Origin of the sequence: Pseudooctadecabacter sp. (assembly GCF_020627745.1) — a bacterium.
GTDB lineage: Bacteria > Pseudomonadota > Alphaproteobacteria > Rhodobacterales > Rhodobacteraceae > Octadecabacter.
Genome location: NZ_JAHDGE010000001.1, coordinates 32,163 through 89,287 on the forward strand (window position 1 = coordinate 32,163; position 57,125 = coordinate 89,287).

At 60.4% G+C, this 57,125-nt stretch carries 52 protein-coding genes, 1 tRNA gene and 1 other RNA gene (1 of these 54 only partly in view); 36 read left to right on the forward strand and 18 right to left on the reverse strand.

What is annotated here, in order from left to right:
• Window positions 1-1,205: DEAD/DEAH box helicase (locus tag QZ653_RS00195; RefSeq protein WP_296416854.1), on the reverse strand; the 1,205-nt coding region annotated here is incomplete at its 3' end.
• A 343-nt stretch (window positions 1,206-1,548) separates the two neighbouring features.
• Here QZ653_RS00195 and QZ653_RS00200 point away from each other — a divergent pair.
• On the forward strand, window positions 1,549-2,358 hold the full coding sequence (locus QZ653_RS00200; protein ID WP_296416855.1) for a division plane positioning ATPase MipZ: 810 nt from the start codon (window positions 1,549-1,551) through the stop codon (window positions 2,356-2,358).
• On the opposite strand, the gene QZ653_RS00205 is transcribed toward QZ653_RS00200, so the two are convergent.
• Window positions 2,355-3,617 carry a hypothetical protein gene (locus QZ653_RS00205; protein ID WP_296416857.1) on the reverse strand — a complete coding sequence of 421 codons (1,263 nt, stop codon included), beginning with the start codon at window positions 3,615-3,617 and terminating at the stop codon, window positions 2,355-2,357. The two genes, QZ653_RS00200 and QZ653_RS00205, sit on opposite strands and share 4 nt — an antisense overlap.
• A gap of 263 nt (window positions 3,618-3,880) precedes the next feature.
• Between QZ653_RS00205 and QZ653_RS00210 the strand changes: the two genes are divergently transcribed.
• Both QZ653_RS00210 and QZ653_RS00215 read left to right on the forward strand, forming a co-directional pair.
• Window positions 3,881-5,269 (forward strand): aspartate aminotransferase family protein, encoded by a 1,389-nt coding sequence (locus QZ653_RS00210; protein ID WP_296416859.1) that lies wholly within the window; start codon window positions 3,881-3,883, stop codon window positions 5,267-5,269.
• A 100-nt stretch (window positions 5,270-5,369) separates the two neighbouring features.
• The gene (locus tag QZ653_RS00215) at window positions 5,370-7,349 is read left to right on the forward strand and encodes a trypsin-like serine peptidase (protein ID WP_296416861.1); all 1,980 of its coding nucleotides are present in this window, start codon (window positions 5,370-5,372) and stop codon (window positions 7,347-7,349) included.
• A gap of 37 nt (window positions 7,350-7,386) precedes the next feature.
• Here QZ653_RS00215 and QZ653_RS00220 read toward each other — a convergent pair whose 3' ends face one another.
• Entirely contained in the window at window positions 7,387-7,809 is a 423-nt protein-coding gene (locus QZ653_RS00220; RefSeq protein WP_296416863.1) for a GNAT family N-acetyltransferase, read from the reverse strand.
• Window positions 7,810-7,946: 137 nt separating this feature from the next.
• Here QZ653_RS00220 and QZ653_RS00225 point away from each other — a divergent pair, with 137 nt between their 5' ends.
• The 9 genes from QZ653_RS00225 (at window position 7,947) to QZ653_RS00265 (ending at window position 18,876) form a co-directional block, all read left to right on the forward strand.
• Window positions 7,947-9,410 carry a PLP-dependent aminotransferase family protein gene (locus QZ653_RS00225; RefSeq protein ID WP_296416865.1) on the forward strand — a complete coding sequence of 488 codons (1,464 nt, stop codon included), beginning with the start codon at window positions 7,947-7,949 and terminating at the stop codon, window positions 9,408-9,410.
• 164 nt (window positions 9,411-9,574) lie between these two features.
• Window positions 9,575-11,353, forward strand: a complete 1,779-nt coding sequence (gene xsc, locus QZ653_RS00230; protein ID WP_296416866.1) for a sulfoacetaldehyde acetyltransferase — start codon at window positions 9,575-9,577, stop codon at window positions 11,351-11,353.
• Between the two features lie 74 nt (window positions 11,354-11,427).
• Window positions 11,428-12,345 (forward strand): phosphate acyltransferase, encoded by a 918-nt coding sequence (locus tag QZ653_RS00235; protein ID WP_296416867.1) that lies wholly within the window; start codon window positions 11,428-11,430, stop codon window positions 12,343-12,345.
• Window positions 12,345-13,418 (forward strand): acetate/propionate family kinase, encoded by a 1,074-nt coding sequence (locus QZ653_RS00240; protein ID WP_296416869.1) that lies wholly within the window; start codon window positions 12,345-12,347, stop codon window positions 13,416-13,418. The genes QZ653_RS00235 and QZ653_RS00240 overlap by 1 nt, the downstream gene beginning before the upstream one ends.
• Window positions 13,418-14,179 (forward strand): sulfite exporter TauE/SafE family protein, encoded by a 762-nt coding sequence (locus QZ653_RS00245; protein WP_296416871.1) that lies wholly within the window; start codon window positions 13,418-13,420, stop codon window positions 14,177-14,179. Before QZ653_RS00240 ends, QZ653_RS00245 begins: the two co-directional genes overlap by 1 nt.
• A gap of 17 nt (window positions 14,180-14,196) precedes the next feature.
• Entirely contained in the window at window positions 14,197-17,034 is a 2,838-nt protein-coding gene (locus QZ653_RS00250; protein WP_296416873.1) for a molybdopterin oxidoreductase family protein, read from the forward strand.
• Window positions 17,031-17,216, forward strand: a complete 186-nt coding sequence (locus QZ653_RS00255; protein ID WP_296416875.1) for a hypothetical protein — start codon at window positions 17,031-17,033, stop codon at window positions 17,214-17,216. The genes QZ653_RS00250 and QZ653_RS00255 overlap by 4 nt, the downstream gene beginning before the upstream one ends.
• On the forward strand, window positions 17,213-17,980 hold the full coding sequence (locus tag QZ653_RS00260) for a 4Fe-4S dicluster domain-containing protein (RefSeq protein ID WP_296416877.1): 768 nt from the start codon (window positions 17,213-17,215) through the stop codon (window positions 17,978-17,980). The genes QZ653_RS00255 and QZ653_RS00260 overlap by 4 nt, the downstream gene beginning before the upstream one ends.
• The gene (locus tag QZ653_RS00265) at window positions 17,980-18,876 is read left to right on the forward strand and encodes a dimethyl sulfoxide reductase anchor subunit family protein (RefSeq protein WP_296416879.1); all 897 of its coding nucleotides are present in this window, start codon (window positions 17,980-17,982) and stop codon (window positions 18,874-18,876) included. Before QZ653_RS00260 ends, QZ653_RS00265 begins: the two co-directional genes overlap by 1 nt.
• A gap of 83 nt (window positions 18,877-18,959) precedes the next feature.
• On the opposite strand, the gene QZ653_RS00270 is transcribed toward QZ653_RS00265, so the two are convergent.
• Entirely contained in the window at window positions 18,960-20,021 is a 1,062-nt protein-coding gene (locus tag QZ653_RS00270) for an ABC transporter ATP-binding protein (protein WP_296416882.1), read from the reverse strand.
• 14 nt (window positions 20,022-20,035) lie between these two features.
• Complete coding sequence (locus QZ653_RS00275) at window positions 20,036-20,839, reverse strand: IclR family transcriptional regulator (RefSeq protein WP_296416884.1); 804 nt, start codon at window positions 20,837-20,839, stop codon at window positions 20,036-20,038.
• A 121-nt stretch (window positions 20,840-20,960) separates the two neighbouring features.
• On the opposite strand from QZ653_RS00275, the gene QZ653_RS00280 reads away from it, so the two are divergent.
• From QZ653_RS00280 to QZ653_RS00330, 11 genes are all read left to right on the forward strand, one after another.
• On the forward strand, window positions 20,961-22,217 hold the full coding sequence (locus QZ653_RS00280) for an ABC transporter substrate-binding protein (protein ID WP_296416885.1): 1,257 nt from the start codon (window positions 20,961-20,963) through the stop codon (window positions 22,215-22,217).
• A gap of 117 nt (window positions 22,218-22,334) precedes the next feature.
• Window positions 22,335-23,270, forward strand: a complete 936-nt coding sequence (locus QZ653_RS00285; protein ID WP_296416886.1) for a carbohydrate ABC transporter permease — start codon at window positions 22,335-22,337, stop codon at window positions 23,268-23,270.
• Window positions 23,270-24,118, forward strand: a complete 849-nt coding sequence (locus tag QZ653_RS00290; RefSeq protein ID WP_296416887.1) for a carbohydrate ABC transporter permease — start codon at window positions 23,270-23,272, stop codon at window positions 24,116-24,118. Before QZ653_RS00285 ends, QZ653_RS00290 begins: the two co-directional genes overlap by 1 nt.
• A gap of 134 nt (window positions 24,119-24,252) precedes the next feature.
• On the forward strand, window positions 24,253-26,295 hold the full coding sequence (locus QZ653_RS00295; RefSeq protein ID WP_296417100.1) for an alpha-galactosidase: 2,043 nt from the start codon (window positions 24,253-24,255) through the stop codon (window positions 26,293-26,295).
• On the forward strand, window positions 26,292-27,182 hold the full coding sequence (locus tag QZ653_RS00300; RefSeq protein ID WP_296416888.1) for a 2-dehydro-3-deoxygalactonokinase: 891 nt from the start codon (window positions 26,292-26,294) through the stop codon (window positions 27,180-27,182). Before QZ653_RS00295 ends, QZ653_RS00300 begins: the two co-directional genes overlap by 4 nt.
• A gap of 3 nt (window positions 27,183-27,185) precedes the next feature.
• Entirely contained in the window at window positions 27,186-27,794 is a 609-nt protein-coding gene (locus QZ653_RS00305; RefSeq protein ID WP_296416890.1) for a 2-dehydro-3-deoxy-6-phosphogalactonate aldolase, read from the forward strand.
• A gap of 4 nt (window positions 27,795-27,798) precedes the next feature.
• Window positions 27,799-28,623: an SMP-30/gluconolactonase/LRE family protein gene (locus tag QZ653_RS00310; protein ID WP_296416891.1), complete on the forward strand. Its 825-nt coding sequence runs from the start codon at window positions 27,799-27,801 to the stop codon at window positions 28,621-28,623.
• Between the two features lie 69 nt (window positions 28,624-28,692).
• Entirely contained in the window at window positions 28,693-30,612 is a 1,920-nt protein-coding gene (locus QZ653_RS00315; protein ID WP_296416892.1) for a beta-galactosidase, read from the forward strand.
• On the forward strand, window positions 30,609-31,553 hold the full coding sequence (locus QZ653_RS00320) for an aldose epimerase family protein (RefSeq protein ID WP_296416895.1): 945 nt from the start codon (window positions 30,609-30,611) through the stop codon (window positions 31,551-31,553). Before QZ653_RS00315 ends, QZ653_RS00320 begins: the two co-directional genes overlap by 4 nt.
• Window positions 31,554-31,623: 70 nt before the next feature.
• A tRNA-Met gene (locus QZ653_RS00325) sits at window positions 31,624-31,700 on the forward strand.
• An 83-nt stretch (window positions 31,701-31,783) separates the two neighbouring features.
• Window positions 31,784-33,163 carry an FAD-binding oxidoreductase gene (locus QZ653_RS00330; RefSeq protein ID WP_296416896.1) on the forward strand — a complete coding sequence of 460 codons (1,380 nt, stop codon included), beginning with the start codon at window positions 31,784-31,786 and terminating at the stop codon, window positions 33,161-33,163.
• 6 nt (window positions 33,164-33,169) lie between these two features.
• Here the strand turns inward: QZ653_RS00330 and hemC are convergent, their stop codons facing one another.
• Window positions 33,170-34,135, reverse strand: a complete 966-nt coding sequence (gene hemC / locus QZ653_RS00335; RefSeq protein ID WP_296416898.1) for a hydroxymethylbilane synthase — start codon at window positions 34,133-34,135, stop codon at window positions 33,170-33,172.
• A 93-nt stretch (window positions 34,136-34,228) separates the two neighbouring features.
• On the opposite strand from hemC, the gene hemE reads away from it, so the two are divergent.
• Together hemE and QZ653_RS00345 are read left to right on the forward strand one after the other, a co-directional pair.
• On the forward strand, window positions 34,229-35,257 hold the full coding sequence (gene hemE / locus QZ653_RS00340) for a uroporphyrinogen decarboxylase (protein WP_296416899.1): 1,029 nt from the start codon (window positions 34,229-34,231) through the stop codon (window positions 35,255-35,257).
• A 76-nt stretch (window positions 35,258-35,333) separates the two neighbouring features.
• Window positions 35,334-36,566: a lytic murein transglycosylase gene (locus QZ653_RS00345; RefSeq protein ID WP_296416901.1), complete on the forward strand. Its 1,233-nt coding sequence runs from the start codon at window positions 35,334-35,336 to the stop codon at window positions 36,564-36,566.
• On the opposite strand, the gene hemF is transcribed toward QZ653_RS00345, so the two are convergent.
• Window positions 36,563-37,459, reverse strand: a complete 897-nt coding sequence (hemF, locus tag QZ653_RS00350) for an oxygen-dependent coproporphyrinogen oxidase (RefSeq protein WP_296416903.1) — start codon at window positions 37,457-37,459, stop codon at window positions 36,563-36,565. The genes QZ653_RS00345 and hemF overlap by 4 nt on opposite strands.
• A gap of 105 nt (window positions 37,460-37,564) precedes the next feature.
• Between hemF and QZ653_RS00355 the strand changes: the two genes are divergently transcribed.
• Window positions 37,565-37,954, forward strand: coding sequence for a hypothetical protein (locus QZ653_RS00355; RefSeq protein ID WP_296416905.1), 390 nt, complete (start codon window positions 37,565-37,567; stop codon window positions 37,952-37,954).
• Here QZ653_RS00355 and QZ653_RS00360 read toward each other — a convergent pair whose 3' ends face one another.
• From QZ653_RS00360 to clpS, 3 genes are read right to left on the reverse strand one after another with little or no spacing between them, the layout of a single operon-like run.
• On the reverse strand, window positions 37,955-38,758 hold the full coding sequence (locus QZ653_RS00360) for an SDR family NAD(P)-dependent oxidoreductase (protein WP_296416907.1): 804 nt from the start codon (window positions 38,756-38,758) through the stop codon (window positions 37,955-37,957).
• A gap of 33 nt (window positions 38,759-38,791) precedes the next feature.
• Window positions 38,792-39,730 (reverse strand): class I SAM-dependent methyltransferase, encoded by a 939-nt coding sequence (locus QZ653_RS00365; RefSeq protein ID WP_296416908.1) that lies wholly within the window; start codon window positions 39,728-39,730, stop codon window positions 38,792-38,794.
• Window positions 39,731-39,753: 23 nt separating this feature from the next.
• The gene (gene clpS / locus QZ653_RS00370) at window positions 39,754-40,095 is read right to left on the reverse strand and encodes an ATP-dependent Clp protease adapter ClpS (protein WP_296416909.1); all 342 of its coding nucleotides are present in this window, start codon (window positions 40,093-40,095) and stop codon (window positions 39,754-39,756) included.
• A gap of 105 nt (window positions 40,096-40,200) precedes the next feature.
• On the opposite strand from clpS, the gene QZ653_RS00375 reads away from it, so the two are divergent.
• The 3 genes from QZ653_RS00375 (at window position 40,201) to QZ653_RS00385 (ending at window position 43,247) form a co-directional block, all read left to right on the forward strand.
• On the forward strand, window positions 40,201-40,905 hold the full coding sequence (locus QZ653_RS00375; RefSeq protein ID WP_296416911.1) for an HAD family hydrolase: 705 nt from the start codon (window positions 40,201-40,203) through the stop codon (window positions 40,903-40,905).
• A gap of 221 nt (window positions 40,906-41,126) precedes the next feature.
• On the forward strand, window positions 41,127-42,536 hold the full coding sequence (locus QZ653_RS00380) for a D-alanyl-D-alanine carboxypeptidase family protein (protein ID WP_412765980.1): 1,410 nt from the start codon (window positions 41,127-41,129) through the stop codon (window positions 42,534-42,536).
• A gap of 21 nt (window positions 42,537-42,557) precedes the next feature.
• Complete coding sequence (locus QZ653_RS00385) at window positions 42,558-43,247, forward strand: fumarylacetoacetate hydrolase family protein (protein ID WP_296416913.1); 690 nt, start codon at window positions 42,558-42,560, stop codon at window positions 43,245-43,247.
• Window positions 43,248-43,259: 12 nt separating this feature from the next.
• On the opposite strand, the gene QZ653_RS00390 is transcribed toward QZ653_RS00385, so the two are convergent.
• The 5 genes from QZ653_RS00390 to QZ653_RS00410 form a co-directional block, all read right to left on the reverse strand.
• Window positions 43,260-44,843 carry an ABC transporter ATP-binding protein gene (locus QZ653_RS00390; protein WP_296416914.1) on the reverse strand — a complete coding sequence of 528 codons (1,584 nt, stop codon included), beginning with the start codon at window positions 44,841-44,843 and terminating at the stop codon, window positions 43,260-43,262.
• Window positions 44,840-46,000, reverse strand: coding sequence for an ABC transporter permease (locus QZ653_RS00395; RefSeq protein WP_296416915.1), 1,161 nt, complete (start codon window positions 45,998-46,000; stop codon window positions 44,840-44,842). Before QZ653_RS00395 ends, QZ653_RS00390 begins: the two co-directional genes overlap by 4 nt.
• Window positions 46,000-47,217, reverse strand: a complete 1,218-nt coding sequence (locus tag QZ653_RS00400) for a microcin C ABC transporter permease YejB (protein ID WP_296416917.1) — start codon at window positions 47,215-47,217, stop codon at window positions 46,000-46,002. Before QZ653_RS00400 ends, QZ653_RS00395 begins: the two co-directional genes overlap by 1 nt.
• A 44-nt stretch (window positions 47,218-47,261) precedes the next feature.
• On the reverse strand, window positions 47,262-49,214 hold the full coding sequence (locus tag QZ653_RS00405; RefSeq protein ID WP_296416918.1) for an extracellular solute-binding protein: 1,953 nt from the start codon (window positions 49,212-49,214) through the stop codon (window positions 47,262-47,264).
• A gap of 133 nt (window positions 49,215-49,347) precedes the next feature.
• A complete protein-coding gene (locus QZ653_RS00410; protein WP_296416920.1) occupies window positions 49,348-49,884 on the reverse strand; it encodes a c-type cytochrome in 537 nt (178 codons plus the stop codon).
• A 119-nt stretch (window positions 49,885-50,003) separates the two neighbouring features.
• Here QZ653_RS00410 and QZ653_RS00415 point away from each other — a divergent pair, with 119 nt between their 5' ends.
• Window positions 50,004-50,861 carry a prephenate dehydratase gene (locus tag QZ653_RS00415; protein ID WP_296416921.1) on the forward strand — a complete coding sequence of 286 codons (858 nt, stop codon included), beginning with the start codon at window positions 50,004-50,006 and terminating at the stop codon, window positions 50,859-50,861.
• On the opposite strand, the gene QZ653_RS00420 is transcribed toward QZ653_RS00415, so the two are convergent.
• Together QZ653_RS00420 and nudC are read right to left on the reverse strand one after the other, a co-directional pair.
• On the reverse strand, window positions 50,849-51,310 hold the full coding sequence (locus QZ653_RS00420) for an SRPBCC family protein (protein ID WP_296416923.1): 462 nt from the start codon (window positions 51,308-51,310) through the stop codon (window positions 50,849-50,851). The two genes, QZ653_RS00415 and QZ653_RS00420, sit on opposite strands and share 13 nt — an antisense overlap.
• Window positions 51,311-51,361: 51 nt before the next feature.
• On the reverse strand, window positions 51,362-52,315 hold the full coding sequence (nudC, locus tag QZ653_RS00425; protein WP_296416925.1) for an NAD(+) diphosphatase: 954 nt from the start codon (window positions 52,313-52,315) through the stop codon (window positions 51,362-51,364).
• A 78-nt stretch (window positions 52,316-52,393) separates the two neighbouring features.
• Between nudC and ffs the strand changes: the two genes are divergently transcribed.
• Window positions 52,394-52,492: signal recognition particle sRNA small type (gene ffs / locus QZ653_RS00430), an RNA gene on the forward strand.
• Window positions 52,493-52,558: 66 nt separating this feature from the next.
• Complete coding sequence (gene rsgA, locus QZ653_RS00435; protein WP_296416928.1) at window positions 52,559-53,581, forward strand: ribosome small subunit-dependent GTPase A; 1,023 nt, start codon at window positions 52,559-52,561, stop codon at window positions 53,579-53,581.
• Here the strand turns inward: rsgA and QZ653_RS00440 are convergent, their stop codons facing one another.
• The gene (locus tag QZ653_RS00440; RefSeq protein ID WP_296416929.1) at window positions 53,582-54,061 is read right to left on the reverse strand and encodes a protein-tyrosine phosphatase family protein; all 480 of its coding nucleotides are present in this window, start codon (window positions 54,059-54,061) and stop codon (window positions 53,582-53,584) included.
• A 44-nt stretch (window positions 54,062-54,105) separates the two neighbouring features.
• Here QZ653_RS00440 and QZ653_RS00445 point away from each other — a divergent pair, with 44 nt between their 5' ends.
• The 4 genes in view from QZ653_RS00445 to recR are tightly spaced (at most 59 nt apart) and all read left to right on the forward strand, a layout consistent with a single transcriptional unit that may run on beyond the window.
• Entirely contained in the window at window positions 54,106-54,468 is a 363-nt protein-coding gene (locus tag QZ653_RS00445; RefSeq protein WP_296416931.1) for a DUF202 domain-containing protein, read from the forward strand.
• 35 nt (window positions 54,469-54,503) lie between these two features.
• Window positions 54,504-56,261: a DNA polymerase III subunit gamma/tau gene (locus QZ653_RS00450; RefSeq protein ID WP_296416933.1), complete on the forward strand. Its 1,758-nt coding sequence runs from the start codon at window positions 54,504-54,506 to the stop codon at window positions 56,259-56,261.
• A 59-nt stretch (window positions 56,262-56,320) separates the two neighbouring features.
• On the forward strand, window positions 56,321-56,665 hold the full coding sequence (locus QZ653_RS00455; protein WP_296416935.1) for a YbaB/EbfC family nucleoid-associated protein: 345 nt from the start codon (window positions 56,321-56,323) through the stop codon (window positions 56,663-56,665).
• A gap of 3 nt (window positions 56,666-56,668) precedes the next feature.
• Window positions 56,669-57,125 carry the 5' portion of a recombination mediator RecR gene (gene recR / locus QZ653_RS00460; protein WP_296416936.1) on the forward strand. Its footprint extends 137 nt past the window's final position, so only the first 457 of its 594 coding nucleotides appear in the window; the start codon lies at window positions 56,669-56,671; the stop codon falls past the right edge of the window.

The window sequence follows — 57,125 nt, forward strand, 5'->3', positions numbered from 1 at the left end:
CGGCCGCCGCCACCGCCACCGCCGCCACGACGGCCCCCGCCGCCGCCGCGCTTGGGTTTGGCTTCTTCTTCGTCCTTGGCCCAAGGGCGGCCACCTGCCACGGGGATGTCGGCCTTCATGGCCTTCTGGATGTCGCGCAGCTCGCCCATCTCATCAGGTGCACAAAAGGCAATCGCCATACCGTCCGCGCCCGCACGGGCCGTCCGGCCAATCCGGTGCACGTAGTTTTCGGGCACATTGGGCAGGTCGTAATTGTAGACGTGTTTGACCTCGGGAATGTCCAGACCACGCGCCGCCACATCCGTGGCCACCAGCACCGTCACCTTGCCCGCCTTAAAATCCGTGATCGCGCGATCCCGCTGGCCTTGGGATTTGTTGCCGTGGATCGACGCGCTGGCAAAACCCTTTTTCTCAAGCAGTTTATGCAGCTTTTCGGACCCGTGTTTCGTGCGGCCAAACACAATCGCGCGTTCATCGCGGTGCTTGTCCATCAATTCAATCAACAGATCGGTCTTGGCAGCCTTGGCCACGAAATGCACCGATTGTTCGATCCGGTCCACCGCCTTGCCGGGTGCGTTCACCTGCACGCGCACGGGGTCGTTCAGATAGGCCTGTGCCAATTCGTTCATCTGTTTGGGCATCGTCGCTGAAAACAGCATCGTCTGACGATCCGCCGCCAAGAGAGGTGCAATCTGGCGCAGCGCATGGATGAACCCCATGTCGAGCATCTGGTCCGCCTCATCCAGCACCAGAAAGTGCGTCTCATTCAGGCGCACGGCCTTACGGTCCAGCAGGTCAATCAACCGGCCCGGTGTGGCGACCAGCAGGTCCGTGCCACGTTCCAGTTTACGCATCTGCCCGACGATACCGGCCCCGCCCACGACCAACATGGTCTTGAGGTGCGTGCCGGTGGTGTAGGCGGCCAAATTCTCCTGAATTTGTTTGGCCAATTCGCGGGTGGGGGCGAGGATCAGGGCGCGCGCGGTTTTGGGCGCGGGCTTGCCCTGTTCTTTCAGCAGCATGTTGATCATCGGCAGGCCAAAGGCCGCCGTCTTGCCAGACCCGGTCTGTGCCAGCCCCATCACATCGCGGCCATTCATGGCGTGCGGGATCGCTTGGGACTGGATCGGTGTCGGGTCGGTGATGCCTTGCTTTTCAAGGGCGGCGATCAGTCGGGGCGCAAGGCCCAGCATGTCAAAATCCATCGGTCGTCTTTCTGGGCAAAGGCCCATGCACGGCGCTATGGCCGTCAATATCTACGGGAACTGCCCGCCACAGAACGCGCGCCTGATGGCGCGGCACCCCTGCGTGATTGTGGGAACCTTCATCGGACCTGTCTTTGGTCCGTGGTCGATACACCTGCGCGCACCTTGTGCGCCTGCTCACGCGGCAGCCGGTATCGACCCGTTGTGTGGCACATGGAGGCCACGCCCCCACAAGTCAATCCCCAGTGGCCCGTGTGCAGTGATTGTCTTGCCAGCCAGACGCAGTAAGGTTACGCCATCTTTCCGGGCAACGACCCGGAAACAGCATCGAGGGAACAAAGCAGTGGCACATATCATCGTTGTGGGGAACGAAAAGGGCGGCGCGGGCAAATCGACCGTGTCGATGCATGTGGCCACTGCCCTCAGCCGGATGGGCCACAAGGTCGGCACGCTTGATCTGGACCTGCGCCAGAAGACGCTGGGCCGCTACATCGACAACCGCACGACCTATCTGGCCAAAGAGGGGCTGGCCCTGCCCACCCCCACCTACCATGACCTGCCCGAGGTCGACCCCGCCTCCCTGCGCGAAGGCGAGAACATCTTTGACCACCGTCTGTCCGCCGCGGTGGCAGGGCTGGAACCGGACAACGATTTCATCCTGATCGACTGCCCCGGCAGCCATACCCGTCTGTCGCAGGTGGCCCATTCGCTGGCCGACACCTTGATCACGCCCCTGAACGACAGCTTTATTGATTTCGACCTGCTGGCCCATATCGACAGCGACGGAGAAAACATCACCGGCCCGTCGGTCTATTCCCAGATGGTCTGGAACGCGCGGCAACTGCGTGCGCAGGCGGGGTTTGAACCCATCGACTGGATCGTGGTGCGCAACCGGATGGGGGCGCAGAACATGGTCAACAAACAAAAGATGGAAGCGGCGATTGAAAAACTCAGCCGCCGCATCGGGTTCCGCACGGCACCGGGGTTCAACGAACGGGTCATCTTTCGCGAACTGTTCCCGCGCGGCCTGACCCTGCTGGATTTGCGCGATCTGGGTGTCAAAGGGCTCAACATCTCGAACGTGGCCGCACGGCAGGAATTGAGGGAGCTTATAAAAGCGCTCAACCTGCCCGGCGTCACGGTTGATTTTTAACCAAGACCAAGATCTTCAAGGAAATCTCCGTCGCCCAATCGCATCCGACCGGTCAGGCCGAACAGCTTCTTGATCCCGATGATGCCAAAGAATGCGGCCAGAACCACCGCGAGCAAGGTCGCTGCGGCCGTCATGTCGCCGGTTGCGGCCGCATCTATCAGTCCCGCGAACCACTCGGATGCGGCATCGGCAAAGGCAAGGCCCTTGGACACGATATCCTCGGGCGTGCCATCCACGATCTGCGCCTGTGGGGGCAGCGCGGCCTGATTGACGACGTCGGGTGTGACCGCCTGAACAGGTGCCTGTGCCACTGTCGGGGTGCCGGTCACGGCCATCCCGTAAATCACAGACCCCGCAAGAAGCACAAAGGCCCCGCCGACAATGCCGATCAGCGCTTTGCGCAGGCTGAACCGGCGCGGGGATGCGATGATGGGGTCGGAGTCATACACCACAGGTTCGGCGTGCGACGCCTCGAAGGGGGCAGTCTGCACCAGCCCGTATCCCATAGGCGCCGCCGCCGCGCTTTGGTCCGCGTCCTCGTGGTCTTCCGTCCCATGTGCCAAAACATGGCCGTCCTCTGTCCGATGAAACGCGAGTTTTGCCAGAGCCAGCAACCCGATCACCCCAGCCACCTTTGAAAGGATTCCAAAAATTGTGAACGTACCGTCCGCAGGCGCACCCAAGGCTGCCGCGCGCCCGTCCATATAGGGCCAGATCACGACCGCGTCTTCAGGCATCGCAAGCCCCATATCGACCATCGATTCCTCAACCAGACCCCGCCATTGCCCCAGCCCGCGAATTTCACCATTCAAAGACATAACCGGGCCAAGTTTTCCGTCGTCCAGCACCATTTCTTTGACCTGCGCGGGCGTGAATGTCGAAAAGCGCGAATCCTTAGCCGTGAGCATCGCAAAACCGCGCACCGCATTCGGATCGCTCTCGGTCGGGGCGACAATCGGGAACATCACGACATAGTCGGTGGTCCAGTCCTTTTCGTACGAAAGATTGTAGGAATAGTCCCACAGCAACTGCGCCTCGATCATAGCCTCGCGCACGGGGGATACATCTAGTGCGCGATCAAACGCCTGCACCTCGACAGCCGCGGGTGGGCCAGCCTCAATTGCGCGACGGTCCGCCGCCTGCCGTGTGTTGCTTTCCACCTGAAGAAAATAGGCCCCCACGAATATCAGGGCAGAAATCACGCCCAGCGCCATCGGGCCAAGCCGCAAGAACCATAAAATCAAAGTGCGATAGGCCATTCTGGCACCTTTCAGCGATCTATCCGTGTCTTTACGTAGGTGCCCTATCAGGCAAAAATTGGGCCGGACCGTGCCGATTTCACGCTGGAGTTGCGCGGCACGCGCTGTGCGGTCATGGTACCCGCTCAAAGGCGGGACACCGGTGCGACGTCCGTCTGGCATTATTCGGTGGGGCACTCTGGCCCTATCTGACACCCCGCAAAGTCGCAATAGTATGACATCGCGCCACATCAGCGCCCCCGATTCTAGCAGGAGGTCCCCTAATGGACGGAATGACAGCAAACGATCTGACCCACGTCGTAGAGGCCGACCGCGCCCACGTGTGGCACCACCTGATCCAGCACAAGCCCTTTGAGACCGGTGAGCCCCGCATCATCGTCGAAGGCAAAGGCATGCGCGTCTGGGACCAGCACGGCAAAGAACACCTTGATGCCGTCGCCGGTGGCGTCTGGACTGTCAACGTGGGCTACGGCCGTGAAAGCATCGCCGACGCCGTGCGCGACCAGATCCTGAAGATGAACTTCTTTGGCGGCACCGTGGGCACGATCCCCGGCGCCTTGTTTGCGGAAAAGCTGATCGAGAAGATGCCCGGCATGACGCGGGTCTACTATGCGAACTCCGGATCCGAGGCGAACGAGAAAGCCTTCAAGATGGTCCGCCAGATCGCCCACAAACGTTACGGCGGCAAGAAGACCAAAATTCTCTACCGTGACCGCGACTACCACGGCTCAACCCTCGCCACGATGTCGGCAGGCGGACAGGACGAACGCAACGCCCAATACGGCCCCTTCGCGCCCGATTTCATCCGCGTTCCGCACTGCATGGAATACCGCAAGCACGAACAGGATGGCGCGCCAGACCAGAACTACGGTGAATGGGCCGCCAACCAGATCGAAGAGGTCATCCTGCGCGAAGGCCCCGACACAGTCGGTGCGCTGTGTCTTGAACCCGTCACAGCCGGTGGCGGCGTCATCACGCCCCCTGAAGGCTATTGGGAACGGGTGCAGGAGATTTGCACCAAGTACGACATCCTGCTGCACATCGACGAAGTCGTTTGTGGTATGGGTCGCACAGGCGTTTGGTTCGGCTATCAAAACTACGGCGTACAGCCGGACATCGTAACAATGGCCAAGGGCGTGGCCTCTGGCTATGCGGCGATTTCGTGCTGCGTGACGTCCGAGAAGGTCTTCGATCTGTTCAAGGACGACCACACCGACCCCATGAACTACTTCCGCGATATTTCCACCTTTGGCGGCTGCACGGCAGGCCCCGCTGCCGCATTGGAAAACATGCGCATCCTTGAAGACGAGAACCTGCTGGACAACACATTGGTCATGGGTGACCGCCTTGTGGCAAATCTGAACGCGCTGGCTGAAAAGCACAAAGTCATCGGCGACGTGCGCGGTAAAGGTCTGTTCTGCGGTGCCGAACTGGTGTCTGACCGCGACAGCAAAGACCCCGTGCATGAAAAGATGGTCGGTCAGGTTGTGGCCGATTGCATGGCGCAAGGCGTGATCATCGGGGCCACCAACCGTTCCGTTCCGGGCAAGAACAACACGCTGTGTTTCTCACCCCCGCTGATCGCAACGGCCAATGACATCGACGAAATCACCACTGCGGTTGATGGGGCACTGGGGCGTGTGTTCGGCTAAGCACCGACACCAACATTACATACGGGCCGGGTTCAGAGTGGACCCGGCCCTTTCTTTTTGGAAAGGTGGGACCACACGTCATTTTCAAAGGCCCCGTTTCATGCTCCGTTCCTGTCTTGCCCTCCTCCTGTTGGTCACAGCCCTTCCTGCCGCTGCGCAAAATTCATGTGACTTCGCCAATGACAACGAATGTGACGAGGCCCGCTTTGGCGGACAGGGCTATTGCGAAGACAACACCGACAGCAACGATTGCGCGCTGGTGGCCAAAGGCATCGCAGACAACAGCTGTGAATTTGCCTTCGACGGGGAATGCGACGAATACCGTTTTGGCGGAACAGGGGCCTGTCTGGACGGGTCAGACACGTTGGATTGTTCCGAATGGGTCACAATGCGCGAGGCCGATTTTATGACCCGCGCGCAGGCCTTGGGCCTTGATACCTCGGCCATCCAACGCTTGGGTGACAACACCTGCCGCTGGAACAACGACGGCGAATGTGACGATGCAAACTATGGCGGAACGGGCCTGTGCGACAGCGGGACCGATGCCACAGATTGCCTGATGAACGTCCAATCCAGTGCTGCTTTGACCTCGCCCAATGCAGGCGACGACAGCTGTGCCTTTGCACAAGACGGCGCATGTGATGAGGCTCAATACGGTGGCCAGGGGTTCTGTGCGGATGGCACCGACACCACAGATTGCAGCGCCCAGACCGTGGCCGCCCCAGCGGGTGGCGGCGATGACAGCTGCGAATATGCCAACGATAACGAATGCGATGAGGCCCGCTACGGCGGTGGCGGCTATTGTGCAGACGGCACGGACACCGCCGATTGTCGCCAACTGGCCGCTGGCCGCGATGACGACAGCTGTGACTTTGCCAATGACAACGAATGCGACGAACTGCGCTACGGCGGGGGGGGTGCGTGTCTCGATGGCACCGATGCCACCGATTGCGACGCCTTCGGCACCTCACCGGAGGCTCTGGCCCGCCTGCTGGCCCTTGTGCCCGACACCCTGCGCGCAAGCTTGGGTGATGACAGCTGCCAGTATTCAAATGACGGCGAATGTGACGACGTGGCCTTTGGCGGCACGGTCTTTTGCGAAACCGGCACCGATGCCTCTGACTGCCGCGCCATGGCGCTGGGCGGGGAGGACAGCTGCCGCTGGGCCAATGACGGCGAATGTGACGAACCGGGCATCGGCACCGACAACTGCACCTCCGGCACGGATGTGACCGATTGCGCGCCGGTGGCCTATCTGCGCAACCGCACCGACACCTGCAATACGGCCTTTGACGGGGTCTGCAACGAAGCCTCGGGCGGTGACGGCACGTGCGAGGCCTTCAGCGACACCGCCGATTGTCTGGGCCGGTCGCGCCCCGCTGGTCTGGAAAACCACTTCTTTGGCCGCGATGACCGGCTGCTGGTCAATGCCACGCAAATGCCATGGTCGGCGATCGGGTCGCTTGAACTGCAGGACGGCACCTGCACCGGCACATTGGTCGGCCCGTCGCTGGTGCTGACGGCGGCCCATTGTGTCACCGACACGGGCGACGAAACCCTGACCCCCGTCAGTTTTACAGCCGGTTTGTCGCTGGGCCGCTCCATGGGGGAGGCAAAAGTGCTGGGCGCGGTGTTCGACCCCAACTACACGCCCGATGCCCAACCCGCAGGCGGCGGCAACGGCTATGACTGGGCGCTGGTGGTGCTGGACCGCCCCTTGGGCGATGACGTGGGATTTCTCGACGTCCACGAACTGACCGCAGCGAACCTCAGCCAGATCGGACGCGCGGGGCTGATCGTGAACCAAGCAGGCTATTCGTGGGACACGGGCGACAACCTGTCCGGCAACGTCGGCTGCCGTGTGATCGAAGCCTATGACGACAATTCCATCCTGCACGAATGCGATACAGCCCAAGGCGACAGCGGATCACCGTTTTTGCTGAACGTGGACGGCGCATGGAAAATCATCGCCGTGGACAGCACGTTCTTCAACCCCGACGATGACAAGACCCCGTTTGCGCAGGCGAACCTCGCGGTCGACAGCCGCGCCTTTGCGGCGGCGGTGGAACAGCAAAGGTAGTGGAGGTGGTGGTCTGACTAGCGGACGAAGCGGCCTATCATGCAAGCCTCTTCTCGAGATAGTAGAACGCGTTGCTGCCTTCGTAGTCAGGCAAGGAGCCAAAGACTGCGTAGCCGAGGTGTTCGTACAATTCGCGAGCTTTCGAATTTCTGGTTTCGAGGTGGACCCGAATGCAATGCTGCGCCTTTGCGTGGCGTTCGGCGTACCCAAGAAGCTTTCTGCCGAGCCCTTGCCCCCTGTGACTTTCGTCAACCCAAAGTTCAGATATGTGCGCTGAACGAAAGGCAATTTCTCCTTTGCAGCCTGCGATCATTTTTCCGTCCTGACCCACCACCTTCAACAAAAAGGTCTCAAACTCGTCCTCACGTAGAGCTTGACCTGCGGAGGCCAGATTGTTGTGCAGCTCTCCAATCCGCTCTTCGGATGCCGGACTTTCGATTTCAATTTTAACAATGGACATCCACCTCTCCCTTTACGTACTTTTGCTTGTGACCAAACCGTATGTCTGCCGTTTCGAAAGGCAAGATAGGGCTTAATGCAAACCTCTCCCCCATAAGACCAGTTCACATCCTCGCTAAGGCCAGCTAAACTCACCTTATGGCCCTCCCCGTCGAAACCTTTTTTCTGCAACCCGACGCCGAAGGCACGTTGCAGACCCAGATCCGCCAGCTTGTGGCGGAGGGCATCCTTGCAGGCCGGTTCCGACCCGGCGAAAAACTCCCCTCCTCGCGCAAACTGGCCGAACATCTGGGCGTCAGCCGGATCACCGTCACCCTCGCCTTTACGGAACTTCTGGCGGATGATTACATCGTGGCCCGCGGGCGGTCCGGCTATTTCGTATCCGACAACGCGCCGGAGCCGCCGCATTTTCCCGCAAAGGCCGCAGGCGACAGCACCGTGGACTGGTCCCGCGCCATCGGGCAACGGTTCACCTCTCTCGACACCTTTTCCAAACCTGCCGACTGGGCCAATTACCGCTACCCGTTTATCTACGGGCAGGCCGACCCGACCCTTTTTGACAGTGCCAACTGGCGGCTGTGCGCGCTGGAGGCGTTGGGCCGCAAGGATTTCGACGCGCTGACGGCCGATTACTTTGACAGCGACGACCCCAAACTGCTGGATTTCATCGCGCGCCAGACCCTGCCCCGACGCGGCATCCTGGCCAAACCGGACGAAATCCTGCTGACTTTGGGGGCACAAAACGCCCTGTGGCTGACCGCCCAGGTGTTGTTGACCCAACGCCGCACCGCCGCGATTGAAGACCCATGCTATCCCGCCCTGCGTGGCATCCTCGTGCAATCGCGATGCCATTTGAATGCCATTCCCGTGGATGGTGACGGCATCCCGCCGGATGCTTTGCCCAAAGACACCGATGTGCTGTTCACCACCCCCAGCCACCAATGCCCGACAGCCGCCACCATGCCGATGTCGCGCCGACATGAGCTGTTGGAAAAAGCAGAACAGGAGGATTTTCTGATCGTCGAGGACGACTACGAATTCGAGATGTCGTTTCTGAAACCGCCCTCGCCTGCTCTCAAATCCTTGGACAGAAACGGGCGGGTGATCTACGTCGGCTCGTTTTCGAAATCGCTCTTTCCGGGGCTGCGGCTGGGCTATCTTGTCGGCCCCGCCCCGTTTATCCGCGAGGCACGCGCCCTGCGCGCCTCCGTCTTGCGGCACCCGCCCGGCCACATCCAGCGCACGGTCACCTACTTTTTGTCGCGCGGTCATTACGACGCCCTTGTGCGGCGCATGTCCCGCGCCTTTCACGACCGTCGCACCACCATTGACCGCGCTGTGAATGAACACGGGCTGACCGTCGCCGGGCGCGGCAGCTTTGGCGGGTCGTCCTTGTGGATGCGTGCGCCGGATCACGTGGATACCCGCGATCTGGCGGCGCGGCTGGCGGAAAAATCCGTCCTGATCGAACCGGGAGATGCCTTTTTTCAAGGGTTACATCCGCCGACCAATTATTACCGACTGGCCTACAGCTCCATCCCGACACCGCGCATCACCGAAGGGGTCGCCCTGCTGGCGCGGACGCTTGGCGAAATGGCCTGATGCTGCACAGCGGCGGAAGAACGACTCGACATCGAGGCAAATTAATGAGACCACAGGTCTCGATATGCACACTACTGGCGATAAAGCCCGTAATGAACTGGACCTAACGTTGCGGGGGGCAAACCCATAACGTAGGACCAAATTTGATCAGAGGGGATTCCCAAATGAAAATGACCACCGAAGAAGCTTTCGTAAAGACGCTTCAAGCCCACGGCATCGACAATGCCTTCGGGATCATCGGCTCCGCGATGATGCCGATCTCCGACATCTTCCCCGATGCGGGCATCACCTTCTGGGACTGCGCCCACGAAGGCTCCGCCGGGATGATGGCGGACGGCTACACCCGTGCCACCGGTGAAATGTCGATGATGATCGCCCAGAACGGCCCCGGCATCACCAACTTCGTGACCGCCGTCAAAACCGCCTACTGGAACCATACGCCGTGTCTGCTGGTCACCCCACAGGCCGCCAACAAGACCATCGGTCAGGGCGGTTTTCAGGAAATGGAACAGATGAACCTGTTCGCGGATTGTGTGGCCTATCAGGAAGAGGTCCGCGACCCCACCCGCGTAGCCGAAGTTCTGACCCGCGTCATCGCCAAGGCCAAGCGCCTGTCCGGTCCTGCCCAGATCAACATCCCGCGTGACTTCTGGACGCAGGTCGTCGACATCGAAATCCCCGAGCCGATCGAATTCGAAGTCTCCGGCGGTGGCGAAAACTCCGTCAAAAAGGCGGCGGAACTGATTTCCAACGCCAAGAACCCTGTCATCCTGAACGGTGCTGGCGTGGTTCTGTCCGAAGGCGGTATTGAGGCGTCCAAGGCGCTGGCCGAAAAGCTCGATGCACCTGTCTGCGTGGGCTATCAGCACAACGACGCGTTCCCTGGCTCCCACCCGCTGTTTGCAGGCCCGCTGGGCTACAACGGGTCCAAAGCCGGTATGGAACTGATCAAGGACGCCGACGTGGTTGTCTGCCTTGGCACGCGCCTCAACCCGTTCTCCACCCTGCCTGGCTATGGCATGGATTACTGGCCCACGGACGCCAAGATCATTCAGGTCGATATCAACCCGGACCGTATCGGCCTGACCAAAAAGGTCACCGTGGGCATCGTGGGTGACGCGGCCAAAGTGGCCAAAGGCATCCTCGAAAACCTCAGCCCCGATGCTGGCGACGCAGGCCGCGAAGCCCGCAAAGCCAAGATCGCTGAAACCAAATCCCGTTGGGCGCAGCAGTTGTCCTCCATGGACCACGAGGACGACGATCCGGGCACGACATGGAACGAACGTGCCCGTGCGGACAAGCCCGACTGGATGTCCCCACGGATGGCGTGGCGCGCGATCCAAAGTGCGCTGCCGCGCGAGGCGATCATCTCCTCCGACATCGGCAACAACTGCGCCATCGGCAACGCCTATCCTGACTTCGACGAAGGCCGTAAATATCTGGCCCCCGGCCTGTTCGGCCCCTGCGGCTACGGCCTGCCTGCTATCGTCGGTGCCAAAATCGGTCGCCGTGACGTGCCTGTCGTGGGCTTTGCCGGTGACGGCGCCTTCGGCATCGCGGTCAACGAATTGACAGCCATCGGTCGCGGTGAATGGCCTGCGGTCACGCAGATCGTCTTCCGCAACTACCAGTGGGGCGCGGAAAAGCGGAACTCCACCCTGTGGTTCGACGACAACTTCGTGGGCACCGAATTGGACACAGACGTGTCCTACGCCGGCATTGCCAACGCCTGCGGCCTGAAGGGCGTCGTTGCCCGCACGCAGGAAGAACTGACCGACGCGCTGAACCAGGCGATCAAGGACCAGATGGAAAACGGCATCACCACGCTGATCGAGGCCATGATCAACCAGGAGCTGGGTGAACCTTTCCGCCGCGACGCCATGAAAAAACCAGTGGCCGTCGCCGGTATTTCCAAGGACGACATGAAGCCCCAGTTGGCTTAATGTCTGTCACAAGACCTTGGGCCGGGGCGGGATTTTCCTGCCCCGGCCATACGCATCTTTAAGGGGACCCCACCATGACTTTCCTGTCCAACGACGCGGCTGAGGCCCCCGCCCATATCATCAAACTTGCCCAAGCCCTGCCCAGCCCCCGTGTGGCCATCGCCCGCGCTGGCGCGCCGCTGCCCATGCTGGCCGCCAAAGAGGCGACAGAGGCCAATATGATGGTCCCGATCTTCACCGGCGAACGCCACATGATCAAAGACGAAGCCGCCAAGCTGGATTGGGACATTTCCGAATTCGAAATTATCGAGGCTGACGGCGAAATTGAAAGCGGCATGGCCGCCGCAAAGGCCTGTGGCGAGGGCCGCGCGGATGTCTTGATGAAAGGCCAGTTGCACACCGATGCCTTCATGCGCGCCGCCGTCGCCCGCGACAACGGGCTGCGCACGGGCAAACGGTTTGTGCACATCTTCCACATCACCAAGGGCGATCAGGCGATCACGATTTCTGATGCCGCCGTGAATGTATCCCCCAACCTTGACACGCGCCGCGATGCCACGGCTGAGGTCGTGACCCTGCTGCATAAAATCGGCAACGCCCGCCCCAAGGTCGCGTTCCTGTCCGCCACCGAAAGCCCGATCGACAGCGTCCCGTCCTCCGTCGAAGGCCGCGAACTGCGCGACTGGGCGGCGGACACCATCGCGGATGCCGATTTCTCGGGCCCCTTGGCGTTCGACCTGATCATGTCGCCCAAGGCAGTCGAGGCCAAGAAAATTACGGGCGACCCCGTGGCCGGACAGGCGGATGCGATCATCGTGCCCGACATTGTCTCAGGCAACGCGTTGTTCAAATCTTTCGTTTACCTCACCGGTGGCTGTGCCGGTGGCATCGTCATGGGGGCCAAGGTGCCGATCCTGCTGACGTCCCGCGCGGATCCTGCGGCGGCGCGCCTGTCGTCCATCGCCCTTGGGGCCATTGTGGCGGCTGGCTGATGATTTTGGTCGTCAATGCCGGATCGTCCTCGATCAAGGTGGCGGTGTTCCAGCCGACGGACACGGCTGACCTGACAGAGGTCATGGCAGGCCAGGTCAGCGGCATCGGCGGCCCATTGGCCCATATTGATCTGGGCACTGACGACAAAGACATCGCAGCCCCCGATCATGACGCCGCCCTGACAGCGATCCTGAACAGCCTTGCCGCCCAAGGCATCACGACACAAACCCTGACCGCCGCCGCCCACCGCGTGGTTCACGGCGGCACGACCCTTGTGGCCCCCTGCCGCGTCGATGACGATGTGATCGCTGGGATTGAGGCGGCCATTCCGCTGGCCCCCCTGCACAACCCCAACAACCTCGCAGGCATCCGCGCGTTGCAGACGCTCGCACCCGACTTGCCGCAGTTTGCCAGCTTCGGCACGGCCTTTCACGCGACCAATCCTGATGTGGCCACGGCCTATGCGATCCCAGCGGACGACCGCGCCATGGGCATCCGGCGCTACGGGTTTCATGGCCTTAGCTATGCGTGGATCGTCACGCAGTTTGGCGATGAGATCCCGTCCCGCCTGCTGGCCCTGCACCTTGGGTCCGGCGCATCGCTTTGCGCGATCAAAGACGGCAAATCCGTTGCCACCTCCATGGGCTATTCGCCGCTGGACGGGCTGACCATGGGCACACGGTCCGGTGCGATTGACGGCATGGCCGTGCTGCGGATGGCTGAGATTCACGGCATTGATGAGGCGGAACGTCGGCTCAACAAGGACAGCGGCCTCAAGGGGCTTGGCGGGGCTAACGACATGCGCTTGCTGCTGGCCGCCGACACACCTGAAGCCAATTTCGCCATTGATCATTTTTGTTACTGGGCCGCACGGCACGCCGGGTCCGCACTGGTCGCCATGGGCGGCATTGACGCGGTCGCCTTTACCGGTGGCATCGGCCAGAACTCTGCTGACATTCGCGACCGGATCATGGCGCATCTGGCCTTTCTGGGCGATATCCCCGTCCACGTCGTTGAAACCCAAGAAGAACGCCAGATCGCACTGGATGCCGTTAATCTGGGGGCCGCGTGATGGATTGGGCGTTGCAGATCACTGACCTGAGCCAAGGGACATTTCTGGCCCTCGTCGCGATCACATTCGTCGCGGGCATCGTGCGCGGGTTTTCGGGCTTTGCGCTGTCGGCCTTGGTGATGGCATCGGCGGCGACATTCCTTGCCCCCGTCCTGTTGATCCCCATCCTGTGGTTTTTGGAAATGTCCGCCAGCCTGATGATGGCGCGCGCGGGCATCAAAGACGCGGATCGGGGCGTGGCCCTCCTCCTTGTCGCGGGGTCCGTCATCGGCTGGCCACTGGGGCTGTGGCTGACGTTGTCGATGCAGGTCGACACCTCACGCGCGGTGGCCCTGTCGATCATCGTGGTCCTCGCCGTGTTGCAACTGGGCAAGGTCCGCATCCCCGGCCTGTCGTCCAAGGCAGGCACGCTGACAGCAGGCATTCTGGCAGGCATCGGATCAGGGCTGGCCCACGTCGGCGGCATGGTCATCGCGCTTTACGTGCTGTCACTGGGCAGCGCGGCACGGTCCATGCGCGGCACGCTGGTGTTGTTCCTGTTCGCCTCAGGCCTCTTCTCCCTCTTTATCCAACTGGGCTTTGGCACCATGACGGCCACCGCCGCCGCCCGTGGTCTGCTGCTGATCCCGCCGACCCTGCTGGGCGTCTGGCTGGGCACCAAATTGTTCATCCCCAGATGGGAATCCTACTATAAACCCTTCTGCCTCTCCCTTCTGATCGGCCTTGCCTCGCTCGGCCTGATCCGCACCCAATTCGTCTGACACTGAAAGGTCCTGATATGCCCAAAGATCAACCGGTCATCGACACATCGCCCAAGGTCTCGGACGAGGTGCGCAAGACGACCTGCTACATGTGCGCCTGCCGTTGCGGCATCAACGTGCACATGAAGGACGGCAAAGTCGCCTATATCGAAGGCAACAAGGACCACCCCGTGAACCAGGGCGTTCTGTGCGCGAAAGGTTCCGCCGGGATCATGCAGGTGAACGCGCCATCGCGCCTGAAGGCCCCGTTGAAACGGGTGGGCCCGCGCGGGTCGGGTGAGTTTGAAGAAATCAGCTGGGAAGAGGCGCTGACCATCGCCACCGACTGGCTGAAACCCGTCCGTGAGAAGCACCCCGAAAAGCTCGCGTTTTTCACCGGCCGCGACCAATCGCAATCGTTCACGTCGCTTTGGGCACAGGGCTTTGGCACGCCCAACTACGCAGCCCACGGCGGGTTTTGTTCCGTGAACATGGCCGCCGCTGGCATCTACACCATGGGCGGCGCGTTCTGGGAATTCGGCCAGCCCGATTGGGACCACACCAAGATGTTCGTGCTGTTCGGTGTCGCCGAAGACCACGACAGCAACCCGATCAAAATGGGTATCGGTAAAATCAAAGCCCGCGGCGCGCGCGTGGTGGGTGTGAACCCGATCCGGTCCGGCTACAACGCCGTCGCAGACGACTGGTTCGGCATCACACCAGGTACCGACGGCCTGCTGATCATGTCGCTGATCCATGAGCTGTTCAAGGCCGGCAAACTGGACCTCGACTACCTCGCACGTTTCACCAATGCGTCTTGCATCGTGAACGAAGACCCAAATAGCCCCGACAACGGCCTGCTGCTGCGCGATGGCGACGGCCAGCCGCTGGTCATCGACCGCAACACCGGCGATCTGGCCCCTTGGAACGGCCAAGGCGTTGACCCCGACCTGCGCGCCACCCACCGTCACGCTGGCGTCACCCACCGCCCCGTCTTCCACCTGATGGCCGACCGGTTCCTCGACGTGAAATACGCCCCCGAAAATGTCGCCGCCCAGACCGGGATCGAGGCAAGCCGCATCAAACGCCTCGCCGCCGACATGGCGCGCGTCGCTTTTGACGAGGCGATTGAACTGGACCGTCCGTGGACAGACTTCCGTGGCAAGAAGCACGACAAAATGGTGGGCCGCCCTGTGTCGATGCACTCCATGCGCGGCATCTCTGCGCATTCCAACGGGTTCCAGACCTGCCGCGCGCTGCACACGCTGCAAATCATCCTCGGCGCTGTGGAAACGCCCGGCGGAATGCGGTTCAAACCGCCCTATCCCAAACCTGCCACAGCCCATCCCAAACCCCACGGAAAGGTCACACCGGGTGAGGCATTGAACGGCCCGCACCTCGGCTTCACCCACGGGCCGGACGATCTGCTGCTGCACGAAGACGGCTCCGCCATCCGCATCGACAAGGCGTTTACGTGGGAAAACCCGCTGTCGTCCCACGGCATGATGCACATGGTCATCGCCAACGCCCACGCGGGCGATCCCTACAAGATCGACACGCTGTTCATGTATATGGCGAACATGTCGTGGAATTCATCCATGAACACGACCGCCGTGATGGACATGTTCACCGACAAGGACGAAGAAACGGGCGAATATGTCATCCCGCGCATCATCTATTCGGATGCCTATTCGTCCGAAATGGTGGCCTTCGCGGATCTGATCCTGCCCGACACGACCTATCTGGAACGCCACGATTGCATCTCGCTCCTTGATCGTCCGATATGTGAGGCTGACGCCGTGGCCGACGCCATCCGCTGGCCCGTGGTCGAACCCGACCGCGACGTGCGCGGATTCCAATCGGTGCTGTGCGACTTGGGTGCACGCCTCGGCCTGCCCGGCTTTGTGAACGAAGACGGCACCCAGAAATACGACGACTACGCCGATTACATCACCAACCACATGCGTCGCCCCGGCGTGGGGCCGCTGGCCGGTTGGCGCATGGGCGACGACGGCCTGACCGAAGGCCGCGGCCAACCCAATGAGGCGCAACTGGACGCCTATATCAAGAACGGCGGCTTCTGGATGAGCCACGTCCCCGAAGAGGCCGCGTATTACAAACCCTTCAACATGGCCTATCAGGACTGGGCCGTGAAAATGTCGTTCTACGACAGCCCCCAGCCCTATATCTTCACGCCTTACGTGGAACCGCTGCGCCGGATGCAACTGGCCGCCGAAGGCCATGGCGCAGTGCAGCCCCCCGATCACCTGCGCGCGCGCATCAAAGACACGATGGACCCGCTGCCTATGTGGTACGCGCCTTTGTCGGATGAGCTGACGGATACGTCCGAATACGACGTTCACGCCCTGACCCAACGCCCCATGGCGATGTATCACAGCTGGGGCACCCAGAACGCATGGCTGCGGCAAATCCACGGGGTGAACCCGCTTTATGTGCCGACTAAAATCTGGGAAAAACATGGCTTTTCCGAAGGGGATTGGGCCAGAGTCTCCTCCCCCTCCGGCGTCATCACCGTGCCCGTGGCCCATATGGCCGCGCTCAACGAAAATACGGTCTGGACATGGAACGCCATCGGCAAACGCAAAGGCGCGTGGGCGCTGGACAATGACGCGCCTGAAACCACGAAAGGCTTCTTGCTGAACCACCTGATCCATGAACTCTTGCCCGAACAGGCCGACGGCATGCGCTGGTCCAATTCGGACCCGATCACAGGCCAGGCCGCTTGGTTCGATCTGCGCGTCAAGATCGAGAAAACCGCAGCCCCCAAAGGCCAGCAATCCCAGCCTGCGGCACCTGCCCAAAAGGCCCCCGTGCCCAAAGGCCCCAAGGATCTCACGTGGAAGGTGGGCAAATGAACAAAACCCTCGCCCTCATCTTCGCGGCACTGGCCCTGATGATCGGGTCCTTCATCTGGTTCGTCGCCACATGGGACGCCTCCAAAGAGGAACCGATTGGTTTCGTTTTGCCAAAAATACTCGCCCCGCAGGGTCCATCCTCTGCCACAGGCACCGTCTTCATCGCAAAGGGAACAACATGACAACGCTCCCCACCTCCACTGACAAAAAGCTCGGCCTGGTTATCGATCTTGATACCTGTGTCGGCTGCCACGCCTGTGTGATCTCCTGCAAAGGGTGGAACACCGAAAACTACGGCGCGCCCCTGGCCGATACCGACGCCTATGGCGCGAACCCCTCGGGCACGTTCCTGAACCGCGTCCACAGCTATGAAGTGCAGCCGTCCGAAGGCGCGGCCCAGCTGATCCATTTCCCCAAATCCTGCCTGCACTGCGAAGACGCGCCTTGCGTCACCGTGTGTCCGACAGGGGCAAGCTACAAACGGGTCGAAGACGGCATCGTGCTGGTCAACGAACAAGACTGCATCGGCTGCGGGCTGTGCGCATGGGCCTGCCCCTACGGCGCACGCGAAATGGACGCTGTCGAAAAGGTCATGAAAAAATGTACCCTGTGCGTCGACCGCATCTATAACGAAAACCTCCCCGAAGAGGACCGCGAACCTGCCTGCGTGCGCACCTGCCCCGCAGGCGCGCGGCACTTCGGGGATTTCGCAGACCCGACCTCCAACGTTTCTATCCTGTCGGCGGAACGGGGCGGCATGGATTTGATGCCCGAAATGGGCACCAAACCCGTGAACAAATACCTGCCGCCGCGCCCCAAAGACCGCGACAGGTCCGAAGACGTGGACATTCTGGCCCCCTTCCTTGAACCCGTCGCAGCCGAGGCCACAGGTTTTCTAGGCTGGCTGGACAAAGCCCTCGACGCCATGCCCGGAGGTAAGACCTGATGCATCCCGCACCATCCGTTATCCTGTTTTCCACGCTTTCCGGTCTGGGCTTCGGCCTGCTGGCCTTCCTTGGGTTTGGTATTCCGCAACCCACCGGTTTCTCGGCGTTCATCTGGTTTTTCATCGCCTACGCGTTGGCTGTGGGCGGCCTGATTTCGTCGACATTTCACCTCGGTCACCCGGAACGCGCGCTGAAAGCGTTCAAACAGTGGCGGTCCAGCTGGCTCAGCCGTGAAGGGATTTGTGCCGTGGCCGCCCTGCTGGTCATGGGGCTTTACGCGAGTGCGGCCATCTTTTTTGCGACGCCGCTGCCGGTCATCGGATGGATCGGGGCCGCGCTGTCACTTCTGACGGTGTTCACAACCGCGATGATTTACACCCAGATCAAGACCGTTCCGCGCTGGCACAACATCACCACACCCGCGATGTTCCTCAGCATCTGCATCGCCGGTGGCGCCCTGCTGGCAGGGCAGGTCGGCATCGCCATTGTCCTGTTGATCATCGCGGCGCTGGCGCAACTGGCCCATTGGATCATCGGGGACAAGGCGCTTGCGCAATCGGGCACCACCATGGCGACGGCAACGGGCCTCGGCGACCGTGGCGCCGTCCGCGCGTTCGAACCTCCGCACACCGGCACAAACTACCTTCTTAAGGAATTTGTTTATGTCATCGGCCGCAAACACGCCGCAAAACTGCGCATTCTGGCGATGGCCCTGATGGTTATAGCGCCGATCGTCCTGCTGGCGCTCACACAGTTGGACAGTGTCAGCGGCAGCACCGATCACATCCTTGCCGCATTGGCCGTGCTGAGCCACCTTGTCGGCGTCTTTACAGCCCGCTGGCTGTTCTTTGCGCAGGCCGAACATGTGGTCGGCCTCTACTACGGCAAACGTTGAACGCAAAACGGGCCCCGAGTTGGGGCCCGTTCGGTTTTGGGCAGACGTCTAAAATTCTCGAATTTTAGAGCGCCCCGCCGAATTCAAGTGCGGATCCGCATTTCCGTTTCACCGTCAAACAGGTAAACGCGTTTGGTCTCAAAGGTGAGGCCCACCATCTGGCCTTCGCTGACGCGTTCATCGCCACGTTCCTCCACGACAATCCGGTCACCCGCCGGGCTGACCAGATAGGCATAGCTGACCCCACCAAGGCTTTCGACCAGGTCCACGCGCAGCGCGCCGCCTGCGTGGTCAATCGCCAGATGTTCGGGCCGCAAACCCACATCCACGGACTTTCCTTTGTAAGCCGGTGCAATCCCGATCGGGATCGTTTGTTCCAGCCCCGGAACCTCAACCGCGCCGTCGCCCGCTGTGCCCTTGATGAAGTTCATCGCAGGAGAACCGATAAAGCCAGCAACGAATTTGTTGTCAGGATCGCGGTACAGCTCCATCGGGGCGCCGACCTGTTCGATGTGGCCCAATCGCAGCACGACGATCTTGTCGGCCAGCGTCATCGCCTCAACCTGATCGTGGGTCACGTAGATCATCGTGGCACCAATCTCCTTGTGCAGACGGGCGATTTCCACGCGCATCTCGACCCGCAATTCAGCGTCGAGGTTGGACAACGGTTCGTCGAACAGGAACACTTCCGGACCACGAACAATAGCACGGCCAATGGACACACGTTGGCGCTGACCACCCGACAGGGCCGCAGGCTTGCGTTCAAGGTAGTCATCAAGCTTGAGGATCCGCGACGCTTCGGCCACCTTTTCCTCAATCTCCTTTTTCGGGTGGCCGTTCATCTTCAGGCCGAACCCCATGTTTTCTTTCACGGTCATATGCGGGTAAAGTGCGTAGGTCTGGAACACCATGGCCACGCCCCGCTGGGCGGGATCCATGTGGGTCACGTCCCGCGTTCCGATGCTCATGGACCCGCCTGTCGTTTCCTCCAGTCCTGCGACCATGCGCAGCAACGTGGATTTACCGCAGCCCGATGGGCCGACAAAGACGCAGAATTCACCATCATCAATCTCAAGATCAATGCCATGGATGACCTGCACGTCACCGTATTTCTTGATGACCTTGTTCATAGTTACGCCGGACATGGTGGGCCCCTTTCTTAGGAAGTTGTCGCAGTGGCCGGAAAGTGCCAGGAACTGGCTTCTTTCGATATGGCTTGAGCAGTTGTTTGGATGCGCGGGACAAGGCTTTCCAGCCCCGCGAGATTTGTGCGGGTCGTGGTGCTGGTGACGGACAAAGCGCCCAGCACACGGTTCGTTTCAGTGAGGATCGGAACCGCGACGCAGATGATGCCGGGTTCGTGTTCTTCGCGGTCAAAGCCGTAGCCATTGGCGCGGATATCGGCGAGTTCCTGACGCAGGCTTTCAGCCGATGTATGGGTCGTGTCCGTAAAAGCATGATAGCTTTGCTGGTCCAGAACGACGGCCAATTCAGGCTCTGGCAGATAGGCCATCATCGCCTTGCCCACGCCGGTGCAATAGGCTGGGCCGACTTTGCCTGATTGGCTGTACATCTGCACCGGTTCGGCCGCGTTGCGTTTGTCCACGTAGATCACCTGAGCGTGGTCCAACTGTGCCAGATGGACAGTTTCACCCACATCCGCGCTCAGCTGGTCAATCTGTGCGCGTGCAATCGGGGCCAGTGACGCGGTTTGCCACGCGGCGTGGGCCAACCGCACCAGACGCACCCCTGGCGCATAGGTCCCGCGTTCCGGATCGAACGACAGCATCCGCTGATTCGTGAGGGTTTGAACAAACCGGTACAGCGTGGCCTTCGGGAAGGCCGAGCCCGCCAGCAATTCGGCAAACCGTACAGGACGGCCATAGGATGCGACCTGATCGAGGACGTCCAATGCCTTACCAACGGTGCCGTCGCCTGACGCGCTCACGGTTATTCCTCCCATTTCGGCGGGTCCTCCAACCTCGCCTGTTGACAACCATGGGCGAGTCGCGATTAAATTTCAATATTCAAAACCAAGTTTCAAATAATGAGACTGGTTAAGATGGAAGCTAAGGGAGGAAACCATGCATTCCATGATGAAAGCGTCCGTTGCGGCGCTCGCTTTGGGTGTCGCATCGACATCCGCATTCGCTGACGGTCACGCACTGTCCGGCGATCTTCGTATCGTATCCGATATGTCCAACCCTGCACCCCGTGCAGTGATGGAAGGCCTTGTGGCCGACTTCGGGGAAATGCACCCCGACCTGAACATCGAGCTGACGATCGTTGATCGTGAAGCCTGGAAAACACAGATCCGCAACGCCCTGACCGCTGACGCGCCTGACGTTGTGAACTGGTATGCCGCCAACCGTATGGGTCCATACGTTGAGGCCGGTCTGTTCGAAGACGTGTCCGACATGTACGAAGACGGCAGCCTGCCAGGTCTGGACGCTGTGAAAGGCGCCATGACACTTGATGGCAAGCAGTGGGGCGTGCCTTACACGTTCTACCAGTGGGGCATCTACTACCGCGAAGACATCTTCAACGAGCTGGGTCTTGAAGAGCCCACCACGATGGAAGAAGAAATCGCAAACTGTCAGGTCATCCTCGACAGCGGTCGCAAGTGCTATGCCATCGGCACAAAGTTCCTTTGGACTGCTGGCGGCTGGTTCGACTACATGAACATGCGCACAAACGGCTTTGATTTCCACATGGAACTGGCCCGCGGCGAAGTTGAGTGGACAGACCCACGCGTTGTCGAAACATTCGAAAACTGGGCTCAGCTGATCGACATGGGCGCCTTTATCGACGACCACCAGTCCTACAGCTGGCAGGAAGCGTTGAAGTTCATGACAGACGGTGACGCGACAGCTTACCTCATCGGTAACTTCGCCGTGGCACCTATGCGTGACGCCGGTCTGGACGATAGCCAGATCGACTTCTACCAGTTCCCAACGATCGCAGACGTTCCACAGGGCGAAGACGCCCCGACGGATACGTTCCACATCCCGGCTCAGGCGTCCAACAAAGACAACGCCCGCGCATTCCTGTCCTTCGTCGCTTCTGCCGACGTTCAGACGGAAATCAACTCCGGCGATGCACTGGGTCAGCTGCCAATCAACGCTGACTCCGGCGTCGACGCAGACGAGTTCCTGGAGCAGGGCTTCGATATGCTGTCCAACAACGCCCAGGGCGGTGTTGCTCAGTTCTTCGACCGTGACTTCCCAGCCGAGATGGCATCTGTGGGCATGGAAGGCCTGCAGGAGTTCATGGTGTTCCCCGAGAACCGTGACGACATCCTGGCCCGTCTGGAAGAAGCACGTCAGCGCATCTACCAGTAAGCTTTGACTTACCGGGGGCGGGCCATCTGGTCCGCCCTCACCCCTGCCCTTCGCATCAATCCATCTGCAAGCCGCGCCAGCGATTTTCACATGTGTTGACCGTCAGGAGACCAAGCCATGACCGCACCCGCCGTGCCTGATACCCATCCGCCAGTAAAGCGCAGCTGGTATAAGGAAAACGAAATTGCGGTGACGCCTTGGCTGTTCTTGTTGCCCGGCATTCTGTTTTTCGCCTTATACGTTATCATCCCGATTTTTCAGTCGTTCTGGATTTCGTTCCACCAATGGGACGGTCTGGGCGAAAAGACATGGGTTGGCCTTGGCAACTACGAACGTTTGCTGGGCGGGGACCGCAAGTTTGAGGTGTCGTTCTGGAACAACCTGAAATGGCTGGTGCTGTACCTTTTGGCCATCCCCATGGGCCTCTTCATCTCGTTGTTCCTGAACCAGACGGTGCGCGGCATCCGTCTGTACAAATCCTTGTTCTTCTTCCCCTTCGTGATTTCGCAAGTGGTGGTGGGCCTTGTGTTTTCATGGTTCTACCTGCCCGGTGATCAGGGTCTTTTGAACAACGTCGTTGGCGTGTTCGGCCTTGGGCCGTACAACATCCTTGGCAGTCCCGACAGCGCCACCTACGGCATCATCGCCGCCGGTCTGTGGCCGCAGACGGCCTATTGCATGATCCTGTACCTCACCGGTCTGAACGCCGTTGACCCCGAACAGGTCGAAGCCGCCCGTCTGGACGGTGCCAAGGGCCACAAGATGCTGTGGTACGTTATTATCCCGCAACTGAAGCCTGCGACATTCATTGCCTTCGTCGTGACGATCATCGGCGCGCTGCGGTCCTTTGACTTCATCGCCGTGATGACCAACGGCGGGCCGTTCGGGTCCACCCGCGTGCTGTCGTTCTACATGTTCGAAGAATCGCTGTCTGAATTCGGGTTCCGCATGGGCTATGGCGCGGCCATCGCGGTGGTCCTGTTCTTCATCATGCTGGGCTTCATCACCTACTTCCTGTGGTCCATGTACCAAGACGAAAAAGGGGCACGCTGATGTTTCCGACACCTATCGAAAAAACGTCCCGCAGCTGGCAGATCACCTATCAATGGCTGCTGCCCGTCGTCCTGATCATCTGGCTGCTGCCGCTGATTGCTGTGGCTGTGTTCTCCATCAAACCGGATGCGGATTTCACCAACGGCAACTATTGGGGCATCCCGTCTTCGTTCGAGATGTTCAACAACTACGGCAAAGTCTTTTTCGAAAGCGATATGCCGCGGTATCTGCTGAATTCGTTCATGATCACGATCCCGACCGTGATCGGTGCTGTGGCCTTGTCGTCGATGACCGGCTTTGCGCTGGGCGTGTATAAATTCCGCGGCAACCTGTTGATCTTTTTCATGTTCATCGCCGGCAACTTCGTGCCGTTCCAGATCCTGATGGTGCCGGTCCGTGACCTGACCCTGTCGCTGAACCTTTATGACACGAAAACAGGCCTGATCCTGTTTCACGTGGCGTTCCAGACCGGGTTCTGTACCTTGTTCATGCGCAATTTCATCCGCGCCCTTCCGTTCCCCCTGATCGAGGCCGCGCGCGTTGAAGGCGTCGCAGAGTGGCGCATTTTCCTCTACGTGGTTCTGCCGCTGATGAAACCTGCGTTGGCGGCCCTTGCGGTGCTGATCTTTACCTTCATCTGGAATGACTACTTCTGGGCAATCGTTTTGACCCAAGGTCCGGACAGTCAGCCCGTGACAGCAGGCATCACCTCGTTTAACTCGCAGTACCGTGCGGCATACCATTTGATGTCCGCCGGCTCCATTGTGGCCGCCTTGCCGCCCGTTGCGATGTTCTTCCTGATGCAGAAGCACTTCATCGCGGGCCTCACACTCGGCGCTGTTAAGTAAGTAACGGAACAGACATGACAACGATTTCGACTTCTGCGGCGGATGCACCCGCCGCAGGCCTCCCCATTGGCGACACTGGCGTCGAACGCAAACCCGTAGACCACACATGGCGCCTTGATGATGGTCGCCAGACCATGGTCATCACCGCCACCGGTGAACGTTTGCCACAGGTCGTCTATTGGGGCGAACGCCTGCCGCTGGGCGAAGACCTTGTAACGTTGCACAACGCACATGCCATCGACGTCACCGGCGGGATGTTGGACGAGAACCCCGATCTGTCCCTGTCCCCCGAAGCATCGCGCACTTTTCCGGGCCAACCCGGTCTGATCGTCCGGTCCGAGGACGGCACACCGCTGCTGCCGAAGTTCTGTTTTGAAAGCGTTGAGAACGGCAAAGACCTGACAATCCGCTACCGCGACGAAGGCAACGGACTGACGCTGACGTTTGAATTTATCACCGATGCGGAAACCCACATCATCCGGTCCAAGACCGTGCTGAACACCGACAGCCCCGTGCATCTGCACTGGCTGGCCGCCCCCGTCGTACCCGCCCCGCAGGCCAGTGATGAAATGATTGATTTCACCGGCCGCTGGTGTGGTGAATTCCAGACCAACCGCACGGCGTGGTCCCCCGGTATCCGCTACCGCGAAAACCGCACGGGCCGGACCGGCCACGAACATTTCCCCGGTCTGATCATCCCCTGCAGCGGGGCCACCAATACCCAAGGCGAAGCCTACGCCTTTCACTACGGCTGGTCGGGCGGTCACCGCATGGTGGCGGAGGAACTGCCTGACGGACGCCGCCAGATCCAATGGGGACACGCCGCCCGGATGGAGCACGAAGCCTCGACCGAGTTTTCCACAGCGCCCCTTTATATGACCTATTCCAACGAAGGTCTGAACGGCTGTGCCGTGTCCTTCCAGCGCCATGTCCGTGACCGGATCGTAACCTGGCCGAAACCGGACCGCCCCCGCCCTGTGCATTACAACTGCTGGGAAGCGGTCTACTTTGACCACAAACTCGACGTGCTGTGCGATATTGCCGATCGCGCGGCCAAACTGGGCGCGGAACGCTTTGTGCTGGATGACGGCTGGTTCGGGAACCGCGATGACGACACCCGTGCCCTGTCCGACTGGGAGGTCGACCCCCGCAAATACCCCGACGGGCTGACGCCCCTGATTGATCACGTGAAATCGCTCGGCATGTCCTTTGGCATCTGGTTCGAGCCCGAGATGATCAACCCCGACAGCAACATCCACCGCGCCCACCCCGATTGGGCGCTGGGGGCGGAAGACCAGTTGCTGGGACGTCAACAAAAGGCCATCAATATGGCCCTGCCCGAAGTGCGCGATTTCATCTACGACCGCATGTCCGCCATTCTGGCCAATCACGACATCGACTACATCAAATGGGACCACAACCGCGTGCTGCCCATGCCTGATGCGGCCCAGACGCGCGGGTCCTACCGTTTGATCGACCGGTTGCGCGAACAATTCCCGAATGTGGAAATTGAAAGCTGCGCTTCGGGCGGGGGCCGGATTGATTTCGGCATCCTTCAGCGCACGCAGCGTGTCTGGCTGTCTGACAGCAACGATGCTTTGGAACGGCTCAACATCCAGCACAATGCGGCCCTGTTCCTGCCGCTCAGCATCACCGGCAGCCACGTTGGACCCCGCCGCTGTCACACCTCCGGCCGTATGTTTGATATTTCATTCCGGGCCTGGGTCGCTGCCCAGCGCCACATGGGGTTCGAAATGGACCCGCGCGAGTTGGACGACTATGAAACCCGCGTCCTGACCGAGGTCACTAGCTGGTGGAAGCACAACCGCGACTGGATGGAAGACGCCGACATCCTGCGCCTCGACAGCCAGGACCCCGCAGTCATCGCCGAACAGCAAATGCCCCGCGACGGGGAACGTTTCGTGGTGTTTGCGGGCAAGGCCGCGACCTCTGCCCAGATCGCGCCGCGCCCTTTGCGGCTGACCGGTCTGAACCCGCATTCCATGTATGAGGTCAATCTGGCCAACCGCCTGACCGCGTCACACCTGTCACGCGGGATGCCGGCCCTGAAGGAAGGACCGATACAGGTTTCCGGTGCGTACCTGATGCATCACGGCGTAACCTTGCCATGGTCATTCCCCGACACCATGTGGGTTCTGGAAGGAAAGCGCCTATGACACCGACCTGGCTTGCTGCGGATTGGGGAACCTCGAACATGCGTCTGTGGGCCATCGGCGCCGATGGCACGGTTTTGGGCGAAAGAACCTCTGACCAGGGCATGGGCCAGCTCGGGCCATCAGAGTTTGAAGGGGTGCTGACAGGTCTTGCGGCAGAGTGGTTGGACACCGCTGATCACGTGGTCGCCTGCGGTATGGTCGGGTCACGGCAGGGATGGATCGAAGCGCCTTACCAAACGGCCCCCTGCGCCGTTTGCCCCGACACGATGGTTACGGCCCCTGTCAAACGCGCAGGCCTGACCGTGCACGTCATCCCCGGTATTCGCCAGATGGACCCGGCCGATGTCATGCGCGGCGAGGAAACCCAGATCGCGGGCTTTCTGGCCCAGAACGACGGCTGGGACGGTGTCCTGTGTCTGCCCGGGACCCATACCAAATGGGTCCATGTCTCTGCCGGCGAAGTCGTCAGTTTCCGCACCTTCATGACCGGTGAGATGTTCGCCCTGCTGTCGGGCCAATCCGTGCTGCGCCATTCCATTGCCGCCACCGGCTGGGATGAGGACGCATTCATGGACGCGATGTCGCAAACCCTGTCCAAACCCGAAGGCATGGCCGCACGCCTGTTTTCCTTGCGCGCGGGGCAACTGGTTCACGGGACGGACACCATCACCGCCCGCGCTCAGCTCAGCGGACTTCTCATCGGGGCCGAACTGGCCGCCGCAAAACCCTATTGGCTGGGCCAGCAGGTCGCGATCATAGGCGCCGATGCCATTTCAGCGCCTTATGTGTCCGGCCTTGTGGCTCAAGGCGTTGCTGCCGCACGGGCCGACGCAAAATCCACGACACTGGCCGGCATCAAAGCCGCCCAAGCCCTGTTGAAAGGCTAACCCATGACCCAGCGCACCCTCATTGCCATCCTGCGCGGCATCACCCCGGCAGAGGCCGTTCCGGCCGTCGAGGCCCTGATCGACGCGGGCATCACCTCAATCGAGGTGCCGCTGAATTCCCCTGATCCCTTCGACAGCATCAAAGCCATGGCCGATGCCTTCGGGTCACAGGCGCTTATCGGGGCCGGCACGGTGCTGAGTGTCGAAGACGTCAACCGCGTCGACCAGGCGGGTGGCAAACTGATCGTGTCCCCCAATATGGACCCGCGCGTCATCCACGCCACCAAAACCGCCGGTATGCAAAGCTGGCCAGGCGTCATGACCCCGACCGAATGTTTCGCCGCCCTGAAAAACGGCGCCGATGGGCTGAAAATCTTCCCCGGATCGCTTCTTGGGCCGGACGGCCTCAAGGCCATTCGCGCGGTGCTGCCCAAAGGCACTCAGGTCTACGCAGTGGGCGGCGCAGGCCCCGAGAATTTCAAGGAATGGATCGACGCCAGCGCCGATGGTTTTGGCATCGGATCGGCCCTTTATAAACCGGGTATGTCCACCGCCGACATCGCGGCACGCGCCAAGGACATTGTCGCAGCCTATGATACCGCTGTAGGCTAATGCGATGATCTATGATGATACCAAATGTGCCTTGGGCGAAGGCCCATTGTGGCACCCCGACCGGGGTGAGTTGTTCTGGTTCGACATCCTGTCCAAACGTCTGCACATCAAGGGCCGTCACTGGCAATTCAACCACTATGTATCTGCGGCGGGTTGGGTTGACGATGACACTTTGTTCATGGCTGACAGCATTGGGTTGCACCTTCTGAATCTGGCGACGGGCACGACCGAAATGGTTGCCGCCATCGAGGATGATAACCCTGTGACGCGCTCCAATGACGGGCGCGCGGACCCTTGGGGTGGGTTCTGGATCGGCACGATGGGTTTGAATGCCGAACCGGGTGCAGGCGCGATTTATCGGTTCTACAAAGGCGAAGTGCGCAAACTGCACGCGGGCATCACAATCTCGAACGCGATCTGTTTTGCCCCCGACGGGGCTTGCGCCTACTTCTGCGATACGATCACGCGCAAAATCATGCGCCAGAAGCTGGGCGAAATTGACGGCTGGCCCGTGGGCGACGCCGAGGTTTGGCTGGATTTCGGGCGCACCGATTGGGGCCCCGATGGCGCTGTCGTCGATGCCTCCGGCAATTTCTGGAATGCCCAATGGGGCGCAAACCGTGTGGCCTGTTATGCCCCCGACGGCACGCTGACCCAGACCGTGGCCTTCCCCGGTGTTCAAACGAGCTGCCCCGCCTTTGGTGGCCCCGACCTCAAGACCCTGTTCTGCACATCTGCGGCAGACGGGCTGATCGGGGATGATGATGGCAAAACCTTTGCCACACCCGTGGACGCCGTGGGCCAAGCCGAACACCAGATCATTCTGTAACGCTGGTCCCCCCTTCATCTGGCCAGAAAAACTCAAATCCCGACCCTGCCCCCAGTCCGGAGCCCTGACATGAAACGCACCCTCGGCGTCTGCTATTACCCCGAACACTGGCCCGAAGACATCTGGGCCGACGATGCCGCGCGCATGGTTGCGGCGGGGATTTCATGGGTGCGGATCGGAGAATTCGCATGGTCGCGGATTGAACCAAAACCCGACCAGTTCGACTTTGACTGGCTGGACCGCGCCATCGACACGCTGGGGGCTGCGGGCCTCAAGGTCATTCTGGGCACGCCCACCGCAACCCCGCCCCGTTGGATGCTGGACAAACACCCCGACATGCTGGCCGTCGACGCCGAAGGCCGCCCACGCGGTTTCGGATCGCGCCGTCATTATTGTTTCAGCCACCAAGGCTACCGCGCCGAAAGCAAACGCATCACCGCGATCTTGGCGGACCGCTACGGAAAAGACCCCCATATCGCCGCATGGCAGACAGACAATGAATACGCCTGCCACGACACCACGCGCAGCTATTCTTTTGCTGCCACCCAAGGGTTCCAGCAGTGGCTGGCGCAAAAATACCAATCCCCTGATGCGCTGAACCGCGCTTGGGGCAATGTGTTCTGGTCCATGGAATACGACGATTTCGCGGACATTGATCTGCCCAATCTGACGGTCACAGAACCCAACCACCCCCACGTGCTCGATTTCTACCGCTACTCGTCGGACATGGTCGCTGACTTCAACCGCGAACAGGTGGCTGAGATCCGCGAACGGTCCACCGCGCCGATCATCCACAACTACATGGGGCGTGAGACGTCTTTCGATCACTTCAAGGTCGGGGCGGATCTGGATATCGCAAGTTGGGACAGCTACCCCATCGGGTTTCTGTCTGACCGGCTTGAGGGTGATCCCGATTTCAAAGCGCGCTTCATGCGCCAAGGCCATCCCGACAATCAGGCCTTTCACCACGACCTTTACCGCGCAGTGGGCCGCGCCGGTGGCAACCCGTCGCCTGCAGGCGGGCGCTGGTGGATCATGGAACAACAGCCCGGCCCCGTGAACTGGGCGCCCTACAACCCGGCCCCCTTGCCCGGCATGGCGCGTCTTTGGGCGTGGGAGGCGTTTGCACACGGTGCAGAAACCGTGTGTTATTTCCGCTGGCGGCAGGCCCCCTTTGCGCAAGAACAAATGCACGCGGGCCTTCTGCGCCCCGACAGCGCCGATGCCCCCGCCTTGGCCGAATGTCTGCAAGTCGCCCGCGAAATTGAAGACATGCCAGATGTGGGCACCGCCAAGGCGGATGTGGCCCTCGTCTTCGACTATGAAAGCGCATGGGCGTGGGAGGCTCAGCCCCAAGGTGCCGATTTTGACCAGTTCCGTTTGGCCTTCGCGGCCTACCGCGCCTGCCGCCGCCTTGGCCTGAACGTGGACATCGTGCCGCCAAATGCGACAGACCTGTCGGACTACAAATTCGCGCTGGCACCGGGCATCATGGCCCTGAGCGCACCCTTGAAAAAGGCGCTCGGGACAACGTTGTCACTGATCGGGCCGCGGACGGATACCAAGACCGAACACATCTCAATCCCGACACCGATGGGACCCAACGTCGACGGGCTTGATGTGACCGTGACGCTGACGGAATCCATCCCGCCGCAGGCATCCATCCCATTGGAAAACGGCGGCCAGTTCGTCCATTGGCGTGAGGTTCTGGAAGGCGGTGCCACCGTTCGTTTGCGCACCGCAGACGGCATCCCCGCTATCGCTGGTGACACGGTCCGCTACCTCGCGGGCTGGCCCGATGATTCCACGTGGGAAACGATTCTGCGCGATCTGTGTGACGAAATCGGCCTGACCCATCACACCCTTCCCGACGGGCTGCGCCTCCGCGATACGGACACGCACCGCTTCGTCTTTAACTATGCGCCCGAACCGTTGACTTGGAACAGTACCGAAATTCCCGCCGCAGGTGTCCATTGGGAGGCCCTATGACCCCGTTCGGCACCACAAAACGGGGCGAGGATGTTCATGCTATCCCCCTCACCGGTCATGGCCTGTCTGTCACCATCCTGACCTATGGGGCCATCGTTCAGGATGTGCGTCTGGACGGGATCAATCGTTCGCTGACGGTCGGGTCCGACACGATCGCCGATTACGAAGGCGAGATGCGCTATCACGGGGCGATTGTCGGTCCAGTGGCGAACCGGATTTCTGGCGGAACGGCCACCATAAACGGATTTGAACATCAGCTTGAGCGCAATTTTATCGGCAAACACACGCTACATGGCGGCACCCGTGGCCTTCAAACCCGAATTTGGTCGGTAGAGGACCGCACGGACACCACTCTCACCCTCAGCCTGTCGGTGCCTGACGGGGATTTCGGCCTGCCCGGCAACAGGATCTTCACGGCGCAGTTCTCGCTTTCTGCGGGACCCGCGCTGACCCTGTCGATCACGACAACCACAGACGAGGACACCTACGTCAATGCCACCAACCACAGCTATTGGAACCTAAGCGGCGATGCGGGCATGGAGGGTCACATTCTGCGCATCAATGCCGAAAGCTACCTGCCGACAACCGACGAAAGCCTGCCCACAGGAGAAATCAGGCCCGTTGACGCCACTGCGTTTGATTTCCGCAGCCCCACGCCGCTTGTTCTGGGGGAAACTGCCTATGACAACACCTTCGTTGTGGCCGATGCCCGGCGTGACCTGACACCGGTCCTGACTTTGTCTTCGGACACAGTTGAAATGACCGTCGCGACCACGGAACCCGGTGTGCACATCTATGATGACAGGCCCGATTATTCAGCCCTTGCCATCGAATGTCAGGTCTGGCCCGACGCACCTGCGCATCCCCGTTTTCCGTCTGTTGATGTGACACCGGACGCCCCTGTCACGCAGACCACACAGTGGACGTTCGCCCGACGATGACACCGCGCCAAAAACCGTCAGAATCGGTTTGACAGCACGGCCCCGTCCGACTATTCCGCGCGCTGTGCATGGCGTTATAGCTCAGTTGGTTAGAGCGAACGACTCATAATCGTTAGGTCCCTGGTTCAAATCCAGGTAACGCCACCACACCTTCCCCGTCTCGAACCAAACTTTTGACATCACGCGCAGGTTGCGTAGTCTGCCGTTCTTGGTGGGGGGAGACCAAACATATGGCACTGGTTCAGGACTTCGCGGCAATCATCGGGGACGCCTATGCGCTGACCGGGGCCGACACCGCACCGTGGTCAAAGGACTGGACAGGAAAATATTGCGCTGAACCCGGTGTCGTGTTGCGCCCGTCCTCAACCCAAGAGGTCAGCCAGATCATGGCACTGGCCCATGAACGGCGACAATCCGTGACGCCTGTATCAGGTCATACTGGTCTGGTGGGCGGTACCTATGCACCGGGCGGCGTCATGGTATCGCTTGACCGTTTGAACACCATCCATGAGGTCAACAGCACCACACGAACCGCGACCGTCGATGCCGGGGTTATTCTGTCGCGCCTGCATGACGCGGCTGAGGCACAGGGGCTTATCTTTCCGCTGACCTTCGGGGCCAAAGGGTCTGCGATGATCGGTGGTGCAATGTCCACCAATGCCGGCGGGTCGAACGTTCTTCGATATGGCAATACCCGCGACATGGTGCTGGGGCTTGAGGCCGTTCTGGCGGACGGGCGGATCGTCAATCTCATGTCAGCCTTGCACAAAGACAATTCCGGTTTGAACCTGCGGCAGTTGCTGGTGGGGTCCGAGGGCACGTTGGGCATCATCACCAAGGCGGTCCTGAAACTGGCCCCGAAGCCCCGCAACCGTGTGACGGCGATGGCAGCCCCCAAATCGCTTGATGCGGCGCTGGCGCTGCTGAACCGCCTGCAAGACGCGACCGGCGGGGCAGTCGAGGCATTCGAGTATATGCCCAAACACTACATCGACGTGCATCTGGGGCGGGTGGAAAAATCACGTCCGCCGTTTTCCAAATCCTACGCGATCAACATTATGATCGAGGTGGCGACGACAACAGATATGGATGTCACCGATATCGTGCAGACCGAACTCGCCGCCGGGATGGAGACGGGCCAGATCCTCGATGCCACCATCGCCCAAAACGAGGCGCAGCGCACCGAGATGTGGGAACGCCGCGAAGCCGCAGCAGAGCTGACGTTCTGGCGCCAGCCCATCGTCGACACCGACGTGGCCGTGCCTTTGGACAAGGTGCAAACCTTTCTTGATGACGCGACTGCGAAAGTTGCACGCATCGACCCCAAGGCCGATCCTTTCTACATCGCCCATCTGGGCGACGGAAATATCCATTACGGGGTTTACCCGTCCGCGGATGAGGCCGACCTGAAGGACCGGATCGTTGAGGCGATTGAGGACGTCGTGGAAAGCTTGGGCGGCAGTTTCAGTGCCGAACATGGTGTCGGCCTGTCCAAGCTGAACACGATGCGCCGCCGCAAGGATGCAACGGCCCTTGATATGATGCGAAAAATCAAAGGTGTTCTGGACCCCCACGGCATCCTGAACCCGGGCAAGACGATCCCGGACTAGACGCAGTCACCCCTCAGCGACGGCCTTGAAGAAATCGGGGCCTGCCTGATCGAGCAGTTCCTCGGCCAGATCACGGCCCATGGCAGCGCCGCCCCCGACAGGACCGCGCCGTTCGCCCGTGAACACAATCTGCCCATCAGGGCTCAGAATTTCGCCGCGCAGCCACAGCTGGGTGCCCTCCAGCATGGCCAGCCCGCCAATCGGCGTCTCACACGACCCGTCCAGGGCCGCAAGGAACGCGCGTTCCGCCGCCAATCGCAGGCCGGTTTCCGGATGGTGCAGTTTCGCCAGCATCTGCCGCGCACGCAGGTCGTCCGCGCGGTATTCAATGCCGATGGTGCCTTGTGCAATCGCCGGCAGCATGTCTTCGGGCGCGATGGCGTGGGCGGGGACATCGGTCATATTCATCCGGTTCAGTCCGGCCATGGCAAGGAACGTCGCATCCGCCACCCCATCGGCCAGCTTCTGCAACCGCGTCTGCACGTTGCCGCGAAATTCGACCAATTTCAGATCGGGGCGTTTGACCTGCAATTGCGCACGACGGCGAAGGGATGATGTCCCCACCACCGCGCCCTGCGGCAAATCCGCGATGCTGGCGTATTTCAACGACACAAAGGCGTCGCGCACATCTTCGCGGGGCAGAAATACATCCAGAACCAGCCCGGCGGGCTGTTCCACGGGCATGTCTTTGGTCGAATGGACCGCGATATCAATGCGGCGGTCAATCATCGCCTCTTCAATCTCTTTGGTAAAGAGACCCTTGTTGCCAATGGTTTTCAACGCGATGTCCGCGTCAATCAGTGTCCGGTCGTCACCCGTCGTCTTGATCACGCAAATTTCAAACGCCTCTTCCGGCAGATCAAATGCCTCCATCAACCGGCCACGGGTTTCATGGGCTTGGGCCAGTGCCAAAGGCGATCCACGGGTTCCGATCTTGAGGGGTGCGGCGGGTGTTGGCAGTGCATATTCCATGAAAACCACCTTTAGACCTGTCAACCAAACCTGACAACTCTCTTGACACGATTGCCCACAAAAGGGACACCGAACACAAGTTAAGGAGTAGCTATGACAAAGACGATCCTGCGTGCCCTTGCGGGCGAAACCCTGCCCACGCCGCCGATCTGGATGATGCGACAGGCAGGCCGCTATCTGCCCGAATACCGCGCCACACGGGCCGAGGCGGGGGATTTTCTATCGCTGTGCTATAACTCCGAACTGGCAGCCGAGGTTACGCTGCAGCCGATCCGCCGATACGGGTTCGATGCGTCAATTCTGTTTGCTGACATTTTACTGTTGCCGCAGGCCTTGGGTGCAGATCTGTGGTTCGTCACAGGTGAAGGGCCGCGGCTCAGCACAGTGACCACGGCAGATGACCTCAAGAAACTTAAACCCGCGACAGACATTCACGACCATCTCGCGCCTGTCTATGAGACCGTCAAAATCCTGTCCCGCGAATTGCCCGATGAGACGACCCTGATCGGCTTCGCAGGCGCGCCGTGGACCGTCGCGACCTATATGATCGCGGGTCAAGGCACTCCCGACCAAGGCCCCGCACACGCGCTGAAGGCCGAAGACAAAGCCACGTTCGAGGCCCTGTTGGACCTGATCACAGACGGCACCATCGACTATCTGAGCAAACAGATTGAGGCCGGGGCCGAGGTTGTGAAAATCTTCGACAGCTGGGCGGGATCGCTCAAGGGCGATGATTTCGTGAACTATGCGGTCAAACCCGCCGCCAAGATTACTGCCGCCCTCAAGGCGCGCCACCCCGACACGCCTGTCATCGCATTCCCCCGTGGGGCCGGTGACAAATACGTCGGGCTGCACGAAGCCATCGGGGCCGATTGCATCGCGCTGGACGATGGTGTCACCGCAGACTGGGCCGCCGCAAATGTGCAGACTGGCGGCTGTGTGCAGGGCAACCTTGCCTCATCGCATATGGTCACAGGGGGCGACGCACTTGTGTCTGAGACCCGCAAGATCGTCGATGCGTTCAAAGGCGGGCCGCATATTTTCAATCTTGGTCATGGTATCACACCCGATGCGGACCCTGAAAATGTGCAGCTGATGATTGATACTGTGCGCGGCAGCTAAGGCAGATTGCCGCTTATCAGTCGGGCACCACTTCGACCGTGCTGGCAATTCGCCGGACTTGGAATACCTTTATGCGATGTTCCGTTGTCTTGCTCTTCTAGCGCTAATTATCGCGTCACCCGCAGCCGCCCAAAACCGGACCGAGGTTGAGGCGCAGTTTCGGTCATGGTTGGACACCACCATCTGGCCAAGGGCCGAGGCCGACGGGGTGGCACGCGCGACATTCGAGGCCGCCTTTGACGGGGTGACGTTAAACTGGGACCTGCCCGATCTGGTCCCGCCGGGCACCACGCCCCCGGAACGGCGTGTTCAAACGCAAAGCGAATTCCGCTCCCCCGCGCGCTATTTCCGCCCTAATACCGTTGACCCGACCGCACGGATCGGGCGCGACTACGCCGCGCGCTACGCCACTGAACTGGCCCAGACCGAGGCCGCAACCGGCGTCCCTGGTCATATCATTCTTGCCATCTGGGGCCGCGAAAGCGGTTATGGGCAGGTGTCGATCCCCTACAACACCTTCCGCGTGCTGGGCACCAAGGGGTTCATGTCCACACGGGCCGAATATTTCACCGAAGAACTGATCGCCGCCCTGCGTATCGTAGAGGCTGGCCACATCGGCCCCGATCAAATGCGGTCGTCATGGGCGGGGGCCATGGGCCAGCCGCAATTCGTGCCGCGCAGCTTTGAATATTACGCCCGCGATGGAGATGGCGACGGGCGCGCCGACATCTGGAATTCAGAAGCCGACACAATACGGTCTGTGGGCAATTTTCTTGGTCTGAATGGCTGGGACCCTGCCCGTGATTGGGGGTTTGAGGTGACTGTGCCCGCGTCCTTGTCCTGCACTCTTGCCGGTCGCGATCAGGGCCGCACGATAGCGGACTGGGAAGGCATGGGGATCACCCGCGCGAATGGCCGCCCCTTTCCTGCCGCCGAACAACAGGGCGAGGCGTTCTTGCTGATGCCTGCAGGACGGAACGGGCCTGCGTTTTTGGTGACCCCCAATTTCTACATCATCAAGACCTACAACAATTCAGACCTCTACGCGCTGTTCGTGGGCCATGTGGGCGACCGGATCGCCTATAATGTGCCCGCCTTCCGCGCCGGATGGCAGCCCGTGGACAGCCTGTTGCGATCCGACATTGCCGCCCTGCAACGCGGGCTTGAGGCGCAGGGGCTGGACGTAGGGGGTGCCGACGGGCTGGCCGGGTTCAAGACCCGGCGGGCCATTGGTCTGTGGCAAGAAGCGCAAGGCCTGCCGCCCACATGTTTTCCGTCACGCGCGGTGGTGACGGCCTTGGGTGGTTAGTGCCACTTGGCCAAGGGTGGCAGGCTCATCAACACGGCGTTGGCATCGTGGCCTGTTTCCAAGCCAAATTTAGTGCCGCGATCGTAGACGAGGTTGTATTCCGCATAGAGGCCGCGATGGACCAATTGCGCGTCCTTCTCCGCCTCACCCCATGGATCATTGCGGCGCTTTTCGACCAAGGGCACATAGGCTGGCAAAAATGCGCGCCCGATATCTTGGGTCAGGGCAAAATCGGCGACCCAATCCCCCGTGCACAAATCATCCATAAAGATACCACCGACCCCCCGCGCGCGGTTTCGGTGAGGGACGTAGAAATATTCATCCGCCCATGCCTTGAGCTTGGGGTAATGATCCTCCCCATGGGGATCGAGCCACGCCTTCTGCGTTGCATGAAAATGCGCCGTGTCCTCGGCGTATTCCAGACATGGATTGAGGTCAGACCCGCCACCGAACCACCACGCATGGGGCGTCCAGAACATGCGGGTGTTCATGTGAACCGCTGGCGCATGGGGGTTTTGCATATGCGCCACAAGGCTGATGCCAGCGGCCCAAAAACGCGGGTCATCCTTCATCCCCGGAATGCCCTTGCGCGCGGCCATGGCCATCTGCGCACGGTCGCCCAAGGTGCCATAGACGGTTGAGATATTCACGCCTACCTTTTCGAAGACACGCCCGCCGCGCATGACCGACATCAGGCCACCGCCCGCGTCCTCGCCCGCGTCGCCGGTACGCTTGGTCTCGGTCACTTCGAACCGACCGGCGGGCAGGTCCGCGTGGGGGCCAACGTCCTGCGTGTCCTCAAGGGCCTCAAAGGCCGCGACGATGTCATCCCGCAGGGTTCGAAACCACGCAGAGGCCTCTGCTTTCTCGGAAATCATGTCGTCAGCGGCCATCTCGCACCTATGTTATTGCCTATCAAAGAGACCTAACATTACTTCAACCGGCAGGCCAACACCTGTCACGTCGCTGCGACGTGAAGACTGTCTAAGGAAACGTACATGACCAAAGCAACCCTCCCCCTCCTCGCGCTGGCGGCCCTTGCGGCCTGTGCCACGCCCCGCGAACAATGCATTTCAGACGCCAATCGCGGCCTTGCAACACTTGACCGGCTGATCGCCACGACCCAAGGCAACATCAACCGCGGCTTTGCTGTGACCGAAGTGCAGGATGTGCGCGTTCTGCGCAGTACATGCGAAGGCACCAACGAGGACGGTTCGACCTTCCGGTTCCCATGTGAGGAAACCGAGACGTTCACCCGTCAGCAACCCGTGTCGATCAACATCGCGGAAGAGCGCACCAAGCTGGCGCAGTTAGAACAACGCCGTGATGAACAGGGGCGCATTGCACAGCAGCGCATCCAGCAATGTGTGGCCATTCACCCGGAATAATCAGTGCGCAGGGGCCGAGGCGGGATCAATCAGCGTCCGGCCCCCATCGACTGTAATGATCTGGCCCGTGACGAAATTGGATGCATCGGACGCCAGATATTGAACGGCGTCCGACACTTCTCCGGGTCCGGCGATACGACCCAAAGGCGTGTGGTCGATGATGTCGCTGCGGTATTCGTCATGTTCCTTCAGCTGGTATTTCAGGCTGGATGACATGACCGACCCGAAGGCCACTGCATTGACGCGAATACGGTGCGGGGCCAGCGCCACCGCCATGGACCGTGTCATCTGATCCAGTGCCGCCGTGGAAATCGAATACCCCAACAGGTCTGCGTTTGCCCGGCGCGCGGCAATAGAACTCAGGTTGATGATAGACCCGACAGGCCCCTCTTCCTGATCTTCCGCCTGTTTGATCATCCTTTTCGATGTGGCCTGCGTCAGGCGCAGGGCTGTCATCAGGTTCTGGTTCAAAAGCGCTTCGACCTGATCCTCCTTGGGATCAAGGGGATCGGAATGCATCATCTGCCGCGAGGCATTCACCAATATGTCTACACGCTCGAAACTGTCGACCGTCATGGACAGCAAATTGTTGATGGACAGTTTCTGCCGCAGATCGCAGGCAAATGTGCGGTAGCGTTCGGGTTCGACTTCCGCCGATCCCAATTCCTCTTCAAGGCGGCTTTCGTCCATATCCGCGAAGACAACGTTGGCACCTTCGGACACAAAGTGCCGTCCGATCGCAAGGCCGACGCCATTGGCCGCACCGGTGACGATTGCGGTTTTACCTGAGATTGAAAACGTCATGTGAACTCCTGCGGCGATGCCTGCGGTTTGGTTCTATCGTTTCGGTTTCGTGGCACGAAACAGTTTGAATGCGCCCGATCCATCCAGTTCCTCCACCCGGCCAAACTTGGCCCCGAGCGTGGATTCGTAGGGCAAATGCCGGTTTGCCACCATCAGGAACGTACCACGTGGTGTCAGCAAACGGGCGGCTGTGGCGATGAAACCACGGCCCAGATCAGGGTCGCCGTCGCGCGATGTGTGGAATGGCGGGTTCGACACGACCACATCATAGGGCCCGCCTTGGTAAGTGAGTGCATCATCCCAATGGGCTGTGGCGCGTGGATCGGGGACGTTCTTCGCGGCACAGTCCAGCGCAATTTTGTCGGCCTCAACCATGTCGAGGCGCGTGACGGCATCGCTTTGCAGCACCACGCGGGACAGATAGCCCCAGCCAGCGCCCAGATCTGCGACAGCGCCCTTCAGCGCGTCCACATGGGGGGCCAACAGGGTAGAGCCTGCGTCAATCTTGCTTTCGGAAAAGACGCCGGGGGCTGTAATGAAACCGTCGGGCGATGTGATCGAGGTGTTCCAGCGCGGCGTCTCTCCGGCCTGAAACCAGAACAGCCGCCCGTGGCCTTTGGTGACGACACCCTTAATCTGCGCAACCTTGCGCACATCCTTGTAGATGCTTTCGATCCCGTCCGTCTTTTGCCCGTCGACGATCACCAGACCGCCCGCAGCAATAGCGTCATTCACCATCACCCGTGCCAGAGTCTTCGATCTTGGCACCACCACCAATGTCGCCGCGCGCCCCGCGCCATCCCCGACCAGCCCCATAGCGGACCAATACTGGTGATCGGGGTAGAACACTGCCCCGACCGACACATCGGTCAGCCCCGCAAGGTCATAACCTGCAGGCGGACGCAGCACATGCAACGGCCCTTCGACCTGCAGCCCCTCTTGCAGAGCAGTGAATAGTCTGGAGTGTTTCATGGCCAAAGAGCGGGCAGCGGCCCTTACTCTTTCTCCATCGTGCATTGCAGCGGGTGCTGGTGACGGGCTGCAAAATCCATGACCATCGCGACCTTCGTCTCGGCGATTTCGTGGCTGAACACGCCAACGACTGCCAGACCTTTTTGATGAACGGTCAGCATCAGTTCCACCGATTGCGCATGGGTCATGCCAAAGAACCGTTCCAGCACGTGCACCACGAATTCCATCGGCGTGTAGTCGTCGTTAAGGATCATCACCTTGTACAGCGGTGGTCGCTTTGTCTTCGGGCGCGTCTCAAGCTTGACGCCGATGTCGCCATCGCCGTCACCGTCTTTGTCTGCCATCATCCATGTGCTCATGAGCATTGCGAATCTCTTTGCGGTATCTGGTGAAGTCTTCCCTAGGCGGCTTAATATAATCTTCATAGCCCTTATGAAAAGGGGGCACGCGCTGCGTCGTTAGGGACAATTATGGACACCCACCGCTGGACCATTGCTTTTGATGCCGATGACACGCTTTGGCACAACGAACGCGGGTTTCAACTGACGCAATCGCGCTTTGCCGACATGCTGGCGGATTGGGTGGACAAGGACGACCTGATGGGGCGACTTCTGGCCGCTGAACGCCGCAACCTTGCGATTTACGGCTTTGGCATCAAAGGCTTCGTGCTGTCGATGATCGAAACCGCGCTTGAGGTAACGGAGGGCAAGGTGCCAACGGAGGTTATCTCGGACCTGCTGGCGATGGGGCGCCATATGCTTGCCGATCCGGTGGAACTGCTGGACGGCGTGCGCGCGGCGATTGAGGCGGTGAAGCCTGACGCCGACATTTTGCTGATCACCAAGGGTGATCTGCTGGATCAGGAACGTAAACTGGCCCAATCGGGCTTGGGTGACTTGTTTGATCGTGTCGAAATCGTCAGCGACAAGACACCGGACGTCTACGCCCACATCTTTGCCGCACATGATACGCCGCACCATATGATGGTCGGCAATTCAATCAAATCAGACGTGATCCCCGCGATTGAGGCTGGCGCTTGGGGCGTCCATGTGCCCCACGATCTGACATGGGCTTATGAGGCAGCAGATGCGCCCGTCAGCCACCGCAGGTTCCGGCAAATCACCGCCCTGTCGGACCTGCCTGATCTACTGGCTGACTTGCATAGCCGCGATTAAACTGTCGTTAACCAAACTGCCCCATTCCTGCCACAATCGGCCATGTTGCGTCTTATTTTCGCCGCACCCCCTAGATGTGGCCCCCTGTGCGCGAAAGACACACCAAAAGCCTTTGATATAAAGGTATTTTCCCAAATCACAGCGCGTGCTACCTTGTTCGAATAACAAATGAGACCCCACCAAAAAATCGGGGCTCGCGAGGCAGTAAAGAGGCAGGTGTCGTGGCACGACGTATAAATCACCCCGCGTTGGCGGGTATTCTTCTATTGTTTACGCTTCTGTTGGCCGCAATCGCGCCAATGTCAGCCAAAGCCGCCCCCTATGCGGCGATGGTGGTCGACGCCCGCACGGGTGAGGTTCTGCATTCGCGCAACGCCGATACACCGCTGCATCCGGCATCGCTGACCAAGATGATGACCCTCTACATCGCGTTTCAAGCGGTCGAACGGGGTGAGATTGGCCTGGATGACATGGTGACCATCACACCGCTCGCCGCCAATGAACCGCCCTCCAAACTGGGGCTGCGTCAGGGCCAGCGCATCCAGTTCCGCTACCTGATCCGCGCCGCTGCCATTAAATCCGCCAATGACGCCGCCACCGCCATCGGTATCGCCCTTGAAGGCAACGAAGCCGCCTTTGCCCGCCGCATGACAGCCACCGCCCGCGCCATGGGCATGACCCGCACGACCTTCCGCAATGCCCACGGCCTGACGGAATCGGGCCATATGTCGACAGCCCGCGACATGACCACGCTGGGCCGTCACATGATCTACGATTTCCCTGAATACTATAACATCTTCTCGCGCCGTTCGACCGATGCAGGCGTGCGCGAAGTGGCCAATACGAACCGCCGCTTCCTCAACGCCTATCGCGGCGCGGACGGGATCAAGACGGGCTATACCCGTGCGGCTGGATTTAACCTCGTGGCCTCCGCCGAACGCGGTCAGGAACGGATCATCGCAACCATGTTTGGCGGATCGTCCACCGCGCAGCGCAATGCCCGCGTGGCTGAACTGATGGACATGGGCTTTGCCCGCGCGCCCAGCACCGCGCGCGTGGATCGCCCGACGCCCGTCCGACCTCAAGCCGCTGGCGCCGATACCCCTGCCCCCGGCACGACGGCCCGAACCGTGCGTGTAAACGGCCTAGTGGCCCGGTCATTGCGTCCGCAAGCACGCGCTGTTGCCGAACCGGAAGCCCCCGTTGCAGCCTTGATCGTGGATGCCGATGTTATTGAAAACGCGGTGAGCGAGGTTCTTCAGACGGCGGCCGTGCCTGACGCCACACCGACACCCCCAAGCCGACCCAGCGGCGACGTGGTTCTGGCCGCTGTGCAGCAGGCCACGCCCGTGCCGACAGAACCGGAGGTCGTGACACGCATCTCAACCTCGGGCAGTCGCTTGTGGGGCATTAATGTGGGCCGGTACGGGTCACAATATCAGGCCGAACGGGTGTTGCTGCGCGTCGCGTTGAACGAAATGTCCACGCTGGATGGATCGCTGCGCCGCGTGAACCGGTCCCCCCAAGGGTATGATGCGAATTTCATGGGGCTGACGCGTGACGGCGCGGAATTGGCCTGTGCCCGCTTGCAAGCGCGCGGCACCACGTGTTTCATGATCGGGCCTGATTAACCCCGACCCGAAGGACCACCCATGACCCAGATGATCGTCACGCCCCCGCCCCTGCCCACCTTGCAGACCACCGGAGGCGACATCATCGGCGTGCACCGCATCTTTTGTGTCGGCCAAAATTACGCTGATCACGTGGCTGAAATGGGCGGGGATGCGAAATCCAATCCGCCGATCTTTTTCATGAAACCGTCCAGCGCGATTGTGCCTGACGGCGCGACGATCCCTTTTCCTCCGGCGACACAGGACCTGCACCATGAGGTCGAACTGGTCGTGGTCCTTGGCGAGGGTGGCAAAGACATAGATGAGGCAGACGCCCTGGGCCATGTCTTTGGCTATGCCGTCGGCAATGATCTGACCCGCCGTGACATTCAAGGGGCCGCGAAGGCAAAAGGCGCGCCTTGGGACATGGCCAAAGGTTTCGACAATTCCGCCGTGATCGGGCCAGTCGTGCCCGCCTCGGATGCAGGCGATATGGCCAAGGGCGCTGTGCGCTGCGCGGTCGATGGGGGCGTGCGCCAGAACGGCGACCTGAACCAGATGATCTGGTCCGTGCCTGAGATCATCGCCACGTTGTCGCGCACCGTGACCCTTCAGCCCGGCGACGTGATCATGACAGGCACGCCTGCGGGCGTAGGGCCCATCACGGCGGGCCAGACCTGCCTGTGCGAAATCGAAGGACTGCCCTCCGCCACCGTGACCTTCGCGGCCTAAAGCTCGCGAAATTTAGCCGAACGCGGCGGCCATCAACTCGCGGGTATAATCGGTTTCGGGGCGATCAAAGATCGCCTCGGCCTCACCGGCCTCAACCACGTCACCGCGTTTCATCACCATCACCTTGTGGGACAAGGCGCGCACGACTTTCAGGTCGTGGCTGATGAACAGATAAGCCAGTTGATATTTCTTCTGCAGATCGCGCAGCAGATCGACGATCTGCACCTGCACGGTCATATCCAGCGCCGAGGTCGGTTCATCCAGAACGACCAGTTCCGGCCGCAGGATCATGGCGCGGGCAATCGCGATCCGCTGACGTTGGCCGCCTGAAAACTCGTGCGGATACCGGTCCATCAAGGCAGGGTCCAAACCGACCTCGCCCATGATCTCGGCCACCATATCGCGGGGATTCTTGCCCGGTGCCGTGCCGTGGATCGCCAGACCTTCGGCGATAATCTGTTCCACCGTCATCCGCGGACTGAGGGAGCCGTAAGGGTCCTGAAACACGATCTGCATTTCGGAGCGCAGGGGCCGCATCTGGCGGTCACGGAACCCTTGGATGTCGCGGCCCATGAACACAATCCGCCCTTCGGATTTGATCAGCCGCATCATCGCCAACGCCAAGGTGGTCTTGCCTGAGCCAGACTCGCCCACGATCCCCACGGTTTCGCCCGCACGCACGCTGAATGTGGCGTCATTGACGGCCTTCACGTAGCCCACGGTCCGGCGCAGCAGTCCGGCCTGCACGGGAAACCAGATCTTGAGGTGCTCAGCCTCGGCCACGACCTTGGCGGCAGGGTCCACCGGGTCTGGTACGCCCACGCTTTCCGCCTCAAGCAACATGCGGGTGTAGGGGTGTTGGGGGTTGGCGAACAGCTCAGCCGTGGGGCCGGTCTCAACAATCTCGCCGTCTTTCATTACACAGACCCGATCTGCAATTTTGCGCACGATGGTCAGGTCATGGGTGATGAACAGCATGGACATGCCCAAATCCCGTTTCAGATCGGCCAAGAGGTCCAAAATCTGCGCCTGAATGGTCACATCCAGCGCTGTTGTAGGTTCATCCGCAATCAGCAGTTCTGGCCCGTTGGCCAGCGCCATGGCGATCATCACGCGCTGACGTTGCCCGCCGGACAGCTGATGCGGATAGGACGTGAGCCGCGTTTCAGGGTCTTGGATGCCCACCTGCGTCAGCAGTTCGATGATCCGTTGGCGGACCTTGTCGCCGCGCAATCCCTGATGCAGTTCGATAGATTCGCCCAGCTGCTTTTCGATGGTGTGCAGCGGGTTCAATGACGTCATCGGTTCTTGGAAAATGAAACTGATGTCGTTGCCACGCACCCGGCGCAGGGTCGCCTCTGACGCGCCGATCATTTCCTCGCCGTCGTAGGCCACGGACCCGCCAAGGGTCGCGCTGTCGCCCAGAAGCTGCACGGTGGACAGGGCCGATACGGATTTCCCCGACCCCGATTCCCCCACCAGCGCCACCGTCTCACCCTTGTCCACGTGAAACGACACGCCGCGCACCGCGTGGGTCACTTCACCGTCCTGCCGGAAATCGACGGTCAGGTTTTTGACATCCAGCACACGGGTCATGAGAATGTCTTTCTGGGATCGAACGCGTCGCGCACGCCTTCAAAGATGAACACCAGCAACGACAGCATGATCGCGAAGGTGAAAAACGCGGTGAACCCCAGCCACGGCGCTTGCAGGTTCTGTTTGGCCTGCAACGTCATCTCCCCCAGCGACGGGGCGGAGGACGGCAAGCCGAAGCCCAGAAAATCCAGGCTGGCCAGCGTGGCGATGGTGCCGGTGATGATGAAGGGCAGCATGGTCAGTGTCGCCACCATGGCGTTGGGCAGCATGTGGCGGAACATGATCGTCCGGTCGCGCACGCCCAACGCCTTGGCCGCGCGCACGTATTCAAGGTTCCGCGCCCGCAAGAACTCCGCGCGAACGAGCCCCACCAAGGCAGGCCAGCCGAACAGAATGGTCAAAAACACAAGGAGCCAGAAGGAGCGCCCCAAAATCGCAAACAAAATGATGATGACATACAGCGACGGGGTGGAGCCCCAGATTTCCAGCAAGCGCTGGAACACCAGATCGACCCAGCCGCCGAAATATCCCTGCACCGCACCGGCAATGATGCCGATGACCGACGCCACAGACGTCACGATGATGGTGAATAAAATCGACAGCCGGAACCCGTGGATCACCCGTGCAACAACGTCGCGTTTGGTATCGTCAGTCCCCAGCCAGTTGTTGCTGTCTGGCGGCGATGGGGCCACGCCGGGGATGTCGACAATGGTGTTGTAGCTGTAGGGAATGGGCGGCCAGACAAGCCAGCCTTTCTGGAAATCCTCACCCTCAAGCGTGCCGTCATTGGCGGCGGCGATCAGCGCTTCGGGTTCGAAAAAGCAATCCTCAAGCCCGCCGGTTTCAATCAGGCACTTAACCTCGATGTCCTTGTATTCAGCCTCGGTCGGGAAATCGCCGCCGAAGTCACGTTCGGAATAGAAGTTGAAAATCGGCATGCGGATTTCGCCGCGGTAGCTGACCATGATCGGTTTGTCGTTGGCCAGAAATTCGGCAAACAAAGACAGCCCGAACAGGATCATGAAGATCCACAGCGACCAATAGGCCCGCCGGTTGCGTTTGAAATTTGTCCAGCGACGGCGGTTCAGGGGCGACAGGGACAGACGGCGTTTGCGCGCGGGAAGGGTCTGCATGGCGGCTTCGGTGGTATTGGCCATTATCCCCTCCTCTCAAAATCAATGCGCGGGTCGATGAGGACGTAGGTGATGTCCGTGATGATCCCCACGATCAGCCCCATCAACGAGAAGGCAAACAGCGTGCCGAACATGACCGGATAGTCGCGCTGCAACGTGGCCTCAAACCCCAAACGGCCAAGACCGTCGAGCGAGAACAGCGTCTCGATAATCAGCGATCCGCCGAAGAACACACCGATGAACAGCGCCGGAAAGCCGGAGATCACGATCAGCATCGCGTTGCGGAACACATGGCCGTACATCACGCGGGATTCAGACAGGCCCTTGGCCTTGGCGGTGATCACATATTGCTTTTTGATCTCGTCGAGAAAGCTGTTCTTGGTCAGCAGGGTCAACGTCGCAAAGGCGGAGATGGTCGAGGCCAGAACCGGCAGCGCAATGTGATGGAAATAATCAACGATCTTGCCCCATGTGCTGAACTCCTCCCAGTCGGGTGAGGTCAGGCCGCGCAGCGGGAACAGCCGCGCGCAGGTGGGGTTGATGTCATAGAAGAACCGCGCGTTGTCGCGCAGCCAGTCCGAAATTCCGAACGGGAAGCGGAAACAGTTGTTTGATGCAAAAAGCACGATCAACAAGATCGCGAACAAAAAGCCGGGGATCGCATAGCCCACGATGATCGCACCGGATGTCCACGTGTCAAAGGACGACCCATCGCGCACCGCCTTGCGGATGCCCAAGGGGATCGAGACGAGGTAGGCGATCAACGTCGACCACAGGCCCAACGTCACCGACACAGGCATCTTTTCCAACACCAAATCAACAACGGATACGGACCGGAAATAGCTTTCGCCAAAGTCGAACCGGACATAATCCCACATCATCAGGAAGAACCGTTCAAATGCGGGGATCGGCACGGCGGAACACGCCTCTTCGCCCAGATCGGGCTCCCCCTCATATCCGGCGTCACAGACCACGCGGGCGAAGTTAAATTCGACCTGCAACTGATCCAGAAATTCCTGCGGCAACCCCCGTGCGCCAACACTGTCGTTGCCGCTGTCATCCACCAATTCCGACCCGCCGCCGGAAATGCCTTCGAAGACGTCGCCGCCCCCTTCCATCTGGGCGATGATCTGGTCAATCGGGCCGCCGGGCACAAACTGTGTCAGCGCGAAATTGACAATCATGATCCCCAGCAACGTGGGGATCACCAGCAGCAATCGTTTGAGGATATACGCGCCCATTCAGCCTGTGCCTTTACCGGTCATCTTATGGCCCACCAAATCGCCTAAAGCGCGCCTTCGGCTTCCAACTGCTGGGCCTTTTCGGCGTTATACCACCAGAATGACAGGTTCCCCAGCGAATAAGGAGGCAACGGATCGGGGTATTCGAACATGTCGTAGTAGGCGACCGTGTGCGAAGATTTGTACCACTGCGGCACCCAGAATCCTTTGGCACGCAACGCGCGATCAAGGGCATTTGTGGACACCTGCATCTCTTCAAGACTTTCGGCACCGATCACGGCGGTCAACAGACGGTCAATCGCCTCGTCCTCAAGTCCCATCAGATTGCGGGAACTGTCCGCCGCAGTTTCGGACCCGAACCATTGGCGCATACCTACGCCGGGTTCAAACCCTTGCGTCATCGTGTGGTTGATGAATTCGAAATCGACCGGCGCTTGCAGACGATCCACGTATTGCGCGTAATCGACCCGGTTCAGCGAGGCATCGACCCCAAGGCGCTGCAGGCTTTCGATATAGGGGTTCACGATACGATCAAAGGCTGGCGAAATCTGCAAGAATTCGACTGTCAAAAGTTCTCCGTCCTTGCGACGCATCCCGTCATCGCCGGCCATCCAGCCGGCCTCATCCAGCAAATCGGATGCGCGACGCAGGTTGGCGCGGTCCGTAGGGCGGCGCGGGTCGGATGTCGGCGGCAAAATCGCCTCGCTCGTCAGGATGGACGCATCCAGCAGACCTTCGTCGACGAGGGGCTGAAGCAAAGCGATCTCACCCTCACTCGGAAGACCTTGCGCCTGCAGCTCGGTCCCCTGCCAGAAGGATTCGACGCGGTCGTAAAGACCGTAGAACAACGTCTCGTTGGACCATTCAAAGTTGAACATCAGCCGGATGGCTTCACGGACGCGCGGGTCCTGAAACTTTTCTTCACGCAGGTTGAAGATGAAGGCCTGGGCCGATCCGATTGTGCCGTCGGGCAATTCTTCAACCGTCACCCAGCCATTCTCGACAGCGGGAAAATCGTAGCCCGTGGCCCATTGCAGGGACGAGTTTTCGTTGCGGAACGTATATTCGCCCGCCTTGAACGCCTCGAACGCAGCCGCGCCATCGGTGAAGTATTCATAGCGGATCGTATCGAAATTCGCCTGTCCGATGTTCAGCGGATGCTCCGCCCCCCACCAGTCGGGGTCACGTTCATAGATGACCTGCCGGTTGGTGTCGAAGCTGCCCAGCACATAAGCCCCGGTGCCGAGAAACGGCACGTCCGTGCTTTCGTCCAGACGGGCGCCGGTTTCTTCGAACCATGCCTTTGAAAACGCGCGCGTGCCGCCCGCAAAGCCGATCACGTCGCGGCGCGGAGCCTCTTCGGTGAAGTTGAATTTGATCCGGTAAGTGTCGAGCAATTCAACACTGTCCACGAACCCCGAAACCACATTGCGGTATTCGGCGATGCCTTGCTCCATGATCAGATCATGGGTGAACAACAGGTCCTCAGCCGTCAGCGGCGTCCCGTCAGAGAACGTCACATCGTCGCGGATGTTAAAGATCACCCAGTCGCGGCTTTCGGGGTATTCGATGGTCGTGCACAGGTAGCAATACGTTCCGTAAGGATCGTCGGCCGTTGCGGTCATGATGCTTTCGTACAAGACAGTGGTGCCGGCGGCCGCCGCGCCTTCGCGGGCGAAGTTGTTGAATGTGTCAAACGTGCCACGCGCCCAAACGCTGATTTCACCCCCCTTGGGTGCATCAGGGTTCACATAGTCCAGATGGGCCATATCGGCCGGATATTTCAATTCGCCAAAATTGGTATAGCCGTGGCTTGTGATGACCTCTTCGTGGCTGTCCGCCCGCACAAGGGTTGCGGCACCTATGGCCAGAACGGACCCGGCGAGCAGCATCAGCAATTTCGACGAATGCGCCGTTTTCGATGCGGCAACGGTTTTGGCAGTCTGACGGGATTTCACGGGCATAGGGGCACTCCTGTTCAGGCGGGATTTATCCATATGTGAAGCTAAATCGCGGATTGTCGAACATTCAAGTTGAGATTGCGTGACTTCGCCGTGATCTAGGACCTTTTCCCAAAAAGAAAGCCGCCCCCGAAGGAGCGGCCCCAAAACCTGTCGTCCAGCGTGTGACCTAGTCGTCAAGGCTGTCGAGGTATGCAATCAGATTTGCACGATCCTCGATCCGGCGCATACCGTTATAGCCCATTGCGGTGCCGGGCGCGTAACCTTTCGGGTTTTCAAGAAAGGCGTTCAGTTCTTCCGCCGTCCAGACATCATTCACAGCAATAAGATTGCCGGAATATCCATATCCATCGACCGCAGCAACATCACGGCCGACAACACCGTAAAGATGCGGGCCAACGCCGTTCACGCCCTCTTCCAATGCGTGGCAGGCTGAACAGGCGCGCCACTGGCCTTCACCGTCAGCGGCACTTGCTGCCGCGTAAACTTCAGCGAACGCAGGCCCTTCTTCGACGTCACCGCCCGCATCTTCAGCCGAGGCCACTTCGATGGTGTAGCCCGCCACATGGTCATCGCCATGGCCGTGCCCACCAGAGTGATACACCGTCTCGGCGACCCAGCCGCCAAGCAAAAAGACCAGCAACGTGCCGCACACGCCGCCCAGAACTTTGGTCATTGTCATTGTGTCGAACATGTCGCGTTCCATTTTCTTCCTGATTCAAGCGCCATGTATCCGCTTCCCCCGCCAATGATCAAGGTGTAGCACCGCGACGAAATGCCCATTTTTCGTAAACCACGACGAATGTGGGGCTCCGGGGGGATAAAATGTCGAAACAGATCGCATTTCAGGGGGAACCAGGCGCATATGGCCATCAGGCCTGTGTTGAAGCGCGGCCTGATTATGATCCGCTTCCCTGCCCCACGTTCGAGGCCGCGATTGATGCTGTCCGGACAGGCGAGGCCGAACTGGGCATGATCGCCGTTGAAAATTCCACTTATGGTCGCGTAGGTGATGTGCATACGCTGCTACCGGGCAGCGGGCTGCATATCGTGGACGAAGCTTTTGTCCGGGTTCACATCAACCTTCTGGGCAAACCCGGCGCACAGCTGGGCGACATCAGGACCGCAAGCGGTCATGTGGTGATCCTCCCTCAGTGCGGCAAATTCCTGCGCGCCAACGGAATCGCGCCGCAGGTCAGCCCCGACAATGCACGTGCGGCCATGGACGTTGCCGAAGGCGACGACATGACCGCAGGCGCGCTTGCGTCTGAGATGGCGGCCGAGATTTATGGCCTGAACGTCATCGCCCGCCACATCGAAGACCATGACCGCAACACGACACGCTTTTTGATCATGGCGCGCGAACCTGATTTCAAACGGCGTGGCAAACACGGCATGGTCACCAGTTTCGTGTTCCGCGTCCGCAACATTCCGGCCGCCTTGTACAAAGCCATGGGCGGGTTTGCCACCAATGGCGTCAATATGACCAAACTGGAAAGTTACATGGTCGGCGGCCAGTTCACTGCAACGCAATTCTACGCCGAGGTCGAAGGCCACCCCGATGACCGCAACGTCAAACTGGCCATGGATGAACTCGATTATTTTACCGATCACATCCGCCTGATGGGGGTCTTTCCTGCAGCTCCACGTCGGTTGGAAAAGGCGGACCCTCAGGCGCGGTAGCGTTTCTCGACGTCTTCGGCAAAGGTCCCGACAGCTGCCGAAAACCGGCCCTGCGTTTTCTGGCGCGCAAATTTCAAGGACTGGAACAGCAGCTTGGCTGGGATTGATTTCGCGACAGCCTCAAACCGGACGTTCAAACGGGTGCGTGCGCGCGACAACGCCACCAATTCCACGTGCAGCACCCCGTCGGCATTCTTGGATGTCATCGTGATATCCATTCCGTGGGGGCGATCTGCCTTCGTGACGTGGCCTGTAATTTTGCGTTCGACACCGCGCATCAGAAATTTGACACGCCACTTCGCGCCAAGGCCATCTGTATCGCCCTGCTCCAGCCGCTCAACATCGGCACCGCGCCGCATGACGGAGCGTTCGAAAGTCGCAAAATCGGTCACCTGATCAAAAACAAAGTCAATCGGGGCTTCGATGTCTTCACGCGTCGTCAATTCCATATGTCTTTGCCTATCGTCCGGCTTTTCCAGCCTGTTCTACTGCCTAGACCGTTAATCTAGCGTGTCCGCCAACCAATTCTCTAGCAGAAAATGCGCGATGGCCCCTTTTCGGGCCGGTTTGATCGTCGGGTGTTGTCCCTGCGCCGCTTTGGCCATGTCGTCGCGGCTGACCCAGATCGCGTCTTCCAACTCAACTGGGTCTAGGGTGATGGTGGTCGATGTCGCCTCCCCCCGGCAGCCTATCATCAAGGACGATGGAAAGGCCCAGGGCTGGCTTGCCAGATAGCTCACTGACCCTACACGAACACCTGCTTCTTCGAACACCTCCCGGCGGACGGCGGCCTCGATCGTTTCACCGGGTTCGACAAACCCTGCAAGCAGGGAATACATCCCCTCCGGCCAACCGGGGGAGCGCCCAACCAGCACATCATCACCTGAGGTAATAAGCATTATCACCACCGGATCCGTGCGCGGAAAGTGCGAGGTTCCGCAGCCCGGACAGGACCGGCGCCAACCTGCATCGGCGGCTTCACTTTGCGCGCCGCAGGCCGAACAAAACCGGTGGCTTTGGTGCCATGCAATAACAGCCCGTGCAGTGGCGGCCAGTTCCGCGTCACGCGGCGTCAACCCCGTCATAATCGCGCGCAATTCGGCAAAAACAGCGTCGCCCGTGGCGGGGTGCTGCTGCAAGGTTGGATCCAGAAAGCTGCCCATCTGGTCCGCCTCCGGCAGGTCGGGGTCCCAACGGTCCAGCGACACCGCAAAGACCGGCCCCGCGTCATCCAGCCCCAAAAACAGCCGCACTTCACCCGCGTCCGCCATCACCGGATGGTCCAGCGGCACCCGCAACAGCGGCCCGCCATCCCCATCGGTCAACACCTTACCGCGCCAGATCACGATGCAGCGCGCCGCGACGTCCGCTGCCGTCGCCGCAATATCGCCCCGCAACTGCGCTGCACGATCAAGGCCGGAGCCCCCGAAGGTCACTGTCTCTGCATGTCTCATACCCGCCAAGTTGCACGGGATATGGCCACGCACAAGACCACCCCTTGCATGGTGCTGCCAGCATTCGTATATGACCCATGAGGGGTTGGCGCGGGCAAGTGCCTCGCCAACCTGGTCAGGTCCGGAAGGAAGCAGCCACAACGAGCCCCACTTGGGTCGATGTCCAACCTCTCACCCATGTTGCTTTTGGCGCAGCAGAAGCCTTGGCTTTCGCCGACGACAAAAGAACGCTATCTCCTCCACATGACCCAAACCCTCACCACCCTCGGCTGGTCCGATCATTTTGCCCGTCAGGTCACGCTGGAGGACACCCAGCGTCCCATGCGGATCACCGCCGTGCACCGGTCCCGTTTGGACGGGCTGACAGCGAATGGCACAACGTCGCTGTCCCCCACGGTTGAGGCGGGGCGCTATGCCGTGGGCGATTGGGTCATCGCCACCGGTGCCTCCGCATCCGAGCCGTTGGAGCGTACAACGGAAATCACCCGCCGTGCCGCAGGCGAGGAATCAAAACCCCAGCTGATCGCGGCCAACGTCGACACCCTTGGCATCGTCACCAGCTGTAACGCCGATTTCAACGTGGCCCGTCTGGAACGGTATCTGGCCATGTGTGCGGCATCCGGTTGTTTGCCGCTGGTCATCCTGACCAAAGCCGATCTGACCGACGATGTGTCGAACTACATCAAACAGGCCGAACGTCTGTCGCCGGTGCTGACGGCCATCGCGATCAACGCCAAAGATGACGACGACGTGGCGCGCCTTGGGCCGTGGTGCGACAAGGGCCAGACGCTGGCCTTGGTGGGATCATCGGGCGTGGGCAAAACCACGATCCAGAACCGCCTGACAGGCCAGATTGATGCCACCCAGGACATCCGCGAAGATGACGCAAAGGGCCGCCACACCACCACCAACCGAAACCTGCGCGCCACCACCGCAGGCGGCTGGCTGATCGACACACCGGGCATGCGCGAATTGCGTCTGGTGGACGCCGAAGACGGTGTCGATGAGGTTTTTGCCGACATCACAGACCTTGCCGCGCAGTGCAAATTCAACGACTGCGCCCATCAAACCGAACCCGGCTGCAAAGTGCGCGCCGCGATTGAGGCCGGTGATCTGGACGCCGACAGACTGGAACGCTGGCGCAAGCTGGAACGCGAAAACCGGTTCAACACCGCGACCGTGGGCGAAAACCGCGGCCACCTGAAACGTTTGCAAAAAATGTACAACGAAGGCAAGGAGCGCGGGGCGGCCAAGCGGCGCACGTGATCAGGCACTGGCCCATTCATACTGTGCATCGCGTTCCACCGCACAAGGCCTGACGGCCCGCAGCCGCGCCAAGGCGGTATCCGGTCGTTCCCCCGCCTCGACCATCAGCCGCAGCGCGATCATACCGGACCGCCCGCAGCCCCCGAAACAATGCACCAAAATTTTGCCGCCCCCTGCAAGAAGGGACTGGGCCTGCATGCCGACATCGACCCATTTTGCCTGTACCGCCTCATCAGGCGCACCAAAATCCTCAACCGGTAGATGGATCCAGTCTATATCGGCCATCGCAAGGTCATCCCCTAAATCGGACGCGCCCATCCGGTCCAGCTCTGCCCCTGTGGTCATGGTCAGGACCATGTCCGGCCCCCATTTCAAAACAGCCGAAAGGTCGGCCTCATAATTGCCGAAGCGGCCCGGAATAGGTGACAGCGCCACCTGCCCTTGTGCCACATCCACCGCGAATATCCCGAACCCTGCCATCAACGCGCCCTCGCTTTTGTCGCGGTCTCCGCTATATCTGGGCCATGGGAAAATCAGAAGACCTTGCTGAAAACCGCACCGATTGGGCCGAAGACCGTACGTTGATGGCCAATGAACGCACCTTTGCCAGCTGGACAGGCGGCGGTATGGGCGCAATCGGTCTGGCGCTGGCATTCAAAGCTGTGTTCGGCGATTTCGACCCGCCCATCGTCGCGCGAGTGGTGGCCCAAATTCCGTTGATCGCGGCGATTGTGCTGTTCTGGTCCGCCCGGCGCAAGGCATGTCATACGATTGCGCGCCTGAACGAACGCACGGTTGAGGCGGCATCAACCGTCACGCTGACCATTATCACCAGCCTGATGACGGCAACCGCCGTTGGCGCAGGGTTCATTCTTTGGTTTGTCTAGTGGACGCCCCGCAGACCCGCGCATAGTCTAGCGCAATGACCGAATCCGACAGCCCCCAGTACCAAGTCCTCGCCCGGAAATACCGCCCCGAGACGTTCGCCGACCTCGTCGGTCAAGACGCGATGGTGCGCACCCTGAAAAACGCCTTCGCCGCCGACCGCATTGCGCAGGCGTTCATCATGACCGGCATTCGGGGAACCGGCAAAACGACGACCGCACGGATCATCGCCAAGGGCATGAATTGCATCGGGCCGGATGGAAACGGCGGCCCTACGACAGAACCCTGTGGCGTTTGTGAACATTGTGTCGCCATCATGGAAGGTCGCCATGTGGACGTGATGGAAATGGACGCTGCATCGCGCACGGGCGTGGGTGATATCCGCGAAATCATCGAAAGCGTGCATTACCGCGCGGCCTCGGCCCGTTATAAGATCTACATCATCGACGAAGTTCACATGTTGTCGACAAGCGCGTTCAACGCGCTGTTAAAGACGCTCGAAGAACCGCCCGCCCATGTGAAATTCATCTTTGCCACCACCGAAATCCGCAAGGTGCCGGTGACGGTTCTGTCACGCTGCCAACGCTTTGATCTGCGCCGGATCGAACCCGAAGACCAGATTGCCCTACTGCGCCGCATCGCCACCGCCGAAGGTGCAGAAATCACCGATGACGCGCTGGCGCTGATCACCCGCGCCGCCGAAGGATCGGCCCGCGATGCACAGTCGCTTCTGGATCAGGCAATTTCCCACGGGGCGGGCGAAACCACCGCCGAACAGGTCCGCGCCATGCTGGGTCTGGCGGATCGGGGTCGTGTGCTGGACTTGTTTGACATGATCCTCAAAGGTCACGCAGCTGAGGCCCTGACGGAACTGTCCAGCCAATACGCCGATGGCGCGGACCCCATGGCGATCCTGCGCGATCTGGCCGAAATCGCCCATTGGGTCAGCGTGATCAAGATCACGCCCGACGCCGCCGAAGACCCAACCGTCGGCCCCGATGAACGTACCCGTGGCGCCGATATGGCCGAGGCGCTGCCTATGCGCGTCCTGACCCGGTTGTGGCAGATGTTGTTGAAAGCCTTGGAAGAGGTCTCAATGGCGCCCAACGCGATGATGGCCGCCGAAATGGCCGTGATCCGCCTGACCCATGTGGCCGACCTGCCCAGTCCCGAAGAACTGGTGCGCAAGCTGGACGGTCAAACCCCGCCCCCCCCTACAACAGGCGGCGGCGCACCTCGCCCTGCGCAAACCGCACCGCCCGACGCGCGCGGTGCACCGGCCCCCACCCATTCCGGTCCGTCCGGCACATCCATGTCCACAGGCAGCGCGGCGGTGGCCATTGCAGCCGAAGAAGCGCTGCAACACTACCCGACCTTCGATCACGTGGCCGAACTCATCCGCCGCCACCGCGATGTCAAACTGCTGGTTGAGGTTGAAACCGGCGTGCGTTTGGTCGCCTATCAACCGGGCCGGATCGAATTTGAACCGGCCCCCAACGCACCGCAGGATTTGGCCCAACGCCTCGGCTCTCGCTTGCAGGCGTGGACAGGCAACCGCTGGGCCGTCACCGTGGTCAACGGCGGCGGCGCACCCACAATCGCAGACGTCCGCGACGCCGAAATGAACGCCCTGCGCGACCGCGCCACAACGCACCCCGTGGTGCAGGCCGTGCTGTCCCAATTCCCCGGCTCCAAGATCACCGACATCCGCAGCCCCAAAGAGCTTGAGGCCGAAGCCCAGCAGGATGCCTTGCAAGAGGTCGAAGACGAATGGGACCCCTTCGAGGACAGCTAACTTGCGGCACCCCGCGCCCCCGCCTATCTAGGGGGCAACACATGAATAGGAGACGACAGATGTTCAAAGGACTTGGCGGGCTTGGCGATATGGCCGGCATGATGAAAAAAGCCCAGCAGATGCAAACCGACATGGCCGCCCTGCAGGAAGAGTTGCACAACGTCATGGTCGTGGGCGAAAGCGGCGCGGGTCTGGTAAAGGCCACGGCTTCCGCCAAAGGGGAACTCAAAGCGCTCGACATCGACCCGTCCATCTTCAACGGCGACGACAAAGAAGTGGTCGAAGACCTGATCCTCGCGGCCATCAAGGACGCCCAAGGCAAAGCCTCGGACAAAGCGCAGGAAGAGATGGCGAAGCTGACCGAAAGCCTCGGACTGCCCGCCGATATGAAGCTGCCCTTCTAAAACGTGTCCCAAGCACCCAAGGACATTGATGCGCTGATTGACCTGATGGCCCGCCTCCCGGGCCTCGGGCCGCGATCGGCCCGTCGTGCTGTCCTGCATCTGATCAAAAAGCGCGGGCAACTTCTCAATCCGTTGGCAGACGCCATGACCACGGTCGGTGCCACAGCTCGTGAATGCCTCAACTGCGGCAACATCGGCACATCCGATATCTGCGATATCTGTGACAGTGAAAAACGCGCGACCGGCCAAATCTGCGTGGTCGAAGACGTGGCCGACCTATGGGCGATGGAACGCGCAGGCGTCTTCAAGGGCCGCTATCATGTGTTGGGCGGCACATTGTCGGCCCTTGATGACATCGGCCCCGATGAATTGCGCATCCCGAAACTGCGCGACCGCATCACCACCGAAAACGTGACCGAAGTCATCCTTGCTTTGGGCGCGACAATCGACGGCCAGACAA

What these genes read in the sequence shown, in the direction of transcription:
- QZ653_RS00345 (WP_296416901.1), top strand. Translation starts at nt 35,334, where the DNA reads ATGTTCCGTTGTCTTGCTCTTCTAGCGCTAATTATCGCGTCACCCGCA.
- QZ653_RS00305 (WP_296416890.1), top strand. Translation starts at nt 27,186, where the DNA reads ATGACCCAGCGCACCCTCATTGCCATCCTGCGCGGCATCACCCCGGCA.
- QZ653_RS00260 (WP_296416877.1), top strand. Translation starts at nt 17,213, where the DNA reads ATGACAACGCTCCCCACCTCCACTGACAAAAAGCTCGGCCTGGTTATC.
- QZ653_RS00440 (WP_296416929.1), bottom strand. Translation starts at nt 54,061, where the DNA reads ATGGCAGGGTTCGGGATATTCGCGGTGGATGTGGCACAAGGGCAGGTG.
- QZ653_RS00420 (WP_296416923.1), bottom strand. Translation starts at nt 51,310, where the DNA reads ATGGAATTGACGACGCGTGAAGACATCGAAGCCCCGATTGACTTTGTT.
- rsgA (WP_296416928.1), top strand. Translation starts at nt 52,559, where the DNA reads ATGACCCAAACCCTCACCACCCTCGGCTGGTCCGATCATTTTGCCCGT.
- QZ653_RS00220 (WP_296416863.1), bottom strand. Translation starts at nt 7,809, where the DNA reads ATGTCCATTGTTAAAATTGAAATCGAAAGTCCGGCATCCGAAGAGCGG.
- QZ653_RS00455 (WP_296416935.1), top strand. Translation starts at nt 56,321, where the DNA reads ATGTTCAAAGGACTTGGCGGGCTTGGCGATATGGCCGGCATGATGAAA.
- QZ653_RS00375 (WP_296416911.1), top strand. Translation starts at nt 40,201, where the DNA reads ATGGACACCCACCGCTGGACCATTGCTTTTGATGCCGATGACACGCTT.
- hemF (WP_296416903.1), bottom strand. Translation starts at nt 37,459, where the DNA reads ATGGCCGCTGACGACATGATTTCCGAGAAAGCAGAGGCCTCTGCGTGG.
- QZ653_RS00410 (WP_296416920.1), bottom strand. Translation starts at nt 49,884, where the DNA reads ATGGAACGCGACATGTTCGACACAATGACAATGACCAAAGTTCTGGGC.
- hemC (WP_296416898.1), bottom strand. Translation starts at nt 34,135, where the DNA reads ATGGAATATGCACTGCCAACACCCGCCGCACCCCTCAAGATCGGAACC.
- QZ653_RS00240 (WP_296416869.1), top strand. Translation starts at nt 12,345, where the DNA reads ATGATTTTGGTCGTCAATGCCGGATCGTCCTCGATCAAGGTGGCGGTG.
- QZ653_RS00245 (WP_296416871.1), top strand. Translation starts at nt 13,418, where the DNA reads ATGGATTGGGCGTTGCAGATCACTGACCTGAGCCAAGGGACATTTCTG.
- nudC (WP_296416925.1), bottom strand. Translation starts at nt 52,315, where the DNA reads ATGAGACATGCAGAGACAGTGACCTTCGGGGGCTCCGGCCTTGATCGT.
- QZ653_RS00265 (WP_296416879.1), top strand. Translation starts at nt 17,980, where the DNA reads ATGCATCCCGCACCATCCGTTATCCTGTTTTCCACGCTTTCCGGTCTG.
- QZ653_RS00445 (WP_296416931.1), top strand. Translation starts at nt 54,106, where the DNA reads ATGGGAAAATCAGAAGACCTTGCTGAAAACCGCACCGATTGGGCCGAA.
- QZ653_RS00295 (WP_296417100.1), top strand. Translation starts at nt 24,253, where the DNA reads ATGGTCATCACCGCCACCGGTGAACGTTTGCCACAGGTCGTCTATTGG.
- QZ653_RS00250 (WP_296416873.1), top strand. Translation starts at nt 14,197, where the DNA reads ATGCCCAAAGATCAACCGGTCATCGACACATCGCCCAAGGTCTCGGAC.
- QZ653_RS00215 (WP_296416861.1), top strand. Translation starts at nt 5,370, where the DNA reads ATGCTCCGTTCCTGTCTTGCCCTCCTCCTGTTGGTCACAGCCCTTCCT.
- xsc (WP_296416866.1), top strand. Translation starts at nt 9,575, where the DNA reads ATGAAAATGACCACCGAAGAAGCTTTCGTAAAGACGCTTCAAGCCCAC.
- QZ653_RS00315 (WP_296416892.1), top strand. Translation starts at nt 28,693, where the DNA reads ATGAAACGCACCCTCGGCGTCTGCTATTACCCCGAACACTGGCCCGAA.
- QZ653_RS00385 (WP_296416913.1), top strand. Translation starts at nt 42,558, where the DNA reads ATGACCCAGATGATCGTCACGCCCCCGCCCCTGCCCACCTTGCAGACC.
- hemE (WP_296416899.1), top strand. Translation starts at nt 34,229, where the DNA reads ATGACAAAGACGATCCTGCGTGCCCTTGCGGGCGAAACCCTGCCCACG.
- QZ653_RS00360 (WP_296416907.1), bottom strand. Translation starts at nt 38,758, where the DNA reads ATGACGTTTTCAATCTCAGGTAAAACCGCAATCGTCACCGGTGCGGCC.
- QZ653_RS00205 (WP_296416857.1), bottom strand. Translation starts at nt 3,617, where the DNA reads ATGGCCTATCGCACTTTGATTTTATGGTTCTTGCGGCTTGGCCCGATG.
- QZ653_RS00395 (WP_296416915.1), bottom strand. Translation starts at nt 46,000, where the DNA reads ATGGCCAATACCACCGAAGCCGCCATGCAGACCCTTCCCGCGCGCAAA.
- clpS (WP_296416909.1), bottom strand. Translation starts at nt 40,095, where the DNA reads ATGCTCATGAGCACATGGATGATGGCAGACAAAGACGGTGACGGCGAT.
- QZ653_RS00210 (WP_296416859.1), top strand. Translation starts at nt 3,881, where the DNA reads ATGGACGGAATGACAGCAAACGATCTGACCCACGTCGTAGAGGCCGAC.
- QZ653_RS00415 (WP_296416921.1), top strand. Translation starts at nt 50,004, where the DNA reads ATGTCGAAACAGATCGCATTTCAGGGGGAACCAGGCGCATATGGCCAT.
- QZ653_RS00225 (WP_296416865.1), top strand. Translation starts at nt 7,947, where the DNA reads ATGGCCCTCCCCGTCGAAACCTTTTTTCTGCAACCCGACGCCGAAGGC.
- QZ653_RS00255 (WP_296416875.1), top strand. Translation starts at nt 17,031, where the DNA reads ATGAACAAAACCCTCGCCCTCATCTTCGCGGCACTGGCCCTGATGATC.
- QZ653_RS00355 (WP_296416905.1), top strand. Translation starts at nt 37,565, where the DNA reads ATGACCAAAGCAACCCTCCCCCTCCTCGCGCTGGCGGCCCTTGCGGCC.
- QZ653_RS00290 (WP_296416887.1), top strand. Translation starts at nt 23,270, where the DNA reads ATGTTTCCGACACCTATCGAAAAAACGTCCCGCAGCTGGCAGATCACC.
- QZ653_RS00275 (WP_296416884.1), bottom strand. Translation starts at nt 20,839, where the DNA reads ATGGGAGGAATAACCGTGAGCGCGTCAGGCGACGGCACCGTTGGTAAG.
- QZ653_RS00405 (WP_296416918.1), bottom strand. Translation starts at nt 49,214, where the DNA reads ATGGATAAATCCCGCCTGAACAGGAGTGCCCCTATGCCCGTGAAATCC.
- QZ653_RS00330 (WP_296416896.1), top strand. Translation starts at nt 31,784, where the DNA reads ATGGCACTGGTTCAGGACTTCGCGGCAATCATCGGGGACGCCTATGCG.
- QZ653_RS00285 (WP_296416886.1), top strand. Translation starts at nt 22,335, where the DNA reads ATGACCGCACCCGCCGTGCCTGATACCCATCCGCCAGTAAAGCGCAGC.
- QZ653_RS00280 (WP_296416885.1), top strand. Translation starts at nt 20,961, where the DNA reads ATGCATTCCATGATGAAAGCGTCCGTTGCGGCGCTCGCTTTGGGTGTC.
- QZ653_RS00450 (WP_296416933.1), top strand. Translation starts at nt 54,504, where the DNA reads ATGACCGAATCCGACAGCCCCCAGTACCAAGTCCTCGCCCGGAAATAC.
- QZ653_RS00390 (WP_296416914.1), bottom strand. Translation starts at nt 44,843, where the DNA reads ATGACCCGTGTGCTGGATGTCAAAAACCTGACCGTCGATTTCCGGCAG.
- QZ653_RS00300 (WP_296416888.1), top strand. Translation starts at nt 26,292, where the DNA reads ATGACACCGACCTGGCTTGCTGCGGATTGGGGAACCTCGAACATGCGT.
- QZ653_RS00365 (WP_296416908.1), bottom strand. Translation starts at nt 39,730, where the DNA reads ATGAAACACTCCAGACTATTCACTGCTCTGCAAGAGGGGCTGCAGGTC.
- QZ653_RS00235 (WP_296416867.1), top strand. Translation starts at nt 11,428, where the DNA reads ATGACTTTCCTGTCCAACGACGCGGCTGAGGCCCCCGCCCATATCATC.
- QZ653_RS00270 (WP_296416882.1), bottom strand. Translation starts at nt 20,021, where the DNA reads ATGTCCGGCGTAACTATGAACAAGGTCATCAAGAAATACGGTGACGTG.
- QZ653_RS00400 (WP_296416917.1), bottom strand. Translation starts at nt 47,217, where the DNA reads ATGGGCGCGTATATCCTCAAACGATTGCTGCTGGTGATCCCCACGTTG.
- QZ653_RS00310 (WP_296416891.1), top strand. Translation starts at nt 27,799, where the DNA reads ATGATCTATGATGATACCAAATGTGCCTTGGGCGAAGGCCCATTGTGG.
- QZ653_RS00320 (WP_296416895.1), top strand. Translation starts at nt 30,609, where the DNA reads ATGACCCCGTTCGGCACCACAAAACGGGGCGAGGATGTTCATGCTATC.